Genomic DNA, 56349 nt, shown 5'->3' on the forward strand with positions numbered 1-56349 from the left:
GCCTGGTGGAACCTCGTCAACTGGTCCGACGCCGAGGCCCGCCTCCAGCGCGCCAAGACCCAGACCGCCGGGCTCATCGTCCCCTGACGACCCCCACCGCACGACACCGGTAGGCGAGCACGACCCCGCTCCCCCACCAGAACGAGGTTGGTCCCGCTATCCACCGGATAGCGGGACCAACCTCGTTCTCGGCGGCCGGCCAGGGCCACAAGCCCGTCAGGCCGCGGTCACGAACAGGTGCCGCGCGACGTCGTCGGCCCTCAGGGGTCACCGAGCCCGCCGCCCTGCCGTGAACGCTGCCGCCCTACCGTAGGGCGTCGCGGGGACGCGCCGGCCACCCGTGCGTCCCGTCTCCTGCTCGCGCCGCGGCGACGCCCCGCGAACGTCCGGACGGCCCGACCCCCGCGAGGGGGTCGGGCCGTCCGGACGTCGTACGTCAGTGCGCGTGCTGGCCGCGCGAGAACTCGAAGACCCAGCCGACGAGGGCGACCGCGCTCAGCGCGAACCCGACGTAGACGAGCCACCAGCCGACCGCGAGGCCCAGGAAGACGACCGCCGCCGAGGCCGCGATCGCGAGCGGCCACCAGCTCCACGGCGCGTACACGCCCTGGTCACCGGCACCCTGCTCGATGAGGCCGTCCGGGTCGTCCTCCGGGCGGGCGTCGATCCGCTTCGCGGTGAGCGCCAGGTAGGCGCCGATCATGCCCGAGAGGCCCGCGGTCAGGAGGAGCGCGGCGCTGCCGACTGGCTCCCAGCCGCTCCAGAGCCCGTACACCACGCCGATGAGCGCGAAGAAGGGCGTCAGGAAGATGAACAGCTTGTACTCGACCTTCACTTGCCGGCCTCCTCGTCCGTGTCACCCGTCGTGCGCGGCTCGTCGATGATGACCGTCGACGTCGAGTCGCTGCCTGCCTGCTTGTCGCCGAGGCGGTCGAGCGCGACGCTCTTCTCACCGCGGCGGTCGGCCTCCCCGTAGACCTTCTCCAGGACGTTGGGGTTCGGCTCCGCGTGGTCCATCGCGGCGACCTCGGGGTGGTGCAGGTCGAACGCGGGCGACTCGGAGCGGATGCGCGGCAGCGACGTGAAGTTGTGCCGCGGCGGCGGGCAGGACGTGGCCCACTCGAGCGAGCGGCCGTAGCCCCACGGGTCGTCGACCTGGACCTTGGGCGCGTTGCGCCAGGTCGTGTAGACGTTCCAGAGGAACGGCAGCGTCGACGCCGCGAGGATGAACGCGCCGACCGTCGAGACCTGGTTCTCCCACGTGAAGCCGTCGGAGGGCGCGTAGTCCGCGTAGCGGCGCGGCATGCCCTCGACACCCAGCCAGTGCTGGATGAGGAACGTCATGTGGAAGCCGATGAAGAGCAGCCAGAAGTGGACCTTCCCGAGGCGCTCGTTGAGCATGCGCCCGGTGAACTTGGGCCACCAGAAGTAGAAGCCGGCGAACATCGCGAACACCACGGTGCCGAACACCACGTAGTGGAAGTGCGCCACCACGAAGTAGGAGTCGGACAGGTGGAAGTCGAGCGCCGGGCTGGACAGGATGACGCCCGTCAAACCGCCGAAGAGGAAGGTCACGAGGAACCCGATCGACCACAGCATCGGTGTCTCGAACGTCAGCTTCCCTCGCCAGAGGGTCCCGATCCAGTTGAAGAACTTCACACCGGTCGGCACGGCGATGAGCATCGTCATGAAGGCGAAGAACGGCAGGAGCACCGCACCGGTCACGTACATGTGGTGGGCCCACACGGTGACGGACAGCGCCGCGATCGCGATCGTCGCGTAGACGAGGCCCTTGTAGCCGAAGATCGGCTTGCGGGCGAACACCGGGAAGATCTCGGACACGATGCCGAAGAACGGCAGCGCGATGATGTAGACCTCAGGGTGCCCGAAGAACCAGAACAGGTGCTGCCAGAGGATGGCGCCCCCGTTCTCGGGGTTGAAGATCTGTGCACCGAGGCGCCGGTCGGCGCCGAGCGCGAAGAGCGCGGCGGCCAGGGGCGGGAACGCCATGAGCACGAGGAGGCTCGTGATGAGCGTGTTCCACGTGAAGATCGGCATGCGGAACATCGTCATGCCGGGCGCGCGCATCGTGATGATCGTCGTGATGAAGTTGACCGCACCGAGGATCGTGCCGAAACCGGCGAGCGCGAGCCCGAACACCCAGAGGTCTCCCCCGAGGCCTGGACTGAACGTCGTGTTCGACAACGGCGCGTAGGCGAACCACCCGAACGAGGCGGCGCCCTGCGGCGTGAAGAAGCCGGCCGAGGCGATCAGACCGCCGAAGAGGTAGAGCCAGTACGCGAACATGTTCAGTCGCGGGAACGCGACGTCCGGCGCACCGATCTGCAGCGGCATGATGACGTTCGCGAACCCGGCGAAGAGCGGGGTCGCGAACAGCAGCAGCATGATCGTGCCGTGCATCGTGAAGAGCTGGTTGTACTGCTCCTTGCTCTGCACGATCTGGATGCCGGGCTCGAAGAGCTCCGCACGGATCACGAGGGCCATGAGGCCGCCGATGCAGAAGAAGATGAACGACGTGATCAGGTACATGTACCCGATCGTCTTGTGGTCGGTGGACGTGACCCACTTGATCACGGTCCGCCCGAGGGTCTGACGCCGCGGCGCGAGACCGGGGATGACTTCGGCCTGCGCGACCATCAGTTCTCACCCTCCGTGGTAGCGGTGACAGGGTTCGGGTCCTGGAGACGGCTGAAGCCCTCCACCGGGATCTGGCCCTCCTGGCCCTTCTCGCGGAGCGCCTCCATCTGCGCGTCGAACTCGGCGCGGTCGACGATCTCGACGTTGAACAGCATCCCGGAGTGGTGCTCGCCGCAGAGCTCGGCGCACTTGCCGGCGTAGACGCCCTCGCGCTGCGGGGTGACCACGAACTCGTTCGTGCGGTGCGGGATCATGTCCAGCTTGTAGAGGAACGCGGGGATCCAGAAGGAGTGGATGACGTCGCGCGAGTCCAGGACGAAGCGGATGCTCTCGCCGGCGGGGAGGTAGAGCGTGGGCAGCGCCTCGGCCGTGCCGGGGGCGCCGTCGATCTCCGCGTCCACCGTCATGGTGCCACCGACGTCGGCGAGGTGCTGGCCGGTCTCGTAGACGTCCTCGTCGACGTAGTTGAAGTCCCAGCTCCACTGCTTGCCGATGACCTGGACGGTCATGTCGGACTCGACGTCCTTGTCCACGATCGCGCTCATGTCGCGGTCCGTGTAGAAGAACAGGACGAGGACCATGAGGATCGGCACGGCCGTGTACATGATCTCGAGCGGCAGGTGGTAGCGCGTCTGCACGGGGAGCTGGTGGTCGTCCTTGCGCTTGCGGTACGCGGCGACGCACCACAGCATCAGGCCCCACGTGATCACGCCGACGATGAGGGCCGCGATCCAGGAGCCGGTCCACAGCGACGTGATCCGGGCGGTCTGGTTGGTCACCTCCCCGTCCTCGTAACCGGGCAGGAACCCGCGCTGGACGGTGTCGGTGGCGCAGCCGGACGCCACCGCGGCGACGGCGACGGCGAGGGCCGTCGCCCGCAGGATGGTGCGCCGTGTGCGGCTAGGGGGTTGCGAGTGCAAGGGGGGCCTTTCACGTCACGTCCTGCCCGTGCCCGTCTTTACGAGCCCAGCACAGGACCTTCGTCCTCGACACACGAAGCCTAGCGCGGGATTCCGCCCTTCGTGGCCCGGAACGCGCTGCGGACGGGCGAGATGCGGCACACGTCGTGGCCGGTCAGCGGTGGGTTCGGCACACCCGTCCCGAGTCTGTCAGATCCTTGCCACACCACCGGGCCACCGGGCAGCGCGGTAGCGTGCCGGTGGGACCTTCGGACTCCCGGAGGCACCTCGTCGCGGGGCGCGCGAGCGCAACGATCCGACGCCGTGCGCCCGACCCCGACCGGCGCCCTGCGCTCGCTCGGGCCGCCCCGACCCGGACGTCCCCCCGCGCCGCGACGGCCCGCCCGCGCCCTGGAGGCCATGTGACACACACCACCCCCGATCACCGGGTGCTTCTCGACAACGGGGGCCACGCCCCCTGGCACCCGCTCGCGCGCGAGGCCTTCGACCGCGCGCTCGACGACGGCTGGGCCGACCCCCGTCGGCTCCACGCGGAGGGCAGGCGTGCGGCGGCGCTGCTCGACGGCGCCCGGGAGGCCGTCGCCGGCGCGCTCGGCGCGCGCACGGAGGAGGTCGTCTTCACCGCCAACCACACCGTCTCCCTGCACACGGCCGTCGCCGCGCTCGCCGGCGCGCGTCACCGCGCGGGGCGTCGGGTCGTCGTCGGCGCCGTCGAGCGTGCCGCCGTCCTGCACGCCGCGGAGCACGGTGGTCTGGAGCGGGAGGTCGTCGGGGTGGACGGGTCCGGCCGCGTCGACGCCGCGAGGATGGCGGACGCCGTCGGCCGCCCCGGCGTGGCCCTCGCCGCGCTCCAGGCCGCCAACGGCGAGGTCGGGACCCGCCAGCCGGTCGCGGCCGTGCACGAGGCGGCGCGCCGGGCCGGGGTCCCGCTGCTCGTCGACGCGGGGGCCGCGCTGGGGCACGACGTCGTCCCCGAGACCTGGGACGCGCTCGCCGCCGACCCGGCCGACTGGGGCGGTGGGCCGGGCATCGGGGTCCTCGCCGTGCGCTCCCGCGTCCGGCGCCGCAGCCCGTTCCCGGAGGACGCGGACCCCTGGGCGCCCGGCGGGGTGTCCGTCCCGGCGGCGTTCGCGGCGGCCGTGTCGCTCCAGGCGGTGCTCGCCGACCGCGAGGCGCAGGACGCGCGACGTCGGGCGCTCGTCGACCGCGTACGGGCCCGGGTCGCCCGGATCCCCGACGTCGAGGTGGTCGGCGACCCCGACGACCGGCTCCCGCACGTCGCGACCTTCTCGTTCCTCTACGTGGACGGGGAGGCGCTGCTCACGGACCTGGACCGCCAGGGCGTCGCCGTGGGCTCCGGGTCGGCGTGCACGTCGAGCTCGCTCGAGCCCTCGCACGTGCTCGCGGCGATGGGCGTGCTCACGCACGGCAACGTGCGCGTCGCCCTGGACCGCTCGACGACGGAGGCGGACGTCGAGCGCCTGCTCGCCGCGCTGCCGGACGCCGTCGCGCGCGTGCGCGCGACGCTGGGGGTGCAGGGCCTGTGACCGGCGCTCCCCCGTCTGCCCCCTCGTCCGGCGCGGCCGACGACGTGGTCGACGCGCGCGGGCTGCGTTGCCCGCTCCCTGTGATCCGGCTCGCCGCGGCGGCGCGCGACCTCGCTCCAGGTCGGCGGCTCACGGTGTGGTCGACCGACCCGGCCGCCCGCCTCGACGTCCCCGCGTGGGCGCGGATGCGCGGGCACACGGTCGTGGGCGAGGAGCCGCTCCGCGGGCAGGATGACGCGGAGGCCTGGGCGATCACCGTCGAGCTCGGCGGCTGACCCGGAGCGAGCAGGTCGGGGCAGCACGACCCGTGGACGACGCGAGCCCGGCCACCCGCGGACGGGTGACCGGGCTCGTGCGGTCCGGTGGCGCGCCTACGGCACGCCGGACGGCTCAGCTGAAGGAGCCGCCGCAGGCGCAGGCGCTGCCCGCGTTGGGGTTGTCGATCGTGAAGCCCTGCTTCTCGATCGTGTCGGCGAAGTCGATCGTCGCGCCCTCGAGGTAGGGGACGCTCATCTTGTCGACCACGACCTCGACGCCGTCGTAGTCGCGCAGCGCGTCGCCGTCGAGCACGCGCTCGTCGAAGTAGAGCTGGTAGATCAGGCCGGAGCAGCCGCCGGGCTGCACCGCGACGCGCAGGCGCAGGTCGTCACGACCCTCCTGCTCGAGGAGCGTGCGGACCTTGTCCGCGGCCTCGTCGGTCAGGTTGACGCCGTGCGTGGCAATGTCGGTGGTCTCGCTCATCTCGTCTCCGCGCTGTCGGGGGCAGTGCTGCCCCGGTGGTGGCCGGCTTCTCGGATCTCTCGAGAGAGATCCCGTCAGGTCCTCAACACCACACGTGCCGGTGGTGTTCCCGAGTCTACGACCCCGCGCGGCACGAGGGTCGAACGGACCTCGGCGCACGGGGCGCGAGGGCGACGACGGAGGACCCATGGACCAGGCGGTGCACCTCGTGACGGTCGCGACGCGAGACCTCGACGCGGCCCGGCGCTTCTACGGCGCGCTCGGCTGGGAGCCCCGGCTCGACGTGCCGGGCGAGATCGTGTTCTACCGGTCCGCGGCGGGCCAGCTCCTCGGTCTCTTCGACGCGGCGAGCTTCGCGCGGGACGCCGGGGCGGCCGGCGCGCCGCCCGCGACCACGGGCGTGACCCTGTCGCACAACGTCGGGTCGCGCGACGCCGTCGTCGAGCTGGTGGACGCGATGGTGGCCGCGGGCGGGACCGTCCGCAAGGAGCCGCAGGAGGGAGAGTTCGGGGGCGTCTTCCACGCCCACGTCGCCGACCCGAACGACCTCGTGTGGGAGATCGCGCACAACCCCGCGTGGTCCGTGCGCGCGGACGACGACGTCGACCTCGGCTGACGCGCCTCAGCCGCGCGACCACGTGCGCGCGACGCGCTCCACGAGGTCGCGCGGGTCGCCGTCGCCCCACGCGTACGTGCCGCTGATCCCCGCGGCCGCCTGCTCGCGCCGTCCGGCGACCACCTCGCGCGCCACCACGACGACGGGCAGCGCGTGACGGGCCGCGCGGGACGCGACCTCGTGCACCGTCCCGTCCCCCAGCTCGTGCGCCCCGAGCTCGTCCGCGAGCACGACGACGACGTCCGCGCCCACGAGACGGGCGTCGAGACCCAGGTCGTCGGCCACGACGCGCAGCGCGGGCACGAGCCGCCCGCCCAGCGCCGCGATCGCGTGGGCGAGCCCGCCCCCGCTCCCGGCACCCGGCAGCCCGGCGAGGCGACGGCCCGCCGCCGACGCGGTCAGGAGGTCGCGACCCGCGAACGCCCCGTCCACGGCGAGCGGTGCGTCCCCGTCCGCTCCGGACGCCACGCCGTGCGCGACGGCGCCCAGCGCGCGCTCGAGGTGCTGGGCCACCGCCGGGTCCACGCCCCGAGCCTCGAGCGCCGCACTCGCCCCGTGCAGCCCGAGCAGCGGCACGTCGGACGCGACCGCCGCGACGAGGTCGGTGCCGCCCAGCGCGTCGCGCGCCGTGCGCGCGAGGCCGGTCGGGACGGCGGCCTCGTCGTCACCGACCCGCTCCCCCGCCCCCGCGAGCGCCAGGAGCGCCCCGAGCCCGGCGTCGTGGCTCGTGCTGCCGCCGGTCGCGAGGACCACCCTCCCGGGAGACCCGTCGGGTCCGCGGGCGGCGTCGGACGCGAGCGCCAGCAGGTGCCCGACGGCGGCCGACGACCGGGCGGGCACCTCCGGCCCCGCCCCGGCGGCGAGCGCCTCGTTCGCCCCGGTCGCGGGAACCTGGGACGCGTCGACGTAGACCGTCCGGTGCGTGCCCGTCCCTCGCGCCGCCCGCGTCCGACGGCGGACGGCGACCGGGACGTCCGCCGCGTCGGGGCCGGGCACCACCCCGGCGAGGACCTCGGGCGCGACGAGCGCGAGGGCGTCGAGGAAGGCGGGGCCGGACGCCGCCAGCGCGACCGTCTCGACCTCGGCGAACGGCGACCACCAGCGCGCGACGTCGCCCAGCGTCGGGCCCGCGCCACGGGCGGGCGACGACGAGGTCCGCCCGACCGGCCAGGCGCCGTCGGGCACGGGCGGGACGGCGGACCCGGTCAGCAGCACGCGCATGCCCGGATTGTGCCAGCCCGGGAGCGGTCGGCGCGGTCCGGCGGGCCGCGTCGAGGGGCCGTGGGAGGGCCTCTCCGTCCACGCGGCGCTGTGCGACGATGGTCCCGTGAGCACCGGGAGCACCTTGCTGTCGTCCGTGGGCGGTCCGAGCACCGCACGCCAGGGCGGTTTCGTCGAGCCCAGCCCGTCCGCCCTGCTCCTGCTGGGGCAGGGTCGTGACCTCGCGTCCGAGCGGGGCGTCGAGTGCGTGGGCGACCTGCCCGCGCCGAGCGACCCCGACCTCGTGGAGCGCGCCCGCGTGGCGCGCGCCGCGCTGGGCGAGCGGGCGTTCGTCCTGGGCCACCACTACCAGCGCGACGAGGTCATCGACTTCGCCGACGTGACGGGTGACTCCTTCAAGCTCGCGCGCGAGGCCGCCGCCCGCCCCGAGGCGGAGTTCATCCTCTTCTGCGGCGTGCACTTCATGGCCGAGAGCGCAGACATCCTCACGTCCGACGCGCAGCAGGTCGTGCTGCCGGACCTCGCGGCGGGCTGCTCGATGGCGGACATGGCGGCGATCGACCAGGTCGAGGACGCCTGGGACGTGCTGCAGGAGGTCGGCATCGCCGACTCGACGACCCCCGTGACCTACATGAACTCCTCCGCGGCGATCAAGGCGTTCACGGGCCGCCACGGCGGCACGGTGTGCACGTCGTCGAACGCGGAGGTCGCGCTGCGCTGGGCGTTCGACCAGGTGGGCGGCGTGGACGGCACGGGCAAGGTCCTGTTCCTCCCCGACCAGCACCTGGGTCGCAACACCGCGGTGCTCAAGCTCGCGATGTCGCTCGACGACTGCGTCGTGTTCGACCCGCGCAAGCCGAACGGCGGTCTCACCGACGCCGAGCTGCGCGACGCGCGCATGATCCTGTGGCGCGGGCACTGCTCGGTCCACGGGCGGTTCTCGGCGAAGAACGTCGAGGACGTCCGCGCGGCCGTCCCGGGCGTCAACGTGCTGGTCCACCCGGAGTGCAAGAACGAGGTCGTCACGGCGGCGGACTTCGTCGGGTCGACGGAGTACATCATCAAGATGCTCGACGCCGCCGAGCCGGGCTCGGCGTGGGCGATCGGGACCGAGCTCAACCTCGTGCGCCGCGTCGCGCGGGCCCACCCGGACAAGCAGGTGCACTACCTCGACTCGACGGTGTGCTTCTGCTCGACGATGAACCGCATCGACCTGCCGCACCTGGTGTGGGCGATGGAGTCGCTCGTCGCGGGGCGCGTGGTGAACCGGATCGTCGTGGACGCCGACGACGCGCACTGGGCGCGCGTCGCGCTCGACCAGATGCTCGCCCTGCCGGGCCTCTAGGCGCACGGGCAGGAGCCGTCGGGGCCCGCGGGACGCCGGGCCGCACGCGGAGGTGGCCATGGGTACGGGCAACGGGACGAACGTCGGGATCTTCGTCTTCGACGAGGCCGAGGAGCTCGACGTCGCCGGGCCGTTCGAGGTGCTGTCGGCCTGGGCCGAGCACTCCGTGCTCAAGCCCCAGGTGTCGACGTTCTCGTGGGACGGCGGCGGCGTGCGGCTCGCGAAGGGCCTGCGCCTGCTCCCCGACCGCTCGGCGGACGACGTCGGCCCCCTCCACCTGCTCGTGTACCCGGGTGGCCGCGGGACGCGCCCGCTGCTCGCCGACCGCGCGCACCTCGAGTGGCTGCGCGCGATGCGGGCGCGCACCCCGGTGATCGCGAGCGTCTGCACGGGCTCGCTCGTCCTCGCCGCCGCGGGGCTCCTCGCGGGCAGGCCCGCGACGACGCACTGGGCGCACTACGACGAGCTCGCACGGATCGACCCGAGCGTCGTGGTCGACACGGAGGCGCGCTACGTGGACGACGGCGACGTGGTCACGTCCGCTGGTGTGTCCGCCGGGATCGACATGGCGCTGCACCTCGTCGCTCGCCTGGAGAGCCCCGACGTCGCGCGCGCCGTGCGGCGCGGGATCCAGTACGACCCCGACCCGCCGGTCTGAGCGGTCAGCCGGCCTGAGCGGGCCGAGCGCTCAGCGCCGCGCGTAGCGGCCGGTGCGGTGCGCCCAGACGTCGAAGAGGACGGTGCAGAACGGCGGGACGGTCGCGGCGAGCGCGAGGAAGGTCGTCCAGAGCGACCAGCGGACGCGCACGGCCACGAGCACGGCGAGCGCGACGTACACGAGCACGAGCGCACCGTGGACCGGACCGAAGATCTCCACGCCGCGCTCGGTCGTCCCGGCGACCCACTTGAGGTACATGCCGACGAGCAGGCCGGCCCAGGAGAACGCCTCGGCGATCGCGACCGCGCGGAACGCGCGGACCTGCCACGGGTGCAGGGCGGGCGACCCGGTGTCGGCGGTGGCGGTGGCGGTGGGGCGAGGGGCGGGGCTCGTCGTCGTCACGGCGCGCATCCTCGCACACCGACCTGGAGGGGCGTCCCCCGCCGTCGTCGCCGGATACCCGATACCGCTGGTGCGGGGTAGTAGCCTGCCCCGGTGACCCGCCAGATCCAGCTCCTCGTCGCCAGCACGATGCCGCGCAAGGCCGTGCCGGGCCGCGGCGTCCTCGAGCCGTCCGTCACCCGCATGCGCGTGCGCCCGGGCGACCTCGACTTCTACCTGCACGTCAACAACGGCGTGTACCTGCAGATGATGGACGTCGCACGCAGCAACTTCATCGCCGACCTCGGCGGGTTCCCGCTGCTCAAGGACAAGGGCTGGTACCCCGTCGTCGCGGCGTCGACCATGAAGTACCGCCGCTCGCTGCAGCTCGGGGACCGCTTCGAGATCACGACGCGCGTGCTCGGGTGGGACGAGCGCGTCGTGTACCTCGAGCAGGTGTTCTCCCGCCGCGGGGACCTCTGCGCCCGCGGCCTCGTCGCCGGGCGCTTCCTCGCGCGCGGGTCGGGCGACCGGATCGCCGCGCCCGTCGTCGTCGGGCTCCTGGGCGGCGACGTCGCCGCCCCCGAGCTCCCGGACGACGTCGCGCGGTGGGCCCGGGCGGTCGACGTCGCGCACCGCGGCTGACACCCGGGGCGCCCTGTACCGAGCGCGGGCCGGGTGCTTCGATGGGTCGGTGACCGCCGACCGAGAGCACGACCACCCAGCGGCCGACCCGTTCGACGCGACCATGGTCCCGGCCCTGCCCTGCCAGGACATCGACGAGCTGCGCGACTTCTGGACCGCGCTGGGCTTCGACGTCACCTACCGCCAGCTCCGGCCCAACCCCTACCTCGCGGTGCGACGCGGCGGCGTCGACATCCACTACTTCGGGCTCGACGGGCTCGCGCCGCAGGACAGCTACAGCACGTGCATCGTCGTCGTGGACGACACGGCCCCGGTCTTCGAGGCGTTGGCCGCGGGGCTCCGCGCCCGCTACGGACGGCTGCCGCTCACCGGCTTCCCGCGCATCACCCGTCCGCGGCGGCGCGCGAACGCGGGCGGCACGACCGGTTTCAGCCTCGTCGACCCGGCGGGCAACTGGGTCCGGGTCATGCGACGCTCCCCCGCTGCGGACGCCTCCACGGACACCTCGACGGGCGCCGCGGGCGACTCCTCTGCCGGCGCCTACGCCGCACGCCCCGAGGGACGGCTCGCCCGGGCGCTGGACGACGCCGTCGTGCAGGCCGACTCGCACGGCGACCCCGCCCAGGCCCGCAAGATCCTCGCGGGGGCGCTCCGGCGCGCCAGGGATGACGGCGGCGGAGCCGACCGGGTGCGGGCCCTCGCCTACCTCGCCGAGCTCGCCGCGCGCACGGACGACGCCGCCGCGGCGCGCACGTACCTCGACGGCCTCGACGCGCTCGCAGGCACCCTCGACCCGGAGGTGCGCGACGCCGTCGGTCCCGCGCTCGCCGAGGCGGCCGACGTGCGGGCGGCGCTCCCCGGCTGACCGGGGAACGCCGCCGCGCGGAGCCGGACGTCGCGGGTCAGGCGACCGCGCCGCCGAGCCGCGCGAGCAGGAGCGCCTCGGCGAGCACCACCTTCTCCAGCTCGCCGAGGTGGACGGACTCGTTCGCGCCGTGCGCGCGCGAGTCCGGGTCCTCGACGCCCGTGACCAGGATCGCCGCGTCGGGGAAGACCTCGAGCAGGTCGGCGATGAACGGGATCGACCCGCCGATGCCGATGTCGACCGGGTCGGTGCCCCACGACGTCGCGAACGCCCACCGCGCGGCGCGCATCGCCTCGGAGTCCGCCGGGGCGAGGAACGGCTTGCCCTGCTCCCCGTCGCGCACGGTCACGCGCGCGCCGAACGGCGCGTGCGACTCGAGGTGCGTGCGCAGCGCCGCCATCGCGGCCGCCGGGTCCTGGCCGGGCGCGAGCCGGACCGAGAGCTTCGCGGTCGCGCGTGGCGTGAGGGTGTTCGACGCGTGCGCGACGCTCGGCGCGTCGAGCCCGATGACGGCGATCGCCGGCTTGGTCCACAGCCGGCCGGCGATGCTGCCCTCGCCCGCGAGGACGGTCCCGTCGAGCAGCGACGAGTCGGCGCGGAAGTCGGCCTCCGCGTAGTCCACGGTCGGCTCGTCCGCCGCGGCCAGCCCGGGCACGGCGACGTTGCCGGCGTCGTCGTGCAGGGTCGTGATCAGCCGCGCGAGCAGCGTCACGGCGTCGAGCACGGGCCCGCCGAACATGCCCGAGTGCACCGCGTGGTCGAGCACCGCGACCTCGACCTCGCAGTCCACGAGCCCGCGCAGCGACGTCGTGAGCGCCGGGACGCCGATCTTCCAGTTCGAGGAGTCGGCGACGACGATGACGTCGGCCGCGAGCAGGTCGCGGTGCTGCGTGAGGAACGGCAGGAACGTCGGCGAGCCGATCTCCTCCTCGCCCTCGACGAACACCGTCACCCCGACGGGGAGGTCGCCGATCTCCAGGAGGGCACGCAGGGCGCCGAGGTGGGCCACGACGCCCGCCTTGTCGTCGGCCGCGCCGCGGCCGTAGAGACGGCCGTCGCGCTCGGTGGGCTCGAACGGGTCGGTCTCCCACGTGCCCGCGTCGCCCGGGGGCTGGACGTCGTGGTGCGCGTACAGCAGGACGGTCGGCGCACCGTCGGGCGCCGGGCGGCGCGCGACGACGGCGGGCGCACCCTCGGTGCCGTCCTCGGCCCGGGCGCGCAGCACCTGCACCTCGGGCAGGCCGGCGTCCCGAAGGAGCGCGGCCACGGCGTCGGCGCTGGCGGCGACGTGCGCCTGGTCGAACGCGGCGTTCGAGACGCTCGGCACGCGCACGAGCGACTCCAGGTCGGCGCGCAGCGCGGGGAAGAGCCGGGCGACGGTCTCGCGGAGCGTGGTCGCGAGGGCGGTGCCGGGTGCGGGGGCGGTGGGTTCGGGTGAGTTCGTCACGACCAGCACCGTACGACACCGTGCGGCCCCGGACCCGCGCCCGGGCACCCCGTCGGCTCGACTACCCTGGAGGGGTGTTCTCCCGCAACAAGGCCGCCGCGACCCCCGCCGCCCCCGACCCCGTCGAGGAGGCGGCCGAGATCGAGCGCGCCGGCAAGGGCCGCCCGACGCCCAAGCGCAAGGTCTCCGAGGCCGCGAACAAGCGTCCCCTCGTGCCGAACGACCGCCGCGCCGCCGCGAAGTCCGCGCGGGAGAAGCAGCGCGAGATGCGCGACCGCCAGTACCAGGCCATGCAGACCGGCGACGAGCGCTACCTGCCGCCGCGCGACAAGGGCCCGGTCAAGCGCTACGTGCGCGAGTACGTCGACGCCCGCTGGAACCTCGGTGAGTTCTTCCTTCCCGTCGCCCTCGTCTTCATCGTGTTCTCGTTCCTCACGGCGCAGAACCAGGAGCTCGCGTTCCTCACGGTCATGACGCTGTACGTCATCGTCCTGCTGACCGTCGTCGACGGCTTCATCATGTGGCGCCGCCTGCGCAAGCGCCTCCTCGCGAAGTTCGGCGACATCCCCAAGGGCACGGTCATGTACGCGGTCATGCGGGCGTTCCAGCTCCGCCGCGCGCGCCTGCCCAAGCCGACGCACAAGAAGCACGGCGTCTTCCCCGAGTGACGACGGCGCCCGGCGCCGCGAGCGGCCGGGCCCGCGGCTAGGTTAGGTCCATGCCCACCTACCGCTACCTCGGCAACTCGGGTCTCAAGATCTCCGAGATCACCTACGGCAACTGGCTCACCCACGGCTCCCAGGTCGAGAACGACGTCGCGACGGCGTGCGTGCACGCTGCGCTCGACGCCGGCATCTCGACGTTCGACACCGCGGACGTCTACGCCAACACGAAGGCCGAGCAGGTGCTCGGCGACGCCCTCAAGGGCCAGCGACGCGAGTCGCTGGAGATCTTCACGAAGGTCTACTGGCCGACCGGCCCCGGCGGCCCCAACGACACCGGCCTGTCGCGCAAGCACGTCATGGAGTCGATCAACGGCTCCCTGCAGCGGCTCGGGACCGACTACGTCGACCTCTACCAGGCGCACCGGTACGACACCGAGACGCCGCTCGAGGAGACGATGCAGGCGTTCGCCGACATCGTGCGCCAGGGCAAGGCCCTGTACATCGGCGTCTCCGAGTGGACGGCGGACCAGATCCGCGCGGGCCACGCGCTCGCACAGGACCTCGGGTTCCAGCTCATCTCCTCCCAGCCGCAGTACTCCATGCTCTGGCGCGTCATCGAGGACGAGGTCGTGCCGACGTCGCGCGAGCTCGGGCTCTCGCAGATCGTGTGGTCGCCCATGGCGCAGGGCGTGCTGTCCGGGAAGTACCTCCCCGGCCAGCCGCTGCCCGCGGGGTCGCGCGCGACGGACGACAAGGGTGGCGCGCGGATGATCCAGCGCTTCCTCACCGACGACGTGCTCACCCGCGTGCAGAACCTGCGGCCCGTCGCGGACGAGCTGGGCCTGAGCATGGCGCAGCTCGCGATCGCGTGGGTGCTGCAGAACGACAACGTCGCCGCGGCGCTCGTCGGGGCCTCGCGCCCCGAGCAGGTCGCGGAGAACGTCAAGGCGTCGGGCGTCACGATCCCGGCCGAGCTCATGACCCGCATCGACGAGATCCTCGGGGGCGCCGTCGAGCGCGACCCGGGCAAGACGGCGGAGAACGCCCCGCAGGGCCGCGTCGCCTGACGGACGACACCGCACGCGACGACGGCCCCGGCAGCGCGCCGGGGCCGTCGTCGTCTCCTCACCGGCCGGACGCGGGCATGCCTCCCTCGTCCGGCCGGGGGCCCGCGGTCGCGGGGACGGGCTCCCGCGACGCCGTCGCGACGTCCGACGCCGCCCCGGCGGCCGCGCCCTCGAGACCGTCCGTGCGCGCGGCTCTCCGACGGGCGTGCGCCCGGCCGCCGGGGCGACGAGCCCGCGCGGCGCGAACCACCGCGCCGTGAGCTGCACGATCGGCCCGACGGCGAGCGCGTAGGCGACGGTCGCCCAGCCGAGCGTGCCGCCGAGCGCCCAGCCCAGCGTCACGACGACGACCTCGAGGAGGGTCCGCACGAGCCGCACCGACCAGCCGGTGCGCGCCACCAGGCCGGTCATGAGTCCGTCGCGGGGTCCCGGGCCGAGCCGCACTCCCAGGTAGGCCGCCGTCGCGAGGCCGTTGAGCACGATGCCCCCGACGGCCAGCGCCACGCTCGCGGCGACGCCCGGGTCGGGCACGAGGCGCGTGACGAGCGCGATCGCCGGGTCGATCGTCAGCGTGATGACGACGACGTTCGCCACCGTGCCGATCCCGGGCCGCTGCCGGAGCGGGATCCAGGCGAGCAGGGCCAGCACGCTCAGCGACCCGACGACGACGCCGAACGGGAGCCCCGTGCGGCGGACGACGCCCTGGTGCAGCACGTCCCACGGCATCCCGCCCTGGCCGGCGTGGATCAGCATCGCCATCGACAGCGCGTAGCCGAGCAGGCCGAGGAGAAGCTGGACGGTGCGACGGGCGGGGCTCATGGGTGTCATCCTGAGCGCCAAGTGGCATCGACATCCATAGCCAATCGCGAGAGAGTGGCCTCATGAGCCTCGCTCCGGCCGCGACGGTCGACGTCCACCGCCACCTGTCCCCCGCTGCCGCGGCCCGGCTGCTCGGCCGGTGGCACGCGGGCGGCCCCGCGTACACCGCCCTCGCCGACGCGCTGCGGGCCGCGGTCCTGGCCGGAACCCTCGCGCCGCACACGCGCCTGCCGTCGGAGCGCGACCTCGCGGCGGCCCTCGGTGTCTCGCGCACCACGACCGCTGCCGCCTACGGGCGCCTGCGCGAGCTCGGGTTCGCGCGCTCGCGCACGGGCTCGGGCACCGTCGTCGTGCTCCCCCGGCCGGGCGCGCGTCGGCCCGCCGACCGCGCGGCCGGCGGGGACGCCCCGCCCGGGCCGGCGCCACGCACCGCGCCGATCGACCTCGCCGACCTGTCGCAGGCCACCTCCGCCGCCCCGAGCGGGCTGCACGCCGCCTACTCGCGCGCGCTGGAGCGGCTCCCCGAGTACCTGTCCGGCGGTGGCTACGAGCCGTACGGCCTCGGCGTGCTGCGCGAGGCCCTCGCCGACCACCACACGCGCCGCGGCACGCCCACCACGCCCGACGAGGTGCTCGTCACCACGGGCGCCCAGCACGCCATCACCACGCTCGCCGACACCCTCCTCGGGGCGGGAGACCGCGCCGTCGTGCAGTCGCCCACGTACTACCACGCGATGGAGTCGCTGCGACGGGCGGGCGCGCGGCTGGTGCCCGTCCCCGTGGGCCGGGGCGACCGCGGGGCGCGAGGCGGCCGCGACCACGACGCGCCGGGGTTCGACGTCGACCTGTTCGACTCGACGCTGCGCCAGGTCGCACCGCGCCTCGTCTACCTCGTGCCGGACTTCCACAACCCGACCGCCTACACCCTCACGCCCGAGGAGCGGGCGGGCGTGCGCGACGCCGCGGCGCGGCACCGGGTCACCGTGGTCGGCGACGAGACGCTCACCGACCTCGACCTCGACGGCGACCCGGACGCCACCGGACCCGTCGTGGAGCCGCTCGCGGGCGACGGCACCTCGCCGTACGTCGTCACGGTCGGGTCGGCGTCGAAGTCGTTCTGGGGCGGGCTGCGGGTCGGCTGGGTGCGCGCCCACCCGGACCTCGTCGCACGCCTCGCGCGCACGCGCCAGTCCGCCGACATCGCCACCGCGGTGCTGGAGCAGCTCACCGTCGTCGAGCTGCTCGACGACGCGGCCGCCGTGCTCGCCGAACGCCGTCGGACGCTCCGCGCGCAGCGCGACCTGCTGTGCGGCCTGCTCGCGCGGGCGCTGCCGCAGTGGCGCGTGGACGCGCCCGAGGGCGGGCTCTCGCTGTGGGTGGACCTGGGGGCACCGGTCGCGCAGGCGCTCGCCGCCGCCGCGGCGGCCGAGGGGGTGCTCGTCAACGCCGGTCCGACCTTCACGCCCGACGGCAGCGCGGCCGACCGGCTGCGGCTGACCTTCTCCCGACCGCCCGAGCAGCTGGAGCACGCCGTGGCACGGCTCTCCGCGGCGTGGGCCCGCGTCGCGGGCTGACGGACGCTGCGCGCCTGGGGTCAGGCGGCCGGCGACCCGGTCAGGGGACGCGCAGCTCCACCGTCGCGGTCGCCTGGCTCCCGTCGTGCAGGAGCCGTGCGGCGGCGGCACCCTCCGCGGCGAAGCTCCGCCACGTCTCGCCGAGCCACTGCTCGGCGTCGTACTGCGTGGTGAAGACGGGGCTCACCGGAGCCGCGAGGGCGCGCCCCTCGGCGTCGTCGAGCTCCCAGACCCACTGCGGCCGGATCATCGTGCCTCCTTCGCGTCGGCGCCCCGCACGTGCGCGCCCGGCTCCGGGTACCGCGCGAGCGAGCGGTTGATCCGCGCCGCCCACAACGGGCCCTGGTAGAGGAACCCGGTGTACCCCTGCACGAGGTCCGCGCCCGCGTGCAGGTAGTCGCGCGCGTCGTGCGCGGTGGTGATCCCCCCGACGCCGATGATCGCGCGCTGCGGCCCCAGCCGCTCGCGCAGGCGCGCGACGACGGCCAGGCCGCGCGCGCGGACGGGCGGACCCGAGAGGCCGCCGGGGCCGCGGTCGTGACCGATGGTCGTGTTCACGGCGACGACGCCGTCGAGGTCGAGCTCGTCCACGAGGTCGGCGACGGCGTCGACGTCCTCGTCCGCGAGGTCCGGGGCGATCTTCACGAGCAGCGGCACCCGGTCGACGCCCGCGTCCGCGGTGGCCGCGTCGGCCGCCTCGCGCACCGCCACGAGGATCGGCCGCAGCGACTCGACCTCCTGGAGGTCGCGCAGGCCCGGGGTGTTCGGGGACGACACGTTCACCACGAGGTAGTCCGCGTACGGCGCGAGCAGGCCCGCGCTCGTCGCGTAGTCCGCGGCCGCCTCCTCGGCGGGCGTGACCTTCGTCTTGCCGATGTTCGCCCCCACGAGCACGGCCCGCCCGCCCCGCGTCGAGCGCAGGGCCGCGAGCCGGCGCGCGGCCGCCTCGGCGCCCTCGTTGTTGAACCCCATGCGGTTGCGCACGCCCTGGACGTCGAGCTCGCGCCACAGGCGCGGCCGCTCGTTGCCGGGCTGGGGGTGCGCCGTCACGGTGCCGATCTCGACGAACGCGAAGCCGAGCATCGTCAGCCCGCGCACCGCCCGGGCGTCCTTGTCGAAGCCGCCCGCGAGCCCGAACGGCGCCGGGAAGACCTTGCCGAGCACCTCGACGCTCCCCCGGCCCCCCGCCGCGCGACCCAGGTAGGGCGCGAGCGCACCCTGGACGACGTCGCGCAGGACGGGGACGCGTCCGGCGAGCCCGATGAGGTCGAACGCCACGTGGTGGGCCCGCTCGGGGTCCATCCGGCGGAACACGGTGTCGAAGAGGAGTCCGTAGAGGAGCGGGCGGCGGCGGGTCATGCGGCGTCCTCCGGGGCGTCGGTGACAGGGGTGCGGGTGGTGGGGGGCGGGGTCGCCCCGTCGGGACCGGCGGGCCGGGTGCGCCAGAGCCACCAGAGCCCGACGAACGGCAGCACGAGCGGGACGTAGCCGTAGCCCTGGCCGAAGCCCGACCAGACGGTCGCGCGCGGGAAGGCCTCCGGGTCGGCGAGCGAGAACGCGCCCACGGTCAGGACGCCGACGAGCTCGACGCCCACGGCGAGCCACGCGACGCGGCGCGCGACCCGGCCGCCGCGCGCGAGGGCGATCGTCGCGACGACGTAGACCGCCGCCGCGAGCGCCGACAGCGCGTAGGCGAGCGGCGCCTCGTGCCAGTCGCGCAGGAGCTGGACCCCGGCACGGGCCGTCGCGGCGAGCGCGAAGATCCCGTAGACGGCGACGAGCACCCGGCCGAAGCCCGCGTTGGTGCGGCGCCGTCCCGACGGCGCGGCCGGGCGCCCGCTCCCTGCGGGCGTCGCCGACGGGTCCGACGCGTCGGGGGCGGCGGGTGCGCTCATGGCGAGGACCTCCAGGTCAGGCGTTCCAGATCTGCCACAGACGCCACTCGAGGAACGCGACCGTGAGCGCGGCGACCGCGAGCACGACGGAGCTCCAGCGCGAGCGCTCCGCGAAGGCCCACAGCGCGGCGACGGGCAGGATGACGAGTGCGGTCACGAGGTAGCCCCACAGCAGGACCGGGTCGCTGGGCGCCGTCCCCGTCGCGCCGAGCACGCCGAGCACGACCGCCTGCACGAGGATCAGTCCCTCGATCACCGCGGCACCCCAGAGCTGGCGGAGGATCACCGCGCGGTCGCGTGCGACGAACACGACCGCCCAGCCGGCGAGCACGACGCACGCCGCGACCACGAGGAGCAGGAGGGGGAGGACCACGCCGCCGAGCGTACCGGGGGCGGTGGGCGGCGCGGGAATCGTCCACAGCCCCGGCGGACCCGGCGGGCGGCCGGGGATAGCATCGCGGGGTGGCTGAACTGACCGTCTCCAGCAAGAATCCCGCCGGTGCCAAGGTCGACGCGCTCGTCGTCGGCACCCACACGACGTCCGACGGCGTCGCGATCGTCGGGGGCGACCTGCCCCGCCCGGTGGTCGCCGCCCTCGAGGACCTCGCACCCGCGCTCGGTATCACGGGCGCCGCCGACGAGGTCCGCAAGGTCCCCGCCGGTCCCGACCTCACGGCGGGCGTGCTCGTGCTCGTGGGCCTCGGCGCCCGCCGGGCCGATGGCACGTTCGGCGCCGAGGCGCTGCGCCGTGCGGCGGGGGCCGCGCTGCGCGCGCTCGCCGGCACCACGTCGGTCGCCGTCGCGCTGCCCGTCGAGGACGACGCCCAGCTCGCCGCCGTGGCCGAGGGAGCGCTCCTGGGCACGTACACGTTCGCGCGCTACCGCACGGGCGAGGCCGCGACGTCGGCCGGGAGCCGTTCGCCCGCGACCGTCGAGATCCTCGCGGCGAACGCGCGCAGCGCCGCGGCGAAGGCCGCCGTCGAGCGCGCGACCGTCGTCGCCGCCGCGGTCAACGCGACGCGCGACCTCGTCAACGCGGCGCCCAACGACCTGTACCCGGCCGCGTTCGCCGACGTCGCGAAGCAGGCCGTCAAGGAGTCCGGTGCCAAGGGCCTCAAGGTCACGGTGCTCGACGACAAGGCGCTCGCCGCGGGCGGGTACGGCGGCCTGGTCGGCGTCGGTCAGGGCTCGGCGCGCGGCCCGCGTCTGGTCAAGGTCGCCTACACGCCGTCGCGCCCCGCGGCGAAGGTCGCGCTCGTCGGCAAGGGCATCACGTTCGACTCGGGCGGCATCTCCATCAAGCCCGCGAAGGGCATGGAGGCGATGAAGTCCGACATGGCCGGTGCCGCCGCGGTGCTCCAGACCGTCGTCGCGGCCGCGCGCCTGGGCCTGCCCGTGGCGGTCACCGGCTGGCTGTGCCTCGCGGAGAACATGCCGTCCGGCACCGCGCAGCGCCCGTCCGACGTCATCACGATCCGTGGCGGCAAGACGGTCGAGGTGCTCAACACCGACGCCGAGGGCCGCCTCGTCATGGCCGACGGCCTCGTCGCCGCGGTCGAGGAGAAGCCCGACGTCGTGCTCGACGTCGCGACGCTCACCGGCGCCCAGATGGTCGCGCTCGGCAACCGCGTCTCCGCGGTCATGGGCGCGGACGACGTGCGCGCGGAGGTCGTCGCGGCGGCCGACGCCGCGGGCGAGCAGTTCTGGCCGATGCCGCTGCCCGAGGAGCTGGGCGCGTCGCTGAAGTCGAAGGTCGCGGACCTCGCCAACATCGGCGACCGGTTCGGCGGGATGCTCGTCGCCGGGCTGTTCCTCCAGGAGTTCGTCGGCGAGACGCCGTGGGCCCACCTCGACATCGCCGGCCCGGCGTTCAACGAGGGCTCCGCGCACGGGTACACGCCGGTCGGCGGCACGGGCGTCGCCGTCCGCACGCTGCTCGGCCTGGTCGAGGGCCGCGCCCGCCGCTGACCCCTCCGCCGAGCAGGTGGTCCTGGTGCCTCCGGGCGACCGGACGGACCACGACCGCCTGCTCGGCCCGGCGGCGCCGTCCGGTCAGGAGCTCCGGCGCTGCCGCTGGCGCGAGTTCCAGTCCCGCATGCGCTGCGGGTACCCGGTGAAGCGCACGTTGTAGACCGGGACGCCCAGGGAGCCGGCGACGTCGAACGCCGTGCGCTCGTCCGGGACGCGCCGACGCGTCCACTCCCCGGTCGTCGCGATGAGCAGGAGCGTCGCGCCCGTGTCCGGCGTGGGCGGCTCGACGTACGCCTCGACCCCGACGCGCGTGCGCACGAACTCCTGGAGGTGCGCGAGCGTCGCGCGGCGCGCGTCCGACGGCGCGGCCGTGCCACCCCCCGACGACGAGGTCGTCGCGGGACGGCGGGAGAACAGGCTGGACAGCTTGGGCAGCCGGGGCACAGCGGCAGGGTACAGCGTGACCCTGGTCATACGGTGGGCGCGCTGTCTCCATCGTCACAGCCGCACGGCCCGGGTTTCGATTGGGGAGCCCGTCCCCGAGGTGCCAAGATGGCTCCCGGAGAACGTTCACGCACCGTGGGTCAGCGGTTCCCGTCCGGCCCGCCGTCGTGCCGTGGACGCCCGCTCTCGCTCTCCCCTCGCTGAAGGAGTCGCACGTGGCCGAACCCGGCACACCATTCGACGTCGTCGTCCTGGGCGGAGGCAGCGCCGGCTACGCCACCGCGCTGCGTGCCGCCCAGCTCGGTCTCGACGTCGCGCTCGTCGAGTCGGGCCGGCTCGGCGGCACCTGCCTGCACAACGGGTGCATCCCGACGAAGGCGCTGCTCCACGCGGCCGAGCTCGCCGACGGCGCCCGCGAGGGCGCGAAGTTCGGCGTGCGCAGCACGCTCGAGGGCATCGACATGGCGGGGGTCAACGCGTACAAGGACGGCGTCGTCGCCGGCCTGTACAAGGGCCTGCAGGGACTCGTCTCCTCGCGCGGCATCACGTTCGTCGAGGGCCACGGGCGCCTCGTGTCGCAGGACACCGTCGAGGTCGACGGCACCCGCTACACCGGACGCCACGTCGTGCTCGCCACCGGCTCGTACGCGCGGTCGCTGCCCGGTCTCGAGATCGGGGGCCGGGTCGTCACGTCCGACCAGGCGCTGCGGCTCGACCGCGTCCCGAAGTCGGTCGTCGTGCTCGGCGGCGGTGTCATCGGCGTCGAGTTCGCGAGCGTGTGGAAGTCGTTCGGTGCCGACGTCCAGATCGTCGAGGCGCTGCCCCACCTCGTGCCGAACGAGGACGTGGCGCTGTCGAAGGCGCTCGAGCGCGCGTTCCGCAAGCGAGGCATCGCGTTCTCGCTCGGCGACCGGTTCGCGGGCGTCAAGGAGACCGACTCCGGGGTCACCGTCACGCTCGAGTCCGGCAAGACGTTCGAGGCCGAGCTGCTGCTCGTCGCCGTCGGGCGCGGCCCGCGCACCGCGGACCTCGGGTTCGAGGAGCAGGGCCTCACGCTCGACCGCGGCTTCGTGATCGTGGACGAGCGCCTGCACACGGGCGTCGGCAACATCTGGGCCGCGGGCGACATCGTCCCCGGCCTCCAGCTCGCCCACCGCGGCTTCGCGCAGGGCATCTTCCTCGCGGAGCAGATCGCGGGCCTCGACCCGACGCCGATCGTCGAGTCGTCGATCCCGCGCGTCACGTACTGCGAGCCCGAGGTCGCGTCCGTCGGCGTCACCGAGGCCGACGCGGCGGAGACGTGGGGGGCCGACCAGGTCGAGTCCCTCGAGTACAACCTCGCCGGCAACGGCAAGAGCAAGATCCTCGGGACGAGCGGCTTCGTCAAGCTCGTGCGCCGCAAGGACGGTCCCGTCGTCGGCGTGCACATGATCGGTGCCCGCGTCGGCGAGCTCGTCGGCGAGGGCCAGCTCATCGTGGGCTGGGAGGCGTACCCCGAGGACGTCGCCGCCCTGGTCCACGCCCACCCCACCCAGAACGAGGCACTCGGAGAGGCGCACCTGGCCCTGGCCGGCAAGCCTCTGCACGCCCACAACTGACCCCAACGATCGAAGGAGACCAGGCAGGTCATGTCTGAGAACGTGCAGATGCCGGCCCTCGGCGAGTCCGTCACCGAAGGCACCGTCACCCGTTGGCTCAAGTCGGTCGGCGACACCGTCGCCGTCGACGAGCCGCTGCTCGAGGTCTCGACCGACAAGGTCGACACCGAGATCCCGTCGCCCGTCGCGGGCACGCTCGAGCAGATCCTCGTCCAGGAGGACGAGACCGTCGAGGTCGGCGCGAACCTCGCCGTGATCGGCGACGGCTCGGGCGGTGGCGGCTCCGCGCCCGCCCCCGCCGAGACCGAGACCGAGGCTCCGGCCCCGCAGGCCGAGCCGGAGCCCGAGCAGCCCGCCGCCCAGGAGGCGCCCGCCGCCCAGGCCCCGGCCGAGCAGCCCGCGTCGTCCGGCGACTCCGCCGGTGGCGGCGAGGAGATCAAGCTCCCGGCGCTCGGCGAGTCCGTCACGGAGGGCACCGTCACGCGGTGGCTCAAGTCGGTCGGCGACACCGTCGAGGTCGACGAGCCGCTGCTCGAGGTCTCGACCGACAAGGTCGACACCGAGGTCCCGTCGCCCGTCGCGGGCACCGTCCAGCAGATCCTCGTCCAGGAGGACGAGACGGTCGAGGTCGGCGCCGTGCTCGCGATCGTCGGCTCCGGTGCCGCCCCGGCCGCGGCCCCCGCCGCTCCGGCCGAGCAGCCCGCGCAGGAGGCTCCGAAGCAGGAGGCGCCGAAGCAGGAGGAGGCGCCGACCGAGGCGCGCACCCCGGCGAGCGAGGCGGACGTCCCCGCGCAGGCCGCGCAGGAGGAGACGCCCGCCCCGTCGACGAGCGCCCCCGCCACCGAGAAGCCGGCCGCGCCGTCGGCTCCGGGTGCGACCCCGGCCCCGGCCGCCAAGGCCGGTGGCACCTACCTCACGCCGCTCGTGCGCAAGCTCGCCGCGGACAAGGGCGTCGACCTCTCGTCCCTCACGGGCACGGGCGTCGGCGGACGCATCCGCAAGGAGGACGTGCTCGAGGCAGCCCGCAAGGCCGAGGAGGCCAAGGCGGCGCCCGCCGCTGCCGCCCCCGCCGCCCCCGCAGCCGGTGGCGCTCCGAAGAAGGCATCGGTCCCGGCGGTCTCCCCGCTGCGCGGCACGACCGAGAAGACGAGCCGCCTGCGCAAGCTCGTCGCGAGCCGCATGGTCGAGGCGCTGAGCACGCAGGCCCAGCTCACGACGGCGGTCGAGGTCGACGTCACGCGCGTCGCGGCCCTGCGCAACCGCGCCAAGGCGGACTTCAAGGCGCGCGAGGGTGCGAACCTCACGTTCCTGCCGTTCTTCACGCTCGCCGCGGTCGAGGCGCTCAAGGCCTACCCGAAGATCAACGCGACCTTCGCCGAGGACGAGATCACGTACCACGGCCAGGAGAACGTGGGCATCGCGGTCGACACCGAGCGCGGCCTCGTCGTCCCCGTCATCAAGGACGCGGGCGACCTCAACCTCGCCGGCATCGCGCGCAAGATCGCCGACCTCGGCGCGCGCACCCGGGCCAACAAGGTCGGCCCGGACGAGCTCGCGGGCGCGACGTTCACGATCACCAACACCGGCTCGGGCGGCGCCGTCTTCGACACGCCGATCGTCCCGGTGGGTCAGGTCGCGATCCTCGGCACGGGCACGATCACGAAGCGCCCCGTCGTCGTGACGGACGTGGACGGGAACGACACGATCGGCATCCGCTCGACGTGCTTCATCTTCCTGTCCTACGACCACCGCCTGGTCGACGGTGCGGACGCCGCGCGCTTCCTCACCACCATCAAGAACCGCATCGAGGAGGGCGCGTTCGAGGCCGAGGTCGGCCTCTGACGGACCCGCTCCGCGGCACCAGCCGCGCACGGCGCCGGACTGCTCCGACGCCACGCTGACGAGGGCCCCGACCGCGCACCGGTCGGGGCCCTCGCGCGTCCCTCCGTCCGCGCCGCGGGCGCGCCCCACGGACCGTGCCGAGTCCGCCACGGACCCGTAGCGTGTCCCCCATGGACATCGTCGTGGCTGGCTCGCACGGGCTCATCGGCACCGCTCTGCTCGAACGACTGCGCGAGGACGGTCACCACGTGCGCCGCCTCGTGCGCCGCGCACCGCAGACCTCGGACGAGCACGAGTGGGATCCCGACTCCGGCCGGCTGGACCCGGGCGCGCTCGCCGGGGCGGACGCCGTCGTCAACCTCGCCGGGGCGGGCATCGGCGACCACCGCTGGACGACGGCGTACAAGCGGACGCTCGTCACGTCCCGCACGCGCACCACCGGGCTGCTCGCCCGCACCCTCGCCGGGCTCGACTCGCCGCCACCGGTGTGGGTCCAGGGCTCCGCCATCGGGTACTACGGCGACCGGGGCGCCCAGGTGCTCACGGAGACGTCGGCGTCGGGCGACGGCTTCCTCGCGCGCCTGGTCCGCGAGTGGGAGGCCGCGACCGCTCCCGCCGAGCAGGCGGGGGTCCGTGTGGTGCACGCCCGCACCGGCATCGTCCTCTCCCCCGACGGCGGCGCGCTCGGCAGGCTGCTGCCCCTCCTCCGGCTCGGTGTCGGCGGACGCCTCGGCCCCGGGACCCAGTACTGGAGCTGGATCACGTTGCGCGACGAGGTCGCCGCGCTGCAGCACCTCCTCACCGCGCCCGTGCACGGTCCCGTCAACCTCTCCTCGCCGCACCCGGCGACCAACGCGGAGATCACCCGGGCGCTCGCGCGGGCGCTGCACCGCCCGGCCGTGCTCGCCGTGCCGTCGTTCGCCCTCCACGTCGCGCTGGGCGAGCTCGCGTCCGACATCCTCGGCTCCCAGCGCGCCCTGCCCACCGTGCTCGAGGCGAGCGGGTTCACGTGGTCCGACCCCGTCCTGGAGGACGCCGCGCGCCAGGTCGTCGAGAGCCGCTGACCGGCTCACCCCTCCGGCGGGCCCAGGGCGCCAGGACCCCGCACGCTCGACGACGGCCCGGCCGGCGGGTCGGCCGGGGACTCGGGCAGAGTCACCGTGCTTCGGCGACGCGCCACCCCGCGTCGGTCCAGCGCAGCACCAGGACGACCGTGGTCCACGGCGTGGCGGGCACCTGGACCTCGCCCGACGCGGTGCGCTGGCTGTGGGCAGCGATCGCGTAGTCCACCGCCACCGTCGCGTCCCCGGCGTCCTCTCCGGCACCGACGACGGGCGGCGTCCCGGGCTCGGCGTACCGGGCGTCGCCGACCTCGGCCCGCGCCCCGACCACGTCCACGCCGGCGAGCGCGGCGAGCAGCTCGGCGTCGCGCGCCTCCGCGGGCGAACCGGCGACCACCACCGCGGATAGGTCCCCCGAGCCGTCCGTGAGGAGCTCCAGCCGCCGCCCGGTGAGCGTGCGCGCCGCACCGAGCGGGTCGGCGCGGTCGAGCGTGGGGTCGGTCACCGGGTCCTCGGCGGACGCCGTGCGGGTGGTCGCGGGACCGTCGTCGCGCGCGGGCGAGGGCCACGGCGTGACGACCGCGAGCGCGACGACCACCGCGGCGACGAGCCCCGCGCACCCGACGAGGACAGCCGTGCGGCCGGTCCAGAGGCGCCGCCGGTCCGGGGGGCGGGAGTGCGCACCGGCCCTCGCCCCACGCCGGAGGCCGGACAGCGGCGCTCCGCGCCCCGGTCGCTCCGGGACGCGGCGGGGCGCTCGCGCCCCCCGGCGTCCGGGCGGCGCGGCGACCTCGTCACCGGCCACGCGCCGTCTCGGCACGACCGACGGGGGCTTGCGCCGGCCCGCCAGGGCGCCCGCGACGAGGCGGGCGGCGTCCGGCATGGCGATCGGTCGCGGCCCGACGGCGTCGTAGCAGCGTGCGGCGAACGTCCCCACGGCGGGACGAGCGGCCGGCTCGTCGCGGAGCGCGACAGCGAGCTCCGCGTGCAGCGCGGCGAGGGCGCGCGCCTCGTCGGCGTCGAGCGGCGCGGCGTGCGCGGGGTGGCTCGTCGCGGGCTGAGGGACGAGGCCGAGGACCGTGCGGGCGAGGTCGCGGACGTCGTCCGCGGTCGAGGCCGTCGTGGGCGCGAGGGGTGGGCGCAGCACGACCCTCCCGCCCGAGGTGACGACGACCGACGTGGCGTCCAGGCGACCGTGGCTGCGGCCCTCGCGGTGGAGCGCCGTCAGCGCCTGGGCGACCGGGACGAGGACCGTCACCGCCTCCCCCGCGCGGAGCGGCTCGCGCGCGGCGGCGAGCTCGTCGAGCCGCAGCCCGCCGACGTGGTCGAGGAGGACCGCGAGCGACGACTCGCCCGCCGCCACGACGCCGCGCACCACGGCGAGGTGCTCGTGCTCCTCGCCGAGCCCGCGCAGGTGCTCCACGAGTGCCGCCCGCTCCCCCGGGTCCTCGGGCACCGTGAGCAGCGCGACCTCGCACGCCGTCCCGGCGGCGTCGCACGCGACGGTCCCGCCGACCGCGCCCGGCTCTCGCCGCAGCGCCCACCCTGCCGCCGCGAGCACCGGTCCGAGGTCGGCGAGGGACGGCCCGGGCGGGCGCGGGCGACGGGACGACGACGGCATGGCCCCATCCCACCGCACGACACGCCCCGATTGCCGTCGTCCACAGGACGGATCTCACCCTGAGCGGGCGCGAGGGCTCGGCCGAGCGGCCCGTCACACCTCGAGCAGGCGACCCTCCCGGGCGCTGCGACGCGCGGCGTCGAGGACCTCGGCCGTGCAGACGGCGTCGCGCGGGTCGACCGGCACGGGGCCGTCGTCGAGCAGCCACGCCGCGACGGCGCGGTAGAAGTCCGCGTGCCCGCCGGGAGCCTGCGGCACGGGCTCACGCTCGCGCCCGCGCGTCACCCAGCCGAGGGTCCCCGCGGGCGCGGCGTCGTCGAACACCTCGAAGGGCGACGCGTCGTTCTCGAACGTCGTGACGACGTACGCGCCGCCCGTGCCGAGCACGCGCGTGCGCGGGCCGGGCGCACCGACGACGGACCCGGCCCACAGCCGGCTCACGACGGCGTTCCCGTCGGCGTCCGGGGCGTGGTGGAGCACGAGGAAAACGTCGTCCTCGGTGGGGGTCGTGTGCGAGCGGAGCTCGGCCCACACCCCGGTGACGGGCCCGAAGAGCTGCGTGGCCGAGTCGACGAGGTGCGGCCCGAGGTCGAGGAGGAGGCCGCCGCCGACGAGGTCGTTCTCCTTCCAGCGCTGCTGCGGCACGGGACGCCAGCGCTCCCAGCGGCGCTCGAACGTGTGGACCCGGCCGAGGTCGCCGCGGTCGAGCACGGACCGCAGCGTGAGCTGCTCCGGGTCCCAGCGGCGGTTCTGGAAGACGGTGAGCGGGGTCCCGGCCTGCTCGGCGGCGTCGACGACGGCGCGCGAGGCCGTGGCGCCCAGGGCGAGCGGCTTGTCCACCACGACGGGGACGCCCGCACGCGCGAGCGCGGTCGCGTGGTCGGCGTGCAGCGCGGACGGGCTGGCCACGACGACGACGTCGTAGGCCGCGCGGTCGGCGAGGAGCGCGTCGACGTCGTCGTGCAGGTGCACGCCGGGCCAGTCCTCCGCCGCCGCGGCGCGGCGCTCGGGCGAGCGCACGACGACGGCCGTGACGACGTGCCCCGCCTCGCGCACGAGCCGCGCGTGGATGCCGCGACCGGCCCCTCCGTACCCGACGATCCCGACCCTGAGCGTGCGTGCGGCGGTGTCCATGCGGACCAATCTAGCCGCGCCGCGGACGGGTGCCCGAGGCGTGCCGGGCGCGGGTCGGAGCACCCCGGGCGACCTGGCAGAATGTGCGCGTTGGTCCGATATGGAGCGCTGCGTACCGTCTCGCGGGGGTCGGGCCGAGAATCGGTTTCGGGAAGGTCGTCCCTTGAGCACCACGAGCCGCCAGGTCCCTCGTCGGAGCGTCCTGCGCTACGTCCTCATCGCCCTGGCGATCGCGATCGTCGTCGCGAACGTCGTCAACCAGCGGTCCGTCGCGGCGGACACCGACCCCGAGCCGGTCGCCGGGAGCGCGCTCGAGGCCCTCGCCGGGCTCGAGGTCAAGGGCCCCGGGCCGGACACCGGCTACGAGCGCGCGCTGTTCGGTCCGGCGTGGGCCGACGTCGACGGCAACGGGTGCGACACCCGCAACGACATCCTCGCGCGCGACCTGGCCGACCTGACCTTCTCGACGCGCGGGGACGTCTGCGAGGTCCGCACGGGCACCTTCGAGGACCCGTACACGGGCGAGACGATCGACTTCCGCCGCGGCAACGCGACGAGCGCAGCGGTCCAGATCGACCACGTCGTGCCCCTGCTCGACGCGTGGCGCAAGGGCGCCCGCGCCTGGGACGACGAGACGCGCCGAGAGTTCGCGAACGACCCCCTCAACCTGCTCGCGTCCGACGGCCCGGCGAACCAGTCGAAGGGCGCACGCGACGCGTCGGCCTGGCTGCCCCCGAACCACGCGTTCCGGTGCCCGTACGTCGCCCGGCAGATCGCCGTGAAGGCGGCCTACGAGCTCTCGGTCACGCCGTCGGAGTCCGAGGCGATGGCGCGCGTGCTGGCGGACTGCCCCGCCGAGCCGCTCCCGGCGGGCTGACCGGGCTCCCCCGGTCCGCGGTCCAGACGCCCGAGGGCGCTCGGCCACCAGGCGCGACGACCGACGTCGTGCACGAGGGCGGGCACGAGGAGCGACCGCACCACGAGGGTGTCGACGAGGACGCCGAACGCGACGATGAACGCGAGCTGGGCGAGGAAGAGCAGCGGGATGATCCCGAGCGCGGCGAACGTGGCCGCGAGCACGACGCCCGCCGACGTGATGACCGACCCCGTGACCGCGAGGCCGCGCAGCACGCCGCGCCGCGTCCCGACGCGCAGGCTCTCCTCGCGCACCCGGGTCATGAGGAAGATCGAGTAGTCCACGCCGAGCGCGACGAGGAAGCAGAACGCGTAGAGCGGGACGGCCGGGTCCGCGCCGGGGAAGTCGAGCACGTGGTTGAAGACGAGCGCGGCGACGCCGAGCGCGGCCCCGAACGACAGCACGTTCGCGAGCATGAGCAGGACGGGCGCGAGCACGGACCGCAGCAGCAGGACGAGGATCAGCAGGATCACGACCAGCACGACCGGCACGATGACCCGCAGGTCGCGCTGACCGGCGAGCTGGGTGTCCAGTCGCTCGGCCGCGGCTCCGCCGACGACCGCCTCGGGCGAGACCTCGTGCACGGCGTCGCGCAGCGCCGACACCGTCTGCACGGCCTCCTGGCTGTCGGACGGCGCCTCGGTCGTGACGTCGACGCGCACCTGCCCGTCGACGACGAGCGGGTCGCCCTGGGCGGGCGCACCGGGGGCGACGGCGGGCTGGTCCGTGACGGGCGTCGCCGCGGCGACGCCGTCCGTGCCCTCGGCCGCCGTGACGACGGCGTCGAGGTCCGCCTCGGGGGCGATGACGGTCGCCGGCTGCGCGGACACGCCCTCGAAGTGCGCGGTGAGCGCCTCCTCGCCCGCGACCGAGTCGACGTCCGCGAGGAACACCTCCGAGTCGCCGGTCCCCTCGGCGTCGAGGGTCGGCACGAACGCCGCGCACGCCGCCAGCACGAGCGCCGTGACGATCCACACGCGCCGGTCGTGGCGTCCGACGAAGCTCGCGACGCGCGACCACACTCCGTGCCCGTCGATGCTGACGCGGTCCTCGCTCTCGGGCGACGCCTCGGCCGCCGCGGCCTCGTGGGCCGCGTGGTCGGCGTCGTAGCGCGGCATGCGCGGCCAGAACAGCGCGCGGGACCGCTGCCCTGCGACGAGCAGGAGGGCGGGCAGGAGCGTGAGCGCGGCGACGAACGCGGCGGCGATGCCGATCGCGGCGACCGGGCCGAGGCTGCGGTTGGACGACAGGTCGGACAGGAGCAGGCAGAGCAGGCCCGCGACGACGGTGCCGGCGCTCGCGGCGATCGGCTCGACCGAGGCCCGCACGGCACGGCGCAGCGCCGTCGTCGTCGACCGGACGAGGCGCAGCTCCTCGCGGTAGCGCGCCACGACGAGCAACGAGTAGTCGACCGCGGCCCCGACGACGAGGATCGAGAGGATGCCCTGCGACTGGCCGTTGAGCGTCAGCACGTCCGCCGCCGCGAGCTCGTAGACGACGAGACCGGCGAGGGTCAGCGCGAGCACGGCCGTGAGGATGACGATGAACGGCAGGATCGGCGACCGGTAGACGACCGCGAGGATGACGAGCACCGCGCCGAGCGCGACGAGCAGCAGGACGGTGTCGATCCCGCCGAACGCGGTGACGAGGTCGGCGACGAAGCCGGCGGGGCCGGTGACCCACACGTCGAGCGACGTGCCGGCGAGGCCCCCGTCGGCCGCGTCCGCGGCGGCGAGGTCGCGCAGCGCGCCGACGGCGAGCTCGCTCACGCTGCTCTCGTCCGCCCCGATGCGGTCGGACGCGACGGACGCGTCGAGCGAGACGACGACGAGCGCCGCCTCCCCGTCCTCGGACGGCACCACGACCGGGTCGGCGATCGAGACGTCGCCCACGGTCGCGGGCTCGTCGCCCGAGGTTCCCTCGAGCGGTGCCCCGGGCACGGCCTGCGCGTAGGCGTCGAGCGCCGCGAGGTCGTCGGGCGTGAGCGCGCTCCCGTCACCGGTCGTCGCGACGACGAGCGCGGGCAGCGTCTCGGAGTCGGTGAACTCCTGCGCGACCTCGGCAGCGCGCGTCGACTCGGCGCTCGCCGGCAGGAACGCCGCGGCATCGTTGGTCTGCACGCTGCTCAGGCGACCCTGCGCCTGGCCGCCCAGTGCGCCGATGGCCATCCAGAGACCGATGACTGCGACAATGATCAGTCCGCGGAGGAACCCGCCCGTCCGATTGCTCAGCATGCTGAGGAATGGTGCCATGGTGGAAGGAGGAATGCACGTTGGAGCTTGCACCGAGGGATCGCACCGGGCCGCACGTCGACCCGGACGTCGGCGACCCCACCCCCGGAGACCCGCAGGAATGGGCCACCGGCCGCCTCCTCTTCGCCGTCGCGCGCCGGATCGAGCGGGAGTGGAACGCGCACCTCGGGCAGTGGGACCTCAACCACGCCGGCTTCCCCGTCCTCATGCACCTGCTCGCCGGGCCGCGGTCCCAGCGCGTCCTCGCGGACGAGTCGGGCGTCACGGAGCAGACCATGAGCCGGATCGTCGCGCGGCTGGAGCGGGCCGGCTACGTGACGCGCACCGGCGACCCGGCCGACCGCCGCCGTCGGGCCGTGGCCATCACGGACGCCGGGCGCGCGGCCGGGTTCGCCGCGGCGCGCCGCCGCCCCGCCGAGGACCTCGCGACCCGCGGACTCGACGACGACCAGGTCGCCGCGCTGCGCGGTGCGCTCCTCACGCTCCTCGAGACCCTCCCGCGCTCACCCGGCGACGAGCGTTAGCCTGGCCCGATGGACCTGCTCGCGCTGCCGGGGATCACGGACTACCACGAGGCCTGGGACCTGCAGCGCGCGGTGCACGACGACGTCGTCGCGGGCACGCGGCCGGACACCCTGATCCTCGTCGAGCACCCGGACGTCTACACGGCCGGGCGTCGCACGAACCGCTCGGACCGGCCCGACGACGGCACGCCCGTCGTGGACGTCGACCGCGGCGGCAAGATCACCTGGCACGGCCCGGGCCAGCAGGTCGTCTACCCGATCGTCCGGCTCGCCGAGCCCGTGGACGTCGTCGCGTACGTCCGGGCGCTCGAGGACGCCGTGATGGCGGTCTGCACCCGCCTCGGGCTCGCGACGATGCGCGTCGAGGGCCGCAGCGGGGTCTGGGTCGCGGCCGACGCGACCCGTCGCGAGCGCAAGGTCTGCGCGATCGGCGTGCGCGTCGCGCGCGGCGTGACGATGCACGGGCTGGCGCTCAACTGCGTCCCGGACCTGTCGCGGTTCGAGCGGATCATCCCGTGCGGCATCGAGGACGCCGACGTGACGTCCCTCACGGCCGAGCTCGGGCGCGAGGTGACGCTCGCCGAGGTCGCGCCGCTCCTCGTCGACGCGCTCGGGACGGCGCTCGTCCCGCTGCTCGCCGCAGACGCCGCGGACACCCCTCCGACCGCGCTCGCGGGATAGGCTGGGGGCTCCAGGGAATCCTCGCGCGCCGGAGTACGGGTGGGTCGGCGCGCGGCTGGACGACCCCGAGGACCTGGACCGCATGACCACCACCCCCGCGCGCGCGGCGTCGCGCCCCCGCACCCCCGCACCTCCCCCGCCCGACGGCGTGCCCGTCCGCACGGGCTACGCCCGGCTCCCCCAGCTCGCGGGCCGTGCGTTCCTCCCTGTCGCGTTCCTCGCGCGCCTGCCGTTCTCCATGCTGACGATCGGGACGCTGCTGCTCGTGTCGTCGACCACCTCGTCGGTCGCGCTCGGGGGCCTCGCGTCCGCCGCGACGGCGCTCGGGACGGCGCTCGGCGGCCCGACCCAGGGCGCGCTCGCCGACCGTGTCGGCCAGCGTCGCGTCCTGCTCGTCTGCGTGCCGGTCGCGACGGTCGCCGTGCTGGCCCTCGTGCTCTCGGCGTCCGCACCGGGCGCCACGGCCGCGGTGCTGCTCGCCGCGGCGGCGACGGGCGCGAGCGCTCCCCAGGTCGGTCCGCTGGCCCGCGTGCGCTGGCTGCGCCTCGCAGCCGACGAGCCGCGCACCGTCGAGGCCGCGATGAGCTACGAGAGCACGGCCGACGAGGTGAGCTTCGTCCTGGGGCCCGCCCTCGTGGGCGTCCTCGCATCGGCAGGCTCGCCGCAGGTCGCGGTGCTCGCCGCGGCCGGCGGCATCGCCGTGTTCGGCGCCGCGTTCGCGCTCCACCCGACAGCGCGCGCGACCGCGCCGCACGGCACCGGCCCGCACGGCACGACGGCCGGTGCCGCGGACGCCGGCGGGACGGCCGCGCTGGTGCGGCGCGAGGCGGTCGTGCTCGTCGGGATGCTCGCCATGGGCCTGCTGTTCGGCGGGACCCAGGCCGCGCTCACCGCGCTCACGCGCGACGCGGGCGTGCCGGGCAGCGCAGGGCTCGTGTACGCGGTCATGGGCGTCGGCTCCGCGATCACCGCGCTCTCCGTGGTCGCCCTGCCCCGGCGCTGGGGGCTGCGCAGCCGCTGGATCACGTTCGCGGCAGGGCTCCTGGTGGGCACCGCCGGTCTCGTGCTCGCGGCCGCGGGCGGCTCGTTGACCGCGGTCGTCGTCGCCGTGGCGGCGACCGGCCTGTTCGTCGGGCCGGTCATGGTCACGGTCTTCACGGTCGCCGGCGAGCGCGCGCCGGCCGGGCGCACGGCGTCGGCCATGACCCTCGTGGCCAGCGCGAACGTCGTCGGTGTCGCGATCGGCGCGTCCGGGGGCGGCGCGCTCGCCGACACCGTGTCGACGACGAGCGCGTTCGCGCTCCCCGTCGTCGCGGCGGTCCTGCTCGTCGTGACCGGGGTGTCGCTGACGTCACGTCCACAGGGTGAGCGACGCACGGGAGACGGCGAGCGCGAGCGCGTAGTCTGACCGGAGTCCGGCGTCGTACCAGGGCGCGCACCCGAACGGTGCGCCGCCCGCCCGCTTGGTGGGCGCGACGTCGGCGCTCACTCGCCACGACGACCGGGAGACACCCGTGACGATCGCACCTGAAGGACGGCGCATGCTGCGGGTCGAGGCCCGCAACGCCGCGACGCCGATCGAGAAGAAGCCCGAGTGGATCAAGACCCGCGCGACCATGGGCCCGGAGTACTCCGAGCTCAAGGGGCTCGTGAAGCGCGAGGGTCTGCACACGGTCTGCGAGGAGGCGGGCTGTCCCAACATCTTCGAGTGCTGGGAGGACCGCGAGGCGACCTTCCTCATCGGCGGCGACCAGTGCACGCGCCGGTGCGACTTCTGCCAGATCGACACGGGCAAGCCGGCCGACTTCGACGCGGACGAGCCGCGCCGCGTCGCGGAGTCCGTCCAGGCGATGGGCCTGCGCTACTCGACCATCACCGGCGTCGCGCGCGACGACCTGCCCGACGGCGGCGCCTGGCTCTACGCGGAAACCGTCCGCCAGATCCACGCGCTCAACCCGGGCACCGGCGTCGAGCTGCTCATCCCGGACTTCAACGCGATCCCCGAGCTGCTCGACGAGGTGAACGGGTCCCGGCCCGAGGTCCTCGCGCACAACCTCGAGACGGTGCCGCGGATCTTCAAGCAGATCCGGCCCGGCTTCCGGTACGAGCGCTCGCTGTCCGTGCTCACGCGGGCGCGCGAGGCCGGGCTCGTCACCAAGTCGAACATCATCCTCGGCATGGGCGAGACGATCGACGAGGCGAAGGAGGCGCTGCAGGACCTGCACGACGCCGGCTGCGACCTCGTGACGATCACGCAGTACCTGCGCCCCTCGCTGCGGCACCACCCCGTGGACCGCTGGGTGAAGCCGGAGGAGTTCGTCGAGCTGTCGGACGCCGCCGAGGCCATCGGGTTCCTCGGCGTCATGTCCGGCCCGCTCGTGCGGTCGTCGTACCGCGCCGGGCGCCTCTGGGGCCAGGCCATGACGCGCCGCGGCATGGAGATCCCCGCCGCGCTCGCGCACCTCGCCGAGCCGACGACGTCCCGCCAGGAGGCCGCGAGCCTGCTGGCCCGCGCACCCCACTAGACTGACCGGCATGGCCCGCAAGAACTCGGACAGCACCGGCGCGCCCGCCGCCGGCGAGCAGGTCGCGAAGCAGAAGAAGCCCAAGAAGCAGCGCTGGTACCACCAGGTGTGGGCCGCCTACCAGATGACCCGCAAGCAGGACCCGGCGGTCACGTGGGTCATGCTCGGCGTGTTCGTCGGCATCCTCGCCGTCGCGCTGGGCATCGGCCTGTGGTGGGGCCAGTGGGTCTACACGCTGATCGTCGGCATCCCGTTCGCGGCGCTGGGCGCGATGTTCGTGCTCACGCGTCGCGCCGAGCGCGCCGCCTACCAGCAGATCGAGGGCCAGCCCGGCGCCGCGCGCGCCGCGCTCGGCACGATCCGCCGCGGGTGGACGTTCGACGAGGAGCCCGTCGCGATCGACCCCCGCACGCAGGACCTCGTGTTCCGCGGCGTCGGGCGCGCGGGCGTCGTGCTCGTGAGCGAGGGCCCCCCGCACCGCGCGAAGCGCCTGCTCGACGCCGAGCGCAAGCGCGTCGCGCGGGTGCTGCCGAACGTGCCGGTCACCACGATCCAGGTCGGCGACGGCGAGGACCAGGTGGCGCTGCCCAAGCTCCCCCGCGCCGTCCAGAAGCTCAAGCCGACCCTCACGAAGCCCGAGACGGCGGAGGTCTCCAAGCGCCTGCGCGCGCTCGGCGTCTCGCGCCTGCCGATCCCCAAGGGGATCGACCCGACGCGGGCCCGCCCCGACCGCAAGGGCCTCAAGGGTCGCTGACGCGACACCCGCACACCACGACGACGCCCGGTCGGCGAGGATCCCTCCTCTGCCGGCCGGGCGTCGTCGTGCATGGGGGGGGCGGGGATCCGGCCGCCCGCGGTCAGGAGCGGACGAGCACCGTGCCCGCGGCGCGGTCGTGCAGGCCACGACCGTCGGCGTCCCAGACGACGGCCGGGATGACGAGGCACAGCAGGACCGTGCGCAGCACGCCGCGGCCGAGACCGACCATGCGCGCCGGCTCGGCGAGGCGCCGGACCCGGATCCCCATGACGCGGTGGCCGACGGTGAACCCGAGCGTGCTCACGAGCAGCACGTTCTCGATCGCGAAGACCAGCGGCTGCGACCAGACCGGCAGGGCCGAGATGCCCTCGAAGAAGCCCGGCGCGGCGGGGCGGAAGAAGAGGAACGCGACCAGGGTCGCGAGGACCCAGTCGATGGCCAGCGCGACGACGCGCCGTCCGAGCGTCGCGAGGGAGCCCGGGCCCTCCGGCGGGAGGCCGAGCCGCGCGCCGCGACCGGTGTGCTGGTCGCCCGGGGCGCCCTCGAGCCACGAACCCATGTCCTCGCGTGAAACCACGGGACCAGCGTACGTGCCACGCGGTGGACGGGACGCCCTCCGGCCGCCGGACGGCGGTATCGTGCCGAACGGCACACCGACCCCACGTCGGCTGCCGCGCGCCCTCGTGTCGCACGATCGTCACACGGGGACGCGGGACGTAACACGACCGAAACAAGGGGTACACCGTAGGGAAACCGCCCCGGCCTAGGTTCGTGGGCGCCACGTCAGCGGCTCGTCCGCCGCGCAGCCCGACGGCACCACCCGATCAAGGAGCAACGGATGTTCAACAACGCGGAGGAGGCAATCGCCTTCACGCGGAACGAAGGCGTCGAGTTCGTCGACGTCCGGTTCTGCGACCTGCCCGGCATCATGCAGCACTTCAACATCCCCGTCTCGCAGTTCGACGAGTCGGCGTTCGAGGACGGCCTGATGTTCGACGGGTCGTCGATCCGCGGCTTCCAGGCGATCCACGAGTCGGACATGAAGCTCGTGCCGGACGTCAAGACCGCGTTCGTGGACCCGTACCGCAAGCGCAAGACGCTCGTCGTGAACTTCTCCATCGTCGACCCGTTCACGGGCGAGCCGTACTCCCGCGACCCCCGCAACATCGCGGCCAAGGCCGAGGCGTACCTGCGCTCGACCGGCATCGCGGACACGGCGTTCTTCGCGCCCGAGGCCGAGTTCTACCTCTTCGACGAGGCGCGCTTCGCGACGAACCAGCACTCGAGCTTCTACTACCTCGACTCCATCGAGGCGGCGTGGAACACGGGCCGCGAGGAGGAGGGTGGCAACCTCGCGTACAAGACGCGCTACAAGGGCGGCTACTTCCCCGTCTCCCCGTCCGACCGCTTCGCGGACCTGCGCGACGAGATGTGCGCGACGCTGGAGAAGGTCGGCCTCGAGGTCGAGCGCGCGCACCACGAGGTGGGCACCGCCGGCCAGCAGGAGATCAACTACCGCTTCAACACGCTGCTGCACGCGGCCGACGACCTGATGAAGTTCAAGTACGTCATCCGCAACGAGGCGTTCGAGGCCGGCAAGTCCGTCACGTTCATGCCGAAGCCGATCTTCGGCGACAACGGCTCGGGCATGCACTCGCACCAGTCCCTGTGGAAGGACGGCAAGCCGCTGTTCTTCGACGAGAAGGGCTACGGCGGTCTCTCCGACCTCGCGCGCTGGTACATCGGCGGCCTGCTCAAGCACGCGCCGTCGCTGCTCGCCTTCACCAACCCGTCGGTGAACTCCTACCACCGCCTGGTCCCCGGCTACGAGGCCCCGGTCAACCTGGTCTACTCGGCCCGCAACCGCTCCGCGTGCATCCGCATCCCGGTGACCGGCTCGTCCGCCGCCGCGAAGCGCGTCGAGTTCCGCGTGCCGGACCCGTCGGCCAACCCGTACCTCGCGTTCGCCGCGCAGCTCCTCGCCGGCATCGACGGCATCAAGAACCGCATCGAGCCGCCGGAGCCGATCGACAAGGACCTGTACGAGCTGCCGCCGGAGGAGCACGCGCAGATCCAGCAGGTCCCCGGCTCGCTCTCCGAGGCGCTGGACAACCTCGAGGCCGACCACGAGTTCCTCACGCAGGGCGACGTGTTCACGCCGGACCTCATCCAGACGTGGATCGACTACAAGCGCACCAACGAGATCGACCCGATCCGCCTGCGCCCGCACCCGCACGAGTTCGAGCTCTACTACGACATCTGAGTCCCTGGTCTGACCCGACCTCGGAGCTCCACGGCCCCCGTCCGTGGTGAGCGTCTCGCGACGCCCACCACGGGCGGGGGCCGTTCTCCGTCGCCCCGGTCGTAGGGCGACCCGCCTGCGAGTCTCAGTCGAGACGCGACGCCGGCACCGCGGGGCTCGACCTGCCGGAACGCGCTCTCGAGCGACGCAGCGACGGTCGCGTCGACGGCGACGTGTCGTTCGGCGCGGCCCACCCGCTCGGCCTTGCCGCGTCTCGTCGCGCCGTCGTGGCCGACGCGACCCTGCCCCGGTGGACGCAAGGAAGCAGCGGGGACGCCGTGGCCGATCGACGCTCGGAGACCGCGCTCGAGTGCTCCCCCCGTGGGCTCTCGCCAGGACGAGAAGCTGCTGGTCAGAAGCCTGACCGTCCCGGGTAGACTGCCGGGTCACCGCCGGCAGGGCGGCCTCGCCTCGCGCGGACCGGAGACTCAGGGGGAACTCGTGCGAACACGAGCCGGCATTCTGGTGGGCTTCGCCCTCGGTGCGATCTTCTCCGTGTCCGGATGCACCTCGACAGGGACCACTGAGGTGGAGAGGCCCGTCAGCGATCAAGCACCGACGCCTCCCTCGGCGTCGCCCCGAGCGAGCGAGACCACGTCCGGCCAGGAGGCGCCTGACGGCCCTGACGGCGGCGGCGACCGCACCGGCGAGCAAGGAGCCGAGGTGCCCGGCGAGGAGCCCGAGGGCGGCGAGACCACGGTGACGACGCTCCGACAGTCGGGCACGACGACTCCTCTCGTCGCCCGCAGTGCGTGGCAGGGAGTGGCCGAGTACGGCCCGTGCACACTCTCGCAGAGCACCGACCCGGGCGGCGTCGATCCCCGTGCCGATCAGTACGGGGTCTCTCAGGAGCTTCTCTCCGCGCTCCGAGAGTCCGACGAGGGGGCTGACCCATCGGCGCTGCGGAACGTCCTGCTTCCGCTGACGTCACAGCCGGGCGCGGGGACGGTGGGAGTGAACGCGCTGGCTCAGGACTGGGACGCATCGACCCGGCGAGGCCCGGTGGCCGTCAGGGGCGTCACGCGAGCGATCACCACGCAGGGCTTTTCGGGCGACCGGACGACCGACGTCGTGCAGCTGGCCTTCGAGTGCCCGCGGGTCATCGACGAGTCGGCCTGGACGAGCGCTCTCGAGGATCTCCGGGTCACCGTTCCTGCGCAGCCGGAGAGACCCGGCCAGTGGCCTACCGCCTGAGAGGCGATCGGCCGCGTCGTGGCGGCGCCCTCGAGGTGACCGAGCGATCGCTCGTTGGTGCAGGCGCGGATGCTCGCCTCAGTGACTCTTGTCGCGCGGCGGCGTGGCGCGCTAGGTTTGCGAGCGGCGGTAACGATGCCGCCCGCAACAGCAGGGGGATTCATGAGCACTCGCTTCCGGCGCGCCCTCACCACCGTCGTCTCCGTCCTCACCTCGGCGGTCCTCACCGTGTCCGTCACCGCACCGGCGGGCGCGGCCACGGGTCCCTCCCCCGCGGGTGCCGACCAGGCCGCGAGCGCCACCGCGTGCGCCGCGACGTGGTCGCCGACGACCGCCTACACCGGCGGGAAGACGGCGTCGCACCACGGGCGGAACTGGACGGCCCGGTGGTGGACCCAGCGCGAGACGCCGGGGTCGACGAGCGTCTGGGTGGACGCGGGCCGGTGCACGGGCGGCGGGGACGACTTCGTGGTGAGCCGCGCGGAGTTCGACGCGATCTTCCCGAAGCGGCATCCGTTCTACACGTACGACGGGTTCGTCGACGCGCTGGGCGCGTACCCGGCGTTCGCCAGCACGGGGACGCCGGAGACCCGGACGCGCGAGGCCGCGGCGTTCCTCACGCACGCGGACTTCGAGTCGGTCGGGCTGCGGTACGTGAAGGAGATCAACGAGGCGAACTACTGGATCAAGTGCGACGACGAGCAGCCGTTCGGCTGCCCGGCCGGCCAGACGGCCTACTACGGGCGGGGGCCGATCATGTTCAGCTGGAACTTCAACTACAAGGCCGCCGGCGACGCTCTGGGCATCGATCTCCTCAACGACCCGTGGCTCGTCGAGGAGGACCCGTCCGTCGCGTGGCAGACCGCGCTCTGGTACTGGAACACCCAGAACGGGCCCGGCGTGATGACGTCGCACCAGGCGATGGTGTCCGGCGCAGGCTTCGGCCAGACGATCAACTCGCTCAACGGGGCGCTCGAGTGCGGCGGCGGCAACCCGGCGTCGGTGCAGTCGCGCGTGGACCGCTACGTGCGGATCACCGAGGTGCTGGGCGTGGCCCCGGGCTCGGGCCTGACCTGCTGAGCGGTCCGGACCGCGGCGTGGGCGGCCGGTCGGCCGCAGCACGTCCGGCGGCGTGAGCGGCGGGTGCGGTGCACGCAGGGGGCGCACCGCACCTGCCGGTCAGCCGCCGACCCCGGCGGCCACCGGCGTGTCCTCCGCCCCGGACGCCGAACCGGCGTCGGGCGCAGGCGCGGGCGCGGGTGCAGAGGCAGGCTCTGGCCGCACGACGTGGGACGACGGCAGCCCCGCGCCGGGGCGGAACCCGGCGTAGTGCTCGGCCTCCGCGCGGGCGCACTCGTCCTGGTAGACGTGCCCGCCACCGAGGTACACGGCGATCTCCTCGCGCTTGCCGGGCACGTTCCCGCCCACGAACCAGGCGCCCGCCTTCCTGCCCTCCTCGTACATGACGGTCGCGCGGGCCGCGCGCTCGGTCTCCGCGCGCCACCACTCCTCGGCCTCGGGCGTGGCCTCGAGCCGGTCGACGCCGTGCTCGCGCGCGTACGCGAGGGCGCGCTGGAGCCACTGCGCGCCGCGCTGGACGGGCACCGTGAGGTTGGACAGCGGCGTCTGCGGCCCGAGCGACATGAAGAAGTTCGGGAAGCCGTGGACGGAGATGCCGAGGTAGGTGCGCAGACCGTCGCGCTCCCAGCGCTCGCGCAGGGTGACGCCGTCCCGCCCGACGACGTCGAACGCGGTGAGCGCCCCGGTCATGGCGTCGAAGCCGGTGGCGAGCACGAGCACGTCGAGCGCGTGCTCGGCCTCCCCCACGACGACCCCGCGCGGCGTCACGCGCGTGATCGGCGTGGTCAGCACGTCGACGAGCTCGACGTTCGCGCGGTTGTACGCCGCGTAGTAGCCGTGTCCCGTCGGGGGTCGCTTGCCCAGGAAGCGATACGTCGTCGGGCTCAGCAGGCGGGCCGTCTCCGGGTCGTCGACGACCTCGCGGATCCTGCCGCGCAGGAACTCGGACGCGAGCTCGCTCGCCTCGGGGCTGGACACGAGGTCCGTGAAGCACTCGTTGGCGAACCGGAAGCCGCCCGCCTCCCAGCGGGACTCGAAGACCCGGCGGCGCTCCTCGTCGTCGACCTCGAGCGCGGACCGCGTGGGGATCTCCATGGGCACGCCGAAGGGATGGCGCACCGCGCGCTCGAAGACCTCGTCGTACCGGGCGCGCAGGGCGGCGAGCTCGTCGGCCGTGACTGCGGGGCTCGTCGTCTCCAGCACGTAGTTAGGGGTGCGCTGGAAGACGGTGACGTGCTCCGCCGCCGCCGCGAGCTCGGGCAGCATCTGGATCCCCGAGGCTCCGACCCCGAGCAGGCCCACGCGCTTGCCCGTCAGGTCGACGCTCTCGTGCGGCCAGCGGGCCGAGTGGTGGACCGGCCCGGCGAACGAGTCGAGCCCGGGCAGGTCGGGGTACAGGGGCCGGGAGAGCAGGCCGGTCGCGGAGACGACGTACGTCGCGCGCAGCCGCGAGCCGTCGGCGAGGGTGAGCGTCCAGAGGTTCGTCGCGTCGGAGTGCTCGGCCTGCTCGACGGCGACGCCGAGCTGGATGTCGCGGCGCAGGTCGAGCCGGTCGGCGACGAACTCGAGATAGGCACGGATCTCCTCGCCGCGCGGGTAGCGCTCGGACCAGTCCCACTCCTCGCGCACCTCGCGCGAGAACGAGTACGCGTACGCGAGGTACTCGGAGTCGGTCCGCACGCCCGGGTAGCGGTTCGCCCACCAGGTGCCGCCGATCCCGTCGGCGGCGTCGACGACGAGGACGGACAGACCGATCTCGCGCAGGTGGTGCAGCATCGCCAGGCCCGAGTAGCCCGCCCCGATGACGACTGCGTCGTAGAGCGCGCCGTTCGTGGTCTTCCCCATGGACGACTCCCCCGTGTCAGGTGCGTCGTCGCAGGCCCGGTGCCCGCGCGACGCGGTATACCGTGCCACGACCTGCGACGTCGTGCCAGGGTGACCGCGGGACGGTCGTCGCTCGCGCTCAGAACGGCCAGACGAGCGGCACGTACAGGACCGCGGCCGCGAGGAAGACGAGGGCGAGCGGCAGGCCGAGGCGCCAGTAGTCGCCGAACCGGTACCCGCCGGGCTGCAGGACCATGAGGTTGACGGGCGTGGCGATCGGGGTGAGGAACGCCGCCGCACCGGCGACGGTGAGCGCCATCATGAACGGCAGCACGCTCACGTCGAGCGTCTGCGCGAACGACACCGCGACGGGCGCCATGACGAGGACCGTCGCCACGTTCGAGATGAACTGCCCGAGCACGAGCGTGAGCAGGCACACCACGAGCAGCGCGAGGCGTGGCGACCCGTCGCCCGTGAGCCGGAGCACGAGCCCGGCGATCGCCTCCGCCGCCCCGGACGAGACGAACGCCGCGGACAGCGGGATGAGCGCCGCGATGAGCACGACGGTGTCCCACGAGATCGCGCGGAACGCCTGCGGCACGGTGACGACGCCGGTCACCACGAGCGCGCCCGCGGCGAGCAGGCCGGCGATGACGGGCGGGACGACGCCCGTCGCGAGCAGCACGATGGTCACGACGAGCACGGCGAGGCAGCGCCGCCACCCGCGGCCCAGCGGGACGCCGCGCTGGAGGCTGCGCGCCGAGTCGACCGCGAGCACGTCCGGCGACTGCGTGTACCGGTGGAGCGCGTCCCACGGGCCGCGCACGAGCACGGCGTCGCCAGGCTGGAGGGTCAGCGTCCCGGACGCCCGCTCGGCGTCGGACGCCGACGGGTGCCCCTCTCCGCGGCGCAGGGCGACGACGACGAGCCCCTCGTCACGCGTCGTCATGCCCGGGCTGACGGTGCGCCCCACGAGGGACGAGCGCGGCGCGATGACGACCTCGACGACCCCGGTGCCGCCGGTGAACAGGCGACCGGTGTCGAGATCGGGCGTGTAGCTCTCGCGCCACGAGCGCACGCGCTCGCGCGGGTCGGTCGCGGTGTCGGCTAGGTGCTCGGGCACGCGCTCGGGCAGCAGCCGGTCGCCGAGCGTCACGACGAGCACGGCCGTGGCGAGGACGAGGGGTACGCCGACGAGCGCGAACTCGAAGTAGCCGAACTCGCGGCCGCCGGCCTCCGCCGCCGCCTCGGAGACGATGATGTTCACGGGCGTGCCCGTGAGGGTGAGCAACGACCCCGCGCCGGCGGCGAACGCGAGCGGGATGAGCATGCGCGACGGCACGATGCCGGCGCGCGCCGCCGCGACCACCGCGACGGGGAGCAGCGCCGCGACGGCGCCGTTGATGCTGATGACCGCCGCGAGCAGCGCCGCGACGCCCACCATGAGCGTGAGCAGGCCCGCGCGCCCGAGCGACGCGCGCCGCTCGAGCCACTGCCCGATCCACGCCGTGACGCCGGTCGCGTCCAGCGCCTCGCTGAGCACGAAGAGCGACGCGATGAAGAGCACGATCGGGTCGCTGAAGCCGCCCAGCGCCTCGTCGATCGGGAGCACGCCCGTCGCCCACAGCGCGACGGGCACGAACAGCGCGACGACGACGAGCGGCAGGCGGTTCGTCATGAAGCCCACGACGGCGAGCGCCAGGATCGCGAACGTGGCGACCAGCGGGTCGATCATGGGGCCCCCTCTCGGACGTCGTCAGGATGCCACAACGGCCCGGACGACGAGGCGGGCGGAATAGTGACGCCGCGGGTGCGTTGTCGATGACCATGACGACTCTCGGGATCATCGGCGCAGGCAACATCGGCTCCCAGGTGGCGCGGGCCGCCGTCGGGCAGGGGTACGACGTGGTCATCGCGAACTCGCGCGACCCCCGCACGCTCGACGACCTCGTGGCGGAGCTCGGGCCGCGGGCGCGCGCGGCGACCGCGGAGGAGGCGGCGCGGGCCGCCGACGTCGCCGTCGTGGCGGTGCCGTTCCACGCCTACCGCGACGTCCCGGTCGAGCCGCTCGCGGGGAAGATCGTGATCGACACGAACAACTACTACTGGGAGCGCGACGGCCACGTCGAGGCGCTCGACCGCGGCGAGACGACGTCGTCGGGCCTGCTCCAGGAGCACCTGCCGGCGTCGAAGGTGGCGAAGGCGTTCAACCACATCCAGGCGCCGCACATCACGACCGACGGCACGCCCGCCGGGACGCCGGGCCGCCGCGCGCTGGCGACGTCGAGCGACTTCCCCGAGGCCGCCGCGTGGGTCGAGCGGTTCTACGACGAGCTCGGCTTCGACACCGTCGACACGAGCCCGCTCGCGGAGTCGTGGCGCGTCGAGCGCGACCGCCCCGCGTACGTCGCGCGGCAGGACGCCGACGAGCTGCGGGCCAACCTCGCGCGCGCCCCGCGCACGATCTGACCGTCCCCGCACGGCCCCCGGTCAGTCCTCGCCGTAGAAGACGCGCTCCATGACGGTGCGGGCCCGGCGGGCCGTGCGGAGGTAGTGCTCCTCCAGCTCGGCGCCCGTGTCGACGCCCGGCAGGTCGAGCACGCGCGCGAGGCCGTTGAGCGCGAAGCGGTCGTGCGGCAGCACGTCCACCGTCGTGCCCGTCGTGCGCCCCGACCACAGCACGAGCGCGCTGCGCAGGCGCGACGCGAGGTGCCACGCCTCGCCGAGGGTCGCGGCGTCGTCGGGGTCGACGAGCCCGACGTCGACCGCGGCGTCGAGCGCGTCCACCGTGGACGTGGTCCGCAGCGCGGGGACCTCGTGGGCGTGCTGGAGCTGGAGGAGCTGGACGGTCCACTCGACGTCGGACACTCCCCCGCGCCCGAGCTTGAGGTGCCGCGACGCCTCCACCCCGCGCGGGAGCCGCTCCGCCTCGACCCGGGCCTTGATGCGCCGCACCTCGCGCACGTGCGTGAGGTCGAGACCTCCGGCCGGGTAGCGCCGCTCGTCCACGACCCGGGTGAACGCCTCGCCGAGCCCGACGACGTCGCCCGCGACGGGCCGCGCGCGCAGGAGCGCCTGCGCCTCCCACACGCTGGACCAGCGCTCGTAGTACTCGGTGTACGACGCGAGCGAGCGCACGAGCGGGCCGTTGCGCCCCTCGGGCCGCAGGTCGGCGTCCACGGGCAGCGCGGGCTCCGGCCCGACGGCGGACAGCAGCTGCCGCAGCCGCGTCGCCGCGGCGAGCGCGTACGCCTGGGCGGCGTCGCCGGCCGCGCCCGGCGCCGGGTCGTGCACGAACATGACGTCGGCGTCCGATCCGTAGCCCATCTCCCGGCCGCCCAGGCGCCCCATCGCGACGACGAGCAGCCGTGACGGAGCGGACGACGGGTCCGGCGCGTCATAGCCGAGCTCGTCGCGCGCGACGAACTCCGCGACCCGGAGCGCGCCCGCGAGCACGACGTCCGCCGCGTCGGAGATGCTGCGCGCGGCGTCGACCGGGTCCACGACGCCGAGCAGCTCGGCGGCGCCCGTGCGCGCGAGCTCGCGTCGGCGCACGGCGCGCAGGCTCACCGTGGCCGGCTCGACCTCGTCGGCGCGCGTGAGGATCGCATCGGTCTCCGCCGCGAGGCGCTCGATGCCGCGCGGGACGAGGTCGGCGTCGCCCGCGAGCCAGCGCACGGACTCGGGCGACCGGCCGAGCGCGTCGGCGATGTAGCGCGAGTTCGACAGCAGGTGCGCGAGCCGCTGCGCCGCCGACCCGGAGTCGCGCAGGAGCTGGAGGTACCAGTGCGTCGTGCCGAGCGTCTCGGAGAGCGTGCGGAACGCGAGCAGCCCGGCGTCCGGGTCCGCACCCTCGGCGAACCAGCCGAGCATCACGGGCAGAAGCTGGCGCTGGATGGCGGCACGGCGGCTCACGCCCTCGATGAGCGCGGTGACGTGCCGCATGGCGCCGGCCGGGTCGCGGTAGCCGATGGCGGCGAAGCGGGCCTTCGCAGCCTCCGGCGCCAGGCTCACCTCGTCCGGTGAGAGCTGCGCGACGACCGGCAGGAGCGGCCGGTAGAAGATCTCCTCGTGCAGGCCGCGCACCTCGCGCCGCGTCGCGCGCCACCGCTCGGTGAGGCCCGCGGCGCCCTCGGCCCGCATGCCGAGGGACCGGGCGAGACGGCGCAGCTCGTCGTCGGCCGTCGGGAGCAGGTGCGTGCGCCGGAGCCGGAAGAGCTGGATGCGGTGCTCGAGCGAGCGCAGGAAGCGGTAGCAGACGCCGAGCCGGGCCGCGTGCTCGCGCCCCACGTACCCGCCGGCCGCGAGCTCGGCGAGCGCGGTGAGGGTGCTGCGGCTGCGGATCGAGTCGTCGGACCGCCCGTGCACGAGCTGGAGCAGCTGCACCGTGAACTCGACGTCGCGCAGGCCGCCCTTGCCGAGCTTGAGCTGGCGGTCCGCCTCCGCGGCGGGCACGTGGGCCTCGACGCGGCGGCGCATCGCCTGCGAGTCCTCGACGAAGTTCTCGCGGCCCGCCGCCGACCACACGAACGGGGCGATCGCGTCCTCGTACGCGCGCCCGAGGTCGCGGTCGCCCGCGACGGTGCGCGCCTTGAGCAGCGCCTGGAACTCCCACGTCTTGGCCCAGCGCTCGTAGTAGGCGACGTGGCTCGCGAGCGTGCGCACGAGCGGGCCCTGCTTGCCCTCGGGTCGCAGCGCGGCGTCGACCTGCCACAGGGCGGGCTCGCCGGACGTGCCCGAGCACACGCGCGCGAGGCTCGTCGCGAGGCGCGCCCCCACGGTCGTGGCGTACGCCTCGTCGAAGCCCTCCGCGGGCTCGACGACGTAGATCACGTCGACGTCGGAGACGTAGTTGAGCTCGCGCGCCCCGCACTTGCCCATGCCGACGACCGCGAGGCGCACCCCGGCGCCGTGGTCGTCGAGCTCCGCGCGCGCGACGGCGAGCGCGCCCTCGAGCGCGGCAGCCGCGAGGTCCGCCAGCGCGGCGCCGACCGCGGGCATGCGCGTCAGCGGGTCGGTCACGGTGAGGTCCGTCGCCGCGATGCGCAGGATCCGCTCGCGGTAGGCGCGACGCAGCGCGTCGACCCGCTCGGGCCCCGGCTCGGCCGCGACCGGGACGGCGGCGTCCGGGTCGGCGCCCACGGCGCGCAGGAGCTCGGCCCGCACGTCGCCCGCGGCCACCCCGGTGCCCGGCGCCGGGTCCGCGACGACCTCGAGCAGCGCGGGGCGCCGCACGACGTCGTCGCCGAGCGCGACCGACGCTCCGAGCACCGCGAGCAGACGGTCGCGCGCCGGGCCGGGCCGCAGGGTGCCGCGCGCGAGGTCCGCGAGCGCACCACGCGCCTCGACGTCGGGGCGCAGCGCGCCCGCGAGCCGCACGACCTGCAGGAGCGCGAGGTCCGGGTCGGCGGCCTGGCCGAACGCGGCGAGCAGCTCGTCGTCGACGACGCCCGCCGGGTCGGCCGCACCGGCCTCCGGACCGTCGTCGTCGGGCGGGGCGCCGGGGTCGAGCAGCAGCGCCAGGTCCGGGTCCGCGAGCAGGCCGGCCGAGCGCGTGATGTCGGCGAAGCCGAACCGCGCGAGCCGACCCGTGAGCGTGGGCCGGCGGGAACCGCCGGACCGACCGGACGTCGTCGTGGACCCGCTCACAGGACCTGGAGGAACCGCTTCAGCTCGAACGGGGTGACCTGCGCGCGGTACGCGTCCCACTCCTGGCGCTTGTTGCGCAGCACGAAGTCGAACACGTGCTCGCCCAGCGTCTCGGCGACGAGCTCGGAGCCCTCCATGATGCGGATCGCCTCGTCGAGCGACTGCGGGAGCGGCTTGATGCCGAGCGCACGACGCTCCGCGTCGGTGAGCTCCCAGACGTCGTCCTCGGTCTCCTCGGGGAGCTCGTAGCCCTCCTCGATGCCCTTGAGCCCGGCGGCCAGCATGACGGCGAACGCCAGGTACGGGTTGGTCGCCGAGTCGAGCGCGCGGTACTCCACGCGGCTCGAGTTGCCCTTGCCCGGCTTGTACATGGGCACGCGCACGAGCGCGGAGCGGTTGTTGTGGCCCCAGCAGACGTAGCTCGGGGCCTCGGCGCCGCCCCAGAGGCGCTTGTACGAGTTCACGTACTGGTTCGTGATCGCGGTGATCTCCGCGGCGTGGACGAGCAGGCCCGCGATGAACTGGCGCGCCGTCTTGGACAGCTCGAACTGCGCGCCGGGCTCGTGGAACGCGTTGCGGTCGCCCTCGAAGAGCGACAGGTGCGTGTGCATGCCCGAGCCGGGGTGGTCGGCCATCGGCTTGGGCATGAACGACGCGAACACGCCCTGCTCGAGCGCGACCTCCTTGACGACCGTGCGGAACGTCATGAGATTGTCGGCCGTGGTCAGCGCGTCGGCGTAGCGCAGGTCGATCTCGTTCTGCCCCGGCCCCGCCTCGTGGTGGGAGAACTCGACCGAGATGCCCATGGACTCGAGCATCGTGATCGCGGCGCGCCGGAAGTCGTGCGTGCTCCCGCGCGCGAGGTGGTCGAAGTACCCGCCCTGGTCGACCGGGACGAGCGGCGACCCGGCGTCTGCCGGCTGGTTGAACAGGTAGAACTCGACCTCGGGGTGCGTGTAGAACGTGAACCCCTTGTCGCTCGCCCGGGCGAGCGCACGCTTGAGGACGTTGCGGCTGTCCGCGAGGGACGGCTCGCCGTCGGGCGTGAGGATGTCGCAGAACATGCGCGCGGTGCCGTGCCGCTCGCCGCGCCACGGGAGCACCTGGAACGTCGTCGGGTCCGGCTTGGCGATCATGTCGGCCTCGTACACGCGCGTGAGGCCCTCGATCGAGCTGCCGTCGAACCCGATCCCCTCGGCGAACGCCGACTCGAGCTCCGCCGGCGCGATCGCCACCGACTTGAGCATGCCGAGCACGTCGGTGAACCAGAGCCGGATGAAGCGGATGTCGCGCTCCTCGACCGTGCGGAGCACGAACTCCTGCTGCCTGTCCATGCGGTACATCCTGCCTGATCCGTGTGACGAACGGGTGACACGGTCGTGTCCTGGACGTCGTGCCGCGAGGCGGCCCCCCGGACGAGCCGTCCCCCCTGCTCGTCTAGGGTGGACGCATGGCTGATCTGCGCGTCGCGCTGGCACAGGTCGACACGTGCGTGGGGGACCTCGACGGCAACGCCGCCCTGGTCCTCGAGCGCACCCGGGAGGCCGCGGCCGCGGGCGCGCAGCTCGTCGCCTTCCCGGAGATGACCCTCACCGGCTACCCCATCGAGGACCTCGCGCTGCGGGCGTCGTTCCGGCGCGCGGCGTGGGACGCCGCAGCGGACATCGCGGCCCGGCTCGACGCCGAGGGGCTGGGCTCCGTCACCGTCGTGCTCGGCACCGTGGGCACCTCGGGCGCGCCGCGCGGTGCGGGCGCCGCGGAGCGCGAGGCCTCCGGGTCCCCCGCCGACCTCCCGACCAACCGCGCCGTCGTGCTGCGCGACGGCGTCGTGCAGGCCGCGTACGACAAGCACCACCTGCCCAACTACGGCGTGTTCGACGAGTTCCGCATCTTCGCGCCCGGCGAGACGACGACGGTCGTCGAGGTCGAGGGGCGCCGCGTCGGCATCGCGATCTGCGAGGACATCTGGCAGGACGGCGGCCCCGTCGCGGAGATGGCGACGCTCGACGAGGCGGGGAACGGGCTCGACCTGCTGCTCGTGCTCAACGGCTCCCCGTACGAGGAGGGCAAGGGGCACGTCCGCACGGACCTCGCCGCGCGCCGCGCGCACGAGGTGAGCGCCCCGGTCGCGTACGTGAACCTCGTGGGCGGCCAGGACGACCTCGTGTTCGACGGCGGCTCGTTCGTCACCGACGCCGCGGGCACGGTGGTGGCCTCGTCGCCGCAGTTCGTGGAGGACCTGCTCGTCTGGGAGCTCCCCGCCGACGGCGCCCCGCGCGGGCCGCGCGCCCCCGAGCTGCACCCGGACGAGGAGGTGTACCGGGCCTGCGTCACGGGCCTCGCGGGCTACGTGCGCAAGAACGGCTTCCGCTCGGTCGTGCTCGGCGTCTCGGGCGGCATCGACTCGGCGCTCACCGCCGCCGTCGCCGCGGACGCGATCGGGGGCGAGAACGTCGTCGGCGTCTCGATGCCGTCGCGGTACTCGTCGGACCACAGCAAGGACGACGCGGCCGACCTCGCGAAGCGGCTCGGCGCGGACTACCGCGTCCAGCCCATCGCACCCATGGTCGAGGCGTTCCAGGGCGAGCTCGCACTGGAAGGCGTCGCGGAGGAGAACCTCCAGGCGCGCGTGCGCGGCGTGATCCTCATGGCGATCTCCAACCGCGAGGGCCACCTCGTCATCGCGCCCGGCAACAAGTCCGAGCTCGCGACCGGGTACGCCACGATCTACGACGCCGGCAGCATCGGCGGGTTCGCGCCGCTCAAGGACGTCGACAAGTCGCGCGTGTGGCAGCTCGCGCGCTGGCGCAACAACGCCGCGCTCGACCGCGGCGAGATCCCGCCCATCCCGGAGTCGTCGATCACCAAGCCGCCGTCGGCGGAGCTGCGCCCCGGCCAGACCGACCAGGACTCGCTGCCGCCCTACGACCTGCTCGACGAGGTCCTCGACGCCTACATCGAGCACGCCGAGGGACGCGCCGAGCTCCTCGCCCGCGGGTTCGACCCCGAGGTCGTCGACAAGGTCGTGACGCTCGTCGACCGCGCCGAGTGGAAGCGCCGCCAGTACCCCCCGGGCCCCAAGGTCACGGCGCTCGCGTTCGGCCGCGACCGCCGTCTGCCGATCACGAACCGCTGGCGCGAGCCGCTCGCCTGACGACGGCGGCACCCCGCGCGTCGTCCGCCCCCTCCCGCACCCAGGAAAGGCCGTCATGTCTGCTCACACCGCCCCCGAGCCCGCCGCGACCGGCGGCACGGGACCGCGCCGCGTCCGCGTGCACCACCTCGCCGAGGCCAAGGAGCGTGGCGAGAAGATCACCATGCTCACCGCCTACGACGCGGTGACCGCGCGCATCTTCGACGACGCGGGGATCGACATGCTGCTCGTCGGCGACTCGATCGGCAACACGATGCACGGGCACGCGTCGACCCTGCCCGTCACGGTCGACGACCTCGTCCCGCCGGCCCGGGCCGTCGCCCGCGCCGCGCGCCGCGCCTTCACCGTCGTGGACCTGCCGTTCGGGTCGTACGAGGCGGGCCCGGAGCAGGCGCTCGCGACCGGCGTCCGGTTCCTCAAGGAGACGGGCGTGAGCGCGGTCAAGCTCGAGGGCGGCCGACGCGTCGCGGCGCAGATCCGTGCGCTCACGGACGCGGGCATCCCCGTCGTCGGGCACCTCGGCTTCACGCCGCAGTCCGAGAACCTGCTCGGCGGCCCGCGCGTCCAGGGGCGGGGCGACGACGCCGCGGAGCGTCTCAGCGAGGACGCGCTCGCCGTGGCCGAGGCGGGCGCCGTCGCGGTCGTGCTCGAGATGGTGCCGGTCGAGGTCGCCGCGCGCGTCACCGAGATCCTGCGCATCCCCACCATCGGCATCGGCGCGGGCGCGGCGTGCGACGGCCAGGTGCTCGTGTGGACCGACATGGCCGGGATGACGGACTGGTCGCCCCGGTTCGCCAAGCGCTACGCCGAGATCGGCGCCGCGCTCGGCCAGGCGGCGGCCGACTACGCCGCCGACGTGCGCGGCGGGACCTTCCCCGACGACGCGCACAGCTTCGCCCGCTGACCTCTCGGTGCGGGCGCTGGGTCACCCCGCGCCCGCACCACCGTCGGTGACCCACGCGGCGAGGCCGCTCGCGACGGCGTCCGCGTAGCGCTGGCGCCCCTCCTCCGACTCCATGACCGCGGCCTCGTCCGGGTTGCGCATCTCCCCCAGCTCGAGCATCACCGCCGGACGCTCGGCGTGGTTGAGCGTCGCCAGGTCGGCGCGCCGCTGGACGGGACCGTCGTCGGCCGCGACCGACGACGACGGCGCGAACCCGGCCGCCGTCAGCGCGGCCACGAGCTCGTGCGCGAGCGCGACGCTCGGCTCGCCCTGCGCCTCGTCCACGGGCGGGTCGGACACGATCGCGAAGAACCCGTGCGCGCGGCGGTCCTCCGTGCCGTTGGCGTGGAGCGAGACGAGCACGTCCGCGCCGTTCTCCTGCGGGAACCGGCCGCGCGCGTCGACGCACGGGCCCACGCCCGCGTCGTCGGGACGCGTGAGCACGACGACGGCGCCCAGCTCGGTCAGGCGTGCCGCGAGCCGCCCGGCCACGTCCCACGTGAACGCGTGCTCCGGGTAGCCGGAGTCCGTGGACGTCCCCACGGTGTTGCAGGCCTTGGTGTCGCCCCGACCGTCCGGCACGGGCGCGTTGACGACGAGCGGGTTCGCCCCGTTGCCGCCGTTGTGCCCCGGGTCGACGGCGACCGTCACGCCCGCGAGCGGGGGCGAGGGTGCCGCCTCCGTGACGGTCGGCCCGGGTGACGCCGTCGACGGCGCAGGCTCGGGCGCGGCCGGCAGGGCCCCGCCCGAGGGGGTGACCGTCGTCGGTCCGGCGCCCGACACCGCGCGCACCTGCAGCGCGACGAGGAACGTCAGCGCGCCCACCGCCAGCCCCGCGAGGAGGAGGCCGAGACGACCCGACCACACCCGACGCGGGCCGGGCGGCGGGGCGTGGGTCACTCCTCGCGCTCGCGGCGGTCTTCCTCGTCCCAGGCGTCGGTGCGCTCGCGCGCCGTCTCCAGGGCCTTCTCGGCGGCCTCGCGCGTCGGGTACGGACCCATGCGGTGCGACCACGACGCGCTCGGGCCGCGGTGCACCTCGCCGGTGCGCGTGTCGAAGTAGTACCCGTCCGCGGCCGCGGGCTCGCCGTCGTCGCTGAAGCGTGATCCGGTGCTCATGGTCCGATCCTCCCCCATACGGCCCCACCCGGCCGCCCACGGCGCCCGCGCGTTCGTAGACTGGCGGCCATGAGCACCGCCCTCGTCCCCGCTCCCCCACCCCCCGGGCGCCGAGGCCCCCTCGTGCCGGGCGTCGTGGGGCCGCAGCGGCAGGTCCCCCCGACGATCGAGCGGCCCGAGTACGTGGGCCGACCGGGGCCGCGGCCCTTCGACGGGAGCGAGGTCAACGACCCCGCGACCGTCGACCGCATCCGGGTCGCGTCCCGCGTCGCGGCGCAGGCGCTCGCCGAGGTCGGGCGCCACGTCGTCCCCGGCGTCACGACGGACGACCTCGACCGCGTGGGGCACGAGTTCCTCCTCGACCACGGCGCCTACCCGTCCACGCTCGGCTACCGCGGGTTCCCCAAGTCGCTGTGCACCTCGCTCAACGAGGTCGTGTGCCACGGCATCCCGGACTCCACGGAGCTCGTCGAGGGCGACATCGTCAACGTCGACATCACCGCCTACGTGGGCGGCGTGCACGGCGACACGAACGCCACCTTCACCGTCGGCGAGGTGGACCCGGAGTCGGCGCTGCTCGTCGAGCGCACGCACGAGGCGCTCGCCCGCGGCATCAAGGCCGTGGCGCCCGGCCGCCAGATCAACGTCGTCGGTCGCGTCATCGAGCGCTACGCCGCCCGCTTCGGGTACGGGGTCGTGCGCGAGTACACGGGCCACGGCGTCGGGCGCGCGTTCCACTCCGGGCTCGTCGTGCCGCACTACGACGCGGCCCCGGACCACGCGACGGTGATCGAGCCCGGGATGGTCTTCACCATCGAGCCCATGCTCACCCTCGGCACGTCCGAGTGGCGGATGTGGGACGACGGGTGGACGGTAGTCACCGCGGACGCCTCGCGGACCGCACAGTTCGAGCACACGCTGCTGGTGACCGACGACGGAGCGGAGATCCTCACACTGCCATGAACGCCCACCAGGACTCGCACGCCGCACCCCCTGCGGACCGCGCACGCCCCCGTACCGCCTTCGGCATCGACGTCGGCGGCAGCGGTATCAAGGGCGCTCCCGTCGACCTCGCCACCGGCGAGTTCGCGCAGGACCGGCACCGCATCCCCACCCCTCAGCCGTCGACGCCCCAGGCCGTCGCGGAGGTGATCGCCGAGCTCGTGGGCGCCTACGACCTCCCGCAGGACGTCCCGATCGGCGTCGCGTTCCCCGCCCCGCTCCAGCACGGCGTGGTCCGCTTCATCGCGAACCTCGACAAGTCGTGGACGGGCGTCGACCTCCCGGCCCTCGTCGCGCGGGAGACCGGGCGACACGTCGTCGCCGTCAACGACGCCGACGCCGCGGGCGTGGGCGAGGTGCGCTACGGCGCCGCGCGCGACGCGGACGGCGTCGTGCTCGTCGCGACGCTCGGCACCGGCATCGGCAGCGCGCTCCTCGTCGAGGGCCACCTGCTCCCCAACACCGAGCTGGGGCACCTCGAGATCGACGGGTACGACGCCGAGACGCGGGCCTCCGACGCCGCGCGCGACCGGGAGGACCTCGACTGGGCGCAGTGGGCCGAGCGGCTGCAGCGCTACTTCGGCGTCGTCGAGGACCTGTTCTCGCCCGACCTCATCGTCGTGGGCGGCGGCGTGAGCAAGAAGCACGAGCACTTCCTGCCGCTGCTGCACCTGCGGGCGCCGATCGTGCCCGCCCAGCTGCGCAACGCGGCCGGGATCGTCGGCGCCGCGTCGCTCGCTGCCGACGCCGTCTGACGGTCGTGCGCGCGGCGCGCCCCGGTCCCCCGGGGCCGGGCGCGCCGGTGCCGTCAGGCCGGGCTGGCCTCGTGGTGCTCGGTGCCGAAGATCTCGATGACACCGAGCATCTCGAGGACGTCGGTGACGACCGTCGGCGGGTTGCGCAGCGTCACGGACAGCCCCTCCTCGGAGCCGATCGTGTAGAACTGCACGAGGAACGCGATGCCCGTCGAGTCCATGAACGTCACCTTGGACGTGTCGATGACCACGGGCACGTCGCGTTCGAGCGCGTTGGCGAGCGCAGCGCTCGCCTCGCTGCGCAGGGCGACGTCGATCTCACCCCACATGTCCACGACGCTCGCGTCGCGCTCCTCGAGCAGCCGGATGCCGCCCGTCCCTGCTCCGGTGTCGCTGCGTTCGAGCTCTTGTACCAACACTGCCCCGCCCTTCGTCCTGCCTCGCCCACCCCGACGAGTGCCGCGCCTCCTGCCCGACGCCCCGACCTGTCGGGCCCCTGCTCTCGTACGTCGTCGGGCGACAGCAGGACTCCGGCGTGGTCGGTCGTCGCCAGAGTACCCCACGGATAGCGGCGGCTGGTAGGCCTCTGGCGAAGACTTTACCCAGACCCCCGTGAGCGGCCATTCCCCCGGGCGATGGTTGAGGATTCATTCAACAACTGGACGGCTGTCCAGACGACGACGGCCGCCACGGACCCGGTCTCGGGTCGACGTGACGGCCGTCGTGGCGGGTGCCGGACGTCAGCCGGTGTTCTGCAGACCGGCCGCGACCCCGTTGACGGTGAGCAGCAGCAGGTGCTGGAGCTCGTCCTTCACGGGGCCCTCCGCGCCGGAGCGCAGGCCGCGCAGCGCACGGACCTGGAGCAGCGAGAGCGCGTCGACGTACGGGCTGCGGAGCTGGACCGCGCGGCCCAGCACGCGCCTACCGGCGAGCGGCCA

At 74.4% G+C, this 56349-nt stretch carries 52 protein-coding genes and 1 pseudogene (1 of these 53 only partly in view); 28 read left to right on the forward strand and 25 right to left on the reverse strand.

The annotated features are described in order from the left end of the window. Positions 1–436 precede the first annotated feature (436 nt). Genes ACZ4MO_RS05595 through ctaC form a run of 3 tightly spaced genes read right to left on the reverse strand, consistent with a single transcriptional unit; the run spans position 437 to position 3578 of the window. Positions 437–835: a cytochrome c oxidase subunit 4 gene (locus ACZ4MO_RS05595; RefSeq protein ID WP_074809483.1), complete on the reverse strand. Its 399-nt coding sequence runs from the start codon at positions 833–835 to the stop codon at positions 437–439. Next, entirely contained in the window at positions 832–2658 is a 1827-nt protein-coding gene (gene ctaD / locus ACZ4MO_RS05600) for an aa3-type cytochrome oxidase subunit I (protein WP_175008439.1), read from the reverse strand. Before ctaD ends, ACZ4MO_RS05595 begins: the two co-directional genes overlap by 4 nt. Further along, positions 2658–3578: an aa3-type cytochrome oxidase subunit II gene (gene ctaC / locus ACZ4MO_RS05605; RefSeq protein ID WP_074809487.1), complete on the reverse strand. Its 921-nt coding sequence runs from the start codon at positions 3576–3578 to the stop codon at positions 2658–2660. Before ctaC ends, ctaD begins: the two co-directional genes overlap by 1 nt. 428 nt (positions 3579–4006) lie before the next feature. On the opposite strand from ctaC, the gene ACZ4MO_RS05610 reads away from it, so the two are divergent. Further along, positions 4007–5125 carry a cysteine desulfurase family protein gene (locus tag ACZ4MO_RS05610; RefSeq protein WP_255437097.1) on the forward strand — a complete coding sequence of 373 codons (1119 nt, stop codon included), beginning with the start codon at positions 4007–4009 and terminating at the stop codon, positions 5123–5125. Then, the gene (locus ACZ4MO_RS05615) at positions 5122–5400 is read left to right on the forward strand and encodes a sulfurtransferase TusA family protein (RefSeq protein WP_175008437.1); all 279 of its coding nucleotides are present in this window, start codon (positions 5122–5124) and stop codon (positions 5398–5400) included. Before ACZ4MO_RS05610 ends, ACZ4MO_RS05615 begins: the two co-directional genes overlap by 4 nt. Before the next feature lie 115 nt (positions 5401–5515). Here the strand turns inward: ACZ4MO_RS05615 and erpA are convergent, their stop codons facing one another. Continuing rightward, positions 5516–5866 (reverse strand): iron-sulfur cluster insertion protein ErpA, encoded by a 351-nt coding sequence (gene erpA, locus ACZ4MO_RS05620; protein WP_043658948.1) that lies wholly within the window; start codon positions 5864–5866, stop codon positions 5516–5518. Between the two features lie 187 nt (positions 5867–6053). Between erpA and ACZ4MO_RS05625 the strand changes: the two genes are divergently transcribed. Further along, positions 6054–6482 (forward strand): VOC family protein, encoded by a 429-nt coding sequence (locus ACZ4MO_RS05625; protein ID WP_175008436.1) that lies wholly within the window; start codon positions 6054–6056, stop codon positions 6480–6482. A 6-nt stretch (positions 6483–6488) separates the two neighbouring features. On the opposite strand, the gene ACZ4MO_RS05630 is transcribed toward ACZ4MO_RS05625, so the two are convergent. Beyond that, positions 6489–7703, reverse strand: a complete 1215-nt coding sequence (locus ACZ4MO_RS05630) for a glycerate kinase (protein ID WP_175008435.1) — start codon at positions 7701–7703, stop codon at positions 6489–6491. Positions 7704–7809: 106 nt separating this feature from the next. Here ACZ4MO_RS05630 and nadA point away from each other — a divergent pair, with 106 nt between their 5' ends. Both nadA and ACZ4MO_RS05640 read left to right on the forward strand, forming a co-directional pair. Then, positions 7810–9048: a quinolinate synthase NadA gene (nadA, locus tag ACZ4MO_RS05635; RefSeq protein WP_499278638.1), complete on the forward strand. Its 1239-nt coding sequence runs from the start codon at positions 7810–7812 to the stop codon at positions 9046–9048. A 58-nt stretch (positions 9049–9106) separates the two neighbouring features. Beyond that, positions 9107–9706, forward strand: a complete 600-nt coding sequence (locus tag ACZ4MO_RS05640) for a DJ-1/PfpI family protein (RefSeq protein WP_175008434.1) — start codon at positions 9107–9109, stop codon at positions 9704–9706. Between the two features lie 30 nt (positions 9707–9736). Here the strand turns inward: ACZ4MO_RS05640 and ACZ4MO_RS05645 are convergent, their stop codons facing one another. Further along, on the reverse strand, positions 9737–10108 hold the full coding sequence (locus ACZ4MO_RS05645) for a DUF3817 domain-containing protein (RefSeq protein WP_255437095.1): 372 nt from the start codon (positions 10106–10108) through the stop codon (positions 9737–9739). Positions 10109–10201: 93 nt separating this feature from the next. Here ACZ4MO_RS05645 and ACZ4MO_RS05650 point away from each other — a divergent pair, with 93 nt between their 5' ends. Together ACZ4MO_RS05650 and ACZ4MO_RS05655 are read left to right on the forward strand one after the other, a co-directional pair. Further along, positions 10202–10732, forward strand: coding sequence for a thioesterase family protein (locus ACZ4MO_RS05650; protein WP_186810390.1), 531 nt, complete (start codon positions 10202–10204; stop codon positions 10730–10732). 49 nt (positions 10733–10781) lie between these two features. Beyond that, on the forward strand, positions 10782–11597 hold the full coding sequence (locus ACZ4MO_RS05655) for a DUF8817 family protein (protein WP_222592368.1): 816 nt from the start codon (positions 10782–10784) through the stop codon (positions 11595–11597). Positions 11598–11634: 37 nt separating this feature from the next. Here the strand turns inward: ACZ4MO_RS05655 and ACZ4MO_RS05660 are convergent, their stop codons facing one another. Beyond that, positions 11635–13044 (reverse strand): M20/M25/M40 family metallo-hydrolase, encoded by a 1410-nt coding sequence (locus ACZ4MO_RS05660; protein WP_175008432.1) that lies wholly within the window; start codon positions 13042–13044, stop codon positions 11635–11637. Positions 13045–13118: 74 nt separating this feature from the next. On the opposite strand from ACZ4MO_RS05660, the gene ACZ4MO_RS05665 reads away from it, so the two are divergent. Next, entirely contained in the window at positions 13119–13712 is a 594-nt protein-coding gene (locus tag ACZ4MO_RS05665; protein ID WP_074809513.1) for a DUF3043 domain-containing protein, read from the forward strand. 50 nt (positions 13713–13762) lie between these two features. After that, entirely contained in the window at positions 13763–14776 is a 1014-nt protein-coding gene (locus ACZ4MO_RS05670; RefSeq protein ID WP_175008431.1) for an aldo/keto reductase, read from the forward strand. A gap of 309 nt (positions 14777–15085) precedes the next feature. Here the strand turns inward: ACZ4MO_RS05670 and ACZ4MO_RS05675 are convergent. After that, positions 15086–15604, reverse strand: a pseudogene (locus ACZ4MO_RS05675) (YczE/YyaS/YitT family protein); the annotation flags it as partial. 53 nt (positions 15605–15657) lie between these two features. Between ACZ4MO_RS05675 and yczR the strand changes: the two are divergent. Next, positions 15658–17169, forward strand: coding sequence for a MocR-like transcription factor YczR (gene yczR, locus ACZ4MO_RS05680; protein WP_175008430.1), 1512 nt, complete (start codon positions 15658–15660; stop codon positions 17167–17169). A gap of 40 nt (positions 17170–17209) precedes the next feature. Here yczR and ACZ4MO_RS05685 read toward each other — a convergent pair whose 3' ends face one another. The 4 genes from ACZ4MO_RS05685 to ACZ4MO_RS05700 are packed head-to-tail and all read right to left on the reverse strand — an operon-like array spanning position 17210 to position 19437. Beyond that, complete coding sequence (locus ACZ4MO_RS05685; protein ID WP_175008429.1) at positions 17210–17419, reverse strand: hypothetical protein; 210 nt, start codon at positions 17417–17419, stop codon at positions 17210–17212. Next, a complete protein-coding gene (locus ACZ4MO_RS05690; protein ID WP_175008428.1) occupies positions 17416–18528 on the reverse strand; it encodes a quinone-dependent dihydroorotate dehydrogenase in 1113 nt (370 codons plus the stop codon). The genes ACZ4MO_RS05685 and ACZ4MO_RS05690 overlap by 4 nt, the downstream gene beginning before the upstream one ends. Beyond that, positions 18525–19064 (reverse strand): hypothetical protein, encoded by a 540-nt coding sequence (locus ACZ4MO_RS05695; RefSeq protein WP_255437092.1) that lies wholly within the window; start codon positions 19062–19064, stop codon positions 18525–18527. The genes ACZ4MO_RS05690 and ACZ4MO_RS05695 overlap by 4 nt, the downstream gene beginning before the upstream one ends. Before the next feature lie 16 nt (positions 19065–19080). Continuing rightward, the gene (locus ACZ4MO_RS05700) at positions 19081–19437 is read right to left on the reverse strand and encodes a hypothetical protein (RefSeq protein WP_175008427.1); all 357 of its coding nucleotides are present in this window, start codon (positions 19435–19437) and stop codon (positions 19081–19083) included. Between the two features lie 89 nt (positions 19438–19526). Between ACZ4MO_RS05700 and ACZ4MO_RS05705 the strand changes: the two genes are divergently transcribed. After that, the gene (locus ACZ4MO_RS05705; RefSeq protein ID WP_175008426.1) at positions 19527–21032 is read left to right on the forward strand and encodes a leucyl aminopeptidase; all 1506 of its coding nucleotides are present in this window, start codon (positions 19527–19529) and stop codon (positions 21030–21032) included. An 84-nt stretch (positions 21033–21116) separates the two neighbouring features. Here the strand turns inward: ACZ4MO_RS05705 and ACZ4MO_RS05710 are convergent, their stop codons facing one another. Further along, positions 21117–21479: a hypothetical protein gene (locus ACZ4MO_RS05710; RefSeq protein WP_499278639.1), complete on the reverse strand. Its 363-nt coding sequence runs from the start codon at positions 21477–21479 to the stop codon at positions 21117–21119. Positions 21480–21694: 215 nt separating this feature from the next. Here ACZ4MO_RS05710 and lpdA point away from each other — a divergent pair, with 215 nt between their 5' ends. The 3 genes from lpdA (at position 21695) to ACZ4MO_RS05725 (ending at position 25983) form a co-directional block, all read left to right on the forward strand. Then, positions 21695–23077 carry a dihydrolipoyl dehydrogenase gene (gene lpdA / locus ACZ4MO_RS05715; protein WP_074809532.1) on the forward strand — a complete coding sequence of 461 codons (1383 nt, stop codon included), beginning with the start codon at positions 21695–21697 and terminating at the stop codon, positions 23075–23077. 30 nt (positions 23078–23107) lie between these two features. After that, positions 23108–24919, forward strand: a complete 1812-nt coding sequence (gene sucB / locus ACZ4MO_RS05720) for a 2-oxoglutarate dehydrogenase, E2 component, dihydrolipoamide succinyltransferase (RefSeq protein WP_175008425.1) — start codon at positions 23108–23110, stop codon at positions 24917–24919. 170 nt (positions 24920–25089) lie between these two features. After that, positions 25090–25983, forward strand: coding sequence for a TIGR01777 family oxidoreductase (locus ACZ4MO_RS05725; RefSeq protein WP_175008424.1), 894 nt, complete (start codon positions 25090–25092; stop codon positions 25981–25983). 91 nt (positions 25984–26074) lie between these two features. On the opposite strand, the gene ACZ4MO_RS05730 is transcribed toward ACZ4MO_RS05725, so the two are convergent. Together ACZ4MO_RS05730 and ACZ4MO_RS05735 are read right to left on the reverse strand one after the other, a co-directional pair. After that, positions 26075–27601 (reverse strand): hypothetical protein, encoded by a 1527-nt coding sequence (locus ACZ4MO_RS05730; RefSeq protein ID WP_175008423.1) that lies wholly within the window; start codon positions 27599–27601, stop codon positions 26075–26077. Positions 27602–27694: 93 nt separating this feature from the next. Continuing rightward, positions 27695–28735: a Gfo/Idh/MocA family protein gene (locus ACZ4MO_RS05735; RefSeq protein ID WP_175008422.1), complete on the reverse strand. Its 1041-nt coding sequence runs from the start codon at positions 28733–28735 to the stop codon at positions 27695–27697. 163 nt (positions 28736–28898) lie between these two features. On the opposite strand from ACZ4MO_RS05735, the gene ACZ4MO_RS05740 reads away from it, so the two are divergent. After that, positions 28899–29612, forward strand: a complete 714-nt coding sequence (locus ACZ4MO_RS05740) for an HNH endonuclease family protein (RefSeq protein ID WP_074809542.1) — start codon at positions 28899–28901, stop codon at positions 29610–29612. Here the strand turns inward: ACZ4MO_RS05740 and ACZ4MO_RS05745 are convergent. Continuing rightward, on the reverse strand, positions 29525–31819 hold the full coding sequence (locus tag ACZ4MO_RS05745) for an MMPL family transporter (RefSeq protein ID WP_342779544.1): 2295 nt from the start codon (positions 31817–31819) through the stop codon (positions 29525–29527). The two genes, ACZ4MO_RS05740 and ACZ4MO_RS05745, sit on opposite strands and share 88 nt — an antisense overlap. 104 nt (positions 31820–31923) lie before the next feature. On the opposite strand from ACZ4MO_RS05745, the gene ACZ4MO_RS05750 reads away from it, so the two are divergent. From ACZ4MO_RS05750 to ACZ4MO_RS05770, 5 genes are all read left to right on the forward strand, one after another. Next, positions 31924–32427, forward strand: a complete 504-nt coding sequence (locus ACZ4MO_RS05750) for a MarR family winged helix-turn-helix transcriptional regulator (RefSeq protein WP_255437090.1) — start codon at positions 31924–31926, stop codon at positions 32425–32427. A gap of 9 nt (positions 32428–32436) precedes the next feature. Beyond that, complete coding sequence (gene lipB / locus ACZ4MO_RS05755) at positions 32437–33108, forward strand: lipoyl(octanoyl) transferase LipB (RefSeq protein ID WP_175008419.1); 672 nt, start codon at positions 32437–32439, stop codon at positions 33106–33108. Positions 33109–33190: 82 nt separating this feature from the next. Next, complete coding sequence (locus ACZ4MO_RS05760; protein ID WP_175008418.1) at positions 33191–34516, forward strand: MFS transporter; 1326 nt, start codon at positions 33191–33193, stop codon at positions 34514–34516. 106 nt (positions 34517–34622) lie between these two features. After that, positions 34623–35633, forward strand: coding sequence for a lipoyl synthase (gene lipA, locus ACZ4MO_RS05765; protein WP_175008417.1), 1011 nt, complete (start codon positions 34623–34625; stop codon positions 35631–35633). Between the two features lie 10 nt (positions 35634–35643). Continuing rightward, positions 35644–36387: a DUF4191 domain-containing protein gene (locus ACZ4MO_RS05770; RefSeq protein WP_021480396.1), complete on the forward strand. Its 744-nt coding sequence runs from the start codon at positions 35644–35646 to the stop codon at positions 36385–36387. Between the two features lie 103 nt (positions 36388–36490). On the opposite strand, the gene ACZ4MO_RS05775 is transcribed toward ACZ4MO_RS05770, so the two are convergent. Beyond that, positions 36491–36967: an RDD family protein gene (locus ACZ4MO_RS05775; protein ID WP_175008416.1), complete on the reverse strand. Its 477-nt coding sequence runs from the start codon at positions 36965–36967 to the stop codon at positions 36491–36493. A gap of 261 nt (positions 36968–37228) precedes the next feature. Here ACZ4MO_RS05775 and glnA (ACZ4MO_RS05780) point away from each other — a divergent pair, with 261 nt between their 5' ends. The 3 genes from glnA (ACZ4MO_RS05780) to ACZ4MO_RS05790 all read left to right on the forward strand — a co-directional run bounded on the left by glnA (ACZ4MO_RS05780) (position 37229) and on the right by ACZ4MO_RS05790 (position 40966). Next, positions 37229–38653 (forward strand): type I glutamate--ammonia ligase, encoded by a 1425-nt coding sequence (gene glnA, locus ACZ4MO_RS05780; protein WP_175008415.1) that lies wholly within the window; start codon positions 37229–37231, stop codon positions 38651–38653. A gap of 702 nt (positions 38654–39355) precedes the next feature. Then, entirely contained in the window at positions 39356–39886 is a 531-nt protein-coding gene (locus ACZ4MO_RS05785; protein ID WP_499278640.1) for a hypothetical protein, read from the forward strand. A 162-nt stretch (positions 39887–40048) separates the two neighbouring features. Next, positions 40049–40966, forward strand: coding sequence for a glycoside hydrolase family 19 protein (locus tag ACZ4MO_RS05790; protein ID WP_175008413.1), 918 nt, complete (start codon positions 40049–40051; stop codon positions 40964–40966). A gap of 99 nt (positions 40967–41065) precedes the next feature. Here ACZ4MO_RS05790 and ACZ4MO_RS05795 read toward each other — a convergent pair whose 3' ends face one another. Together ACZ4MO_RS05795 and ACZ4MO_RS05800 are read right to left on the reverse strand one after the other, a co-directional pair. Then, positions 41066–42811, reverse strand: coding sequence for an FAD-dependent oxidoreductase (locus tag ACZ4MO_RS05795; RefSeq protein WP_175008412.1), 1746 nt, complete (start codon positions 42809–42811; stop codon positions 41066–41068). A 118-nt stretch (positions 42812–42929) separates the two neighbouring features. Then, on the reverse strand, positions 42930–44525 hold the full coding sequence (locus tag ACZ4MO_RS05800) for an SLC13 family permease (RefSeq protein WP_499278641.1): 1596 nt from the start codon (positions 44523–44525) through the stop codon (positions 42930–42932). A gap of 26 nt (positions 44526–44551) precedes the next feature. On the opposite strand from ACZ4MO_RS05800, the gene ACZ4MO_RS05805 reads away from it, so the two are divergent. After that, positions 44552–45259, forward strand: a complete 708-nt coding sequence (locus ACZ4MO_RS05805) for an NAD(P)-binding domain-containing protein (RefSeq protein ID WP_175008411.1) — start codon at positions 44552–44554, stop codon at positions 45257–45259. A gap of 21 nt (positions 45260–45280) precedes the next feature. Here the strand turns inward: ACZ4MO_RS05805 and ACZ4MO_RS05810 are convergent, their stop codons facing one another. Together ACZ4MO_RS05810 and glnA (ACZ4MO_RS05815) are read right to left on the reverse strand one after the other, a co-directional pair. Continuing rightward, positions 45281–48439 (reverse strand): bifunctional [glutamine synthetase] adenylyltransferase/[glutamine synthetase]-adenylyl-L-tyrosine phosphorylase, encoded by a 3159-nt coding sequence (locus ACZ4MO_RS05810; RefSeq protein ID WP_175008410.1) that lies wholly within the window; start codon positions 48437–48439, stop codon positions 45281–45283. After that, positions 48436–49773 (reverse strand): type I glutamate--ammonia ligase, encoded by a 1338-nt coding sequence (gene glnA / locus ACZ4MO_RS05815; protein WP_021483141.1) that lies wholly within the window; start codon positions 49771–49773, stop codon positions 48436–48438. The genes ACZ4MO_RS05810 and glnA (ACZ4MO_RS05815) overlap by 4 nt, the downstream gene beginning before the upstream one ends. Before the next feature lie 116 nt (positions 49774–49889). Between glnA (ACZ4MO_RS05815) and ACZ4MO_RS05820 the strand changes: the two genes are divergently transcribed. Continuing rightward, on the forward strand, positions 49890–51593 hold the full coding sequence (locus tag ACZ4MO_RS05820; RefSeq protein ID WP_175008409.1) for an NAD+ synthase: 1704 nt from the start codon (positions 49890–49892) through the stop codon (positions 51591–51593). A gap of 55 nt (positions 51594–51648) precedes the next feature. After that, positions 51649–52497 (forward strand): 3-methyl-2-oxobutanoate hydroxymethyltransferase, encoded by an 849-nt coding sequence (panB, locus tag ACZ4MO_RS05825; protein ID WP_108048363.1) that lies wholly within the window; start codon positions 51649–51651, stop codon positions 52495–52497. A gap of 21 nt (positions 52498–52518) precedes the next feature. On the opposite strand, the gene ACZ4MO_RS05830 is transcribed toward panB, so the two are convergent. Beyond that, the gene (locus tag ACZ4MO_RS05830) at positions 52519–53436 is read right to left on the reverse strand and encodes an N-acetylmuramoyl-L-alanine amidase (RefSeq protein ID WP_186810388.1); all 918 of its coding nucleotides are present in this window, start codon (positions 53434–53436) and stop codon (positions 52519–52521) included. Beyond that, entirely contained in the window at positions 53433–53654 is a 222-nt protein-coding gene (locus tag ACZ4MO_RS05835; RefSeq protein ID WP_108048367.1) for a hypothetical protein, read from the reverse strand. Before ACZ4MO_RS05835 ends, ACZ4MO_RS05830 begins: the two co-directional genes overlap by 4 nt. 69 nt (positions 53655–53723) lie before the next feature. Between ACZ4MO_RS05835 and map the strand changes: the two genes are divergently transcribed. Continuing rightward, complete coding sequence (gene map / locus ACZ4MO_RS05840; RefSeq protein WP_175008407.1) at positions 53724–54617, forward strand: type I methionyl aminopeptidase; 894 nt, start codon at positions 53724–53726, stop codon at positions 54615–54617. Beyond that, on the forward strand, positions 54614–55411 hold the full coding sequence (gene ppgK, locus ACZ4MO_RS05845) for a polyphosphate--glucose phosphotransferase (RefSeq protein WP_108048370.1): 798 nt from the start codon (positions 54614–54616) through the stop codon (positions 55409–55411). Before map ends, ppgK begins: the two co-directional genes overlap by 4 nt. A 53-nt stretch (positions 55412–55464) precedes the next feature. Here the strand turns inward: ppgK and ACZ4MO_RS05850 are convergent, their stop codons facing one another. Next, positions 55465–55830 (reverse strand): STAS domain-containing protein, encoded by a 366-nt coding sequence (locus ACZ4MO_RS05850; protein ID WP_255437088.1) that lies wholly within the window; start codon positions 55828–55830, stop codon positions 55465–55467. 321 nt (positions 55831–56151) lie between these two features. Continuing rightward, positions 56152–56349, reverse strand: the 3' end of a protein-coding gene (locus ACZ4MO_RS05855; RefSeq protein WP_499278642.1) for a phosphoenolpyruvate carboxylase. It continues 2556 nt past the right edge of the window; 198 of the gene's 2754 nt are visible here — the last part of the coding sequence; its start codon lies off the right edge, out of view — the gene reads right to left on this strand; it ends in the stop codon at positions 56152–56154.

Source organism: Sphaerisporangium cinnabarinum, assembly GCF_055567015.1.

What these genes read in the sequence shown, in the direction of transcription:
- ctaD (WP_175008439.1), bottom strand. Translation starts at nt 2,658, where the DNA reads ATGGTCGCGCAGGCCGAAGTCATCCCCGGTCTCGCGCCGCGGCGTCAG.
- erpA (WP_043658948.1), bottom strand. Translation starts at nt 5,866, where the DNA reads ATGAGCGAGACCACCGACATTGCCACGCACGGCGTCAACCTGACCGAC.
- ACZ4MO_RS05625 (WP_175008436.1), top strand. Translation starts at nt 6,054, where the DNA reads ATGGACCAGGCGGTGCACCTCGTGACGGTCGCGACGCGAGACCTCGAC.
- ACZ4MO_RS05630 (WP_175008435.1), bottom strand. Translation starts at nt 7,703, where the DNA reads ATGCGCGTGCTGCTGACCGGGTCCGCCGTCCCGCCCGTGCCCGACGGC.
- ACZ4MO_RS05640 (WP_175008434.1), top strand. Translation starts at nt 9,107, where the DNA reads ATGGGTACGGGCAACGGGACGAACGTCGGGATCTTCGTCTTCGACGAG.
- ACZ4MO_RS05670 (WP_175008431.1), top strand. Translation starts at nt 13,763, where the DNA reads ATGCCCACCTACCGCTACCTCGGCAACTCGGGTCTCAAGATCTCCGAG.
- yczR (WP_175008430.1), top strand. Translation starts at nt 15,658, where the DNA reads ATGAGCCTCGCTCCGGCCGCGACGGTCGACGTCCACCGCCACCTGTCC.
- ACZ4MO_RS05685 (WP_175008429.1), bottom strand. Translation starts at nt 17,419, where the DNA reads ATGATCCGGCCGCAGTGGGTCTGGGAGCTCGACGACGCCGAGGGGCGC.
- ACZ4MO_RS05690 (WP_175008428.1), bottom strand. Translation starts at nt 18,528, where the DNA reads ATGACCCGCCGCCGCCCGCTCCTCTACGGACTCCTCTTCGACACCGTG.
- ACZ4MO_RS05695 (WP_255437092.1), bottom strand. Translation starts at nt 19,064, where the DNA reads ATGAGCGCACCCGCCGCCCCCGACGCGTCGGACCCGTCGGCGACGCCC.
- sucB (WP_175008425.1), top strand. Translation starts at nt 23,108, where the DNA reads ATGTCTGAGAACGTGCAGATGCCGGCCCTCGGCGAGTCCGTCACCGAA.
- ACZ4MO_RS05725 (WP_175008424.1), top strand. Translation starts at nt 25,090, where the DNA reads ATGGACATCGTCGTGGCTGGCTCGCACGGGCTCATCGGCACCGCTCTG.
- ACZ4MO_RS05730 (WP_175008423.1), bottom strand. Translation starts at nt 27,601, where the DNA reads ATGCCGTCGTCGTCCCGTCGCCCGCGCCCGCCCGGGCCGTCCCTCGCC.
- ACZ4MO_RS05735 (WP_175008422.1), bottom strand. Translation starts at nt 28,735, where the DNA reads ATGGACACCGCCGCACGCACGCTCAGGGTCGGGATCGTCGGGTACGGA.
- ACZ4MO_RS05745 (WP_342779544.1), bottom strand. Translation starts at nt 31,819, where the DNA reads ATGGCCATCGGCGCACTGGGCGGCCAGGCGCAGGGTCGCCTGAGCAGC.
- lipB (WP_175008419.1), top strand. Translation starts at nt 32,437, where the DNA reads ATGGACCTGCTCGCGCTGCCGGGGATCACGGACTACCACGAGGCCTGG.
- ACZ4MO_RS05760 (WP_175008418.1), top strand. Translation starts at nt 33,191, where the DNA reads ATGACCACCACCCCCGCGCGCGCGGCGTCGCGCCCCCGCACCCCCGCA.
- ACZ4MO_RS05770 (WP_021480396.1), top strand. Translation starts at nt 35,644, where the DNA reads ATGGCCCGCAAGAACTCGGACAGCACCGGCGCGCCCGCCGCCGGCGAG.
- glnA (WP_175008415.1), top strand. Translation starts at nt 37,229, where the DNA reads ATGTTCAACAACGCGGAGGAGGCAATCGCCTTCACGCGGAACGAAGGC.
- ACZ4MO_RS05790 (WP_175008413.1), top strand. Translation starts at nt 40,049, where the DNA reads ATGAGCACTCGCTTCCGGCGCGCCCTCACCACCGTCGTCTCCGTCCTC.
- ACZ4MO_RS05795 (WP_175008412.1), bottom strand. Translation starts at nt 42,811, where the DNA reads ATGGGGAAGACCACGAACGGCGCGCTCTACGACGCAGTCGTCATCGGG.
- ACZ4MO_RS05800 (WP_499278641.1), bottom strand. Translation starts at nt 44,525, where the DNA reads ATGATCGACCCGCTGGTCGCCACGTTCGCGATCCTGGCGCTCGCCGTC.
- ACZ4MO_RS05805 (WP_175008411.1), top strand. Translation starts at nt 44,552, where the DNA reads ATGCCACAACGGCCCGGACGACGAGGCGGGCGGAATAGTGACGCCGCG.
- glnA (WP_021483141.1), bottom strand. Translation starts at nt 49,773, where the DNA reads ATGGACAGGCAGCAGGAGTTCGTGCTCCGCACGGTCGAGGAGCGCGAC.
- ACZ4MO_RS05820 (WP_175008409.1), top strand. Translation starts at nt 49,890, where the DNA reads ATGGCTGATCTGCGCGTCGCGCTGGCACAGGTCGACACGTGCGTGGGG.
- panB (WP_108048363.1), top strand. Translation starts at nt 51,649, where the DNA reads ATGTCTGCTCACACCGCCCCCGAGCCCGCCGCGACCGGCGGCACGGGA.
- ACZ4MO_RS05835 (WP_108048367.1), bottom strand. Translation starts at nt 53,654, where the DNA reads ATGAGCACCGGATCACGCTTCAGCGACGACGGCGAGCCCGCGGCCGCG.
- map (WP_175008407.1), top strand. Translation starts at nt 53,724, where the DNA reads ATGAGCACCGCCCTCGTCCCCGCTCCCCCACCCCCCGGGCGCCGAGGC.
- ppgK (WP_108048370.1), top strand. Translation starts at nt 54,614, where the DNA reads ATGAACGCCCACCAGGACTCGCACGCCGCACCCCCTGCGGACCGCGCA.